Origin of the sequence: Rhizobium sp. Root1204, from assembly GCF_001424965.1 — a bacterium.
Taxonomy (GTDB): Bacteria; Pseudomonadota; Alphaproteobacteria; order Rhizobiales; family Rhizobiaceae; genus Pararhizobium.
In genome coordinates, this window is the sequence record NZ_LMCZ01000010.1 from 1 (window position 1) to 56355 (window position 56355).

Consider the following 56355-nt stretch of genomic DNA (forward strand, 5'->3'; position numbering starts at 1 on the left):
CGCGCAACCAGCTCTGGAAGCACAACGCTCGTTATGCAAGCACAACGCTCGTTATGCAGCGTCAGCCATAACAGCGCCAAAACGGCATCGTCGATCTTGTCCTCATCGATCTCCATCAACCGACGTTACCACGCGCGGCGCCCAAAATCCTGCGGCCCTGCTCGGATGGATACGTCCAGCAAACCTCCAGTATCGTAGCAACGTGAGCCGCCGCAGCGGGAGGGCGGCGCGAATGTTTAGTTCCGTTCGCCACCTCTTTTGTCCATTGAAAGGAACCGCAGGAAACTTGATAAGGCGGGGCGTGATCTTTGCTCAACATCCTACCGTTATGATATCTTCTCCTCTATCTCCATTGCAGCGACTGTGCTGGGGCAGCGCCGCGGTCGCCCACACTTCCCAGGACTGTGGACAAATCTCGCCCACACTTCTCAGGACTGTGGACAAATCAATGTTCATTTCCTTCAGGGTCGCGACAGTAAGTAGTGTTAAAATCCTCCCCGCACTGGGCCGTCAGACCGGGTGCCCTATCATCAAGTGCGCCCTGCCGGGTCGCTGTTGCCCAAGTAAGATCGACGAACTCTCCCGATGGTGCTGGAAATTTGCACGCCGTTGTCATATCTGGCTGAGAAAATCCTCCGTTGAGGCGATTTCCAATTGCGCCGAGAACCGATCTCCCAAAAGCTCGAGTGAAGCGTCATGGGTTTCGTCGGCACCACTACAGACGGCGTCCTTGAGTAGGAAAACTCTATAGCCAAGGTCGATTGCTCCGAGAGCTGCAGCCAAGACACACACGTCGGTCTCCCCGCCGGAGATCGCCAGTATTTCAACACCCTCCCCCGCCAGGACGCGGTGAAGCTCGCCTGTGATCCACGGCGAGTACGTCATCTTGTCGAAGATCCGGGCGGGCGGAACCAAGGCCTTCAATGACGGGACGAGATCGACCTTGTCCGGTCCCAGTCGATCCAGGGTCATGTTGTCCCATTTCTGGTAGTAGCTGCGCCACATGCCTGGCATATCATCTGCTCGCTTGGGCGGCACGAAACGCGTGAACACCGTGCGCTGCGGATAACGCTGCGCGACTTCCTGTACCTGAGGCGAGACGTCCCTCATCCATGGGACATGCCAGGGCGTCTCCTCTGCAAACATTCGCTGCATGTCAATGCACAAGTGAATCCAGTGACTGTCTTTCATCATCTCCTCCGTCCGACGAGAACCATCATCACAGACGGGTGGTTCCCCATGACGGGCAAAGCTTCACTCCGCCGGTTCGCCGATCGGCGCCATGGGCAGGGCGCGTTTGTGCCCGCTCGCCCGATACGCCCCGAGAATACGCTGCCGTGCGGGTTCAGTGACCGCCTTCCCTTCCAGGAAATCATCGATCTCGTCGTAGGTGACGCCGTAGACCTCTTCATCGGGACGAAGCGGCGCGTCAGACTCGAGATCAGCAGTCGGCACCTTGAATATCAGTTCCCGAGGAGCACCCATGTGGTCAGCTAAGGCTCTCACCCGTCGTTTGGTAAGGCCGGCAAGTGGCAAAACGTCAGCGGCCCCATCGCCGAACTTTGTGAAGAACCCCATGAGAGCTTCGGCCGCCTGATCAGTCCCGATCACCAATCCTCTGGTTGACCCAGCCAGCGCGTACTGCGCGATCATTCGCTGGCGTGCTTTGATGTTGCCCAGATGAAAGTGTTTGCGATCCGGCTCAACCAGATCCTCTCCCTCAGCAACCACCGCGTCCAGCATGGCGTCCGCTGCTGGCTTGATATCAATTGTGACGATACGGTCCGGGCCGATGACTCCGAGAGATTTCTGCGCGTCTGTCTCGTCGGCCTGAACACCATACGGCAGTCGAACTGCAATGAACCCGGCATCGTAACCATCGGCTCGAAGTTCCGAAACCGCGGTTTGCGCCAGGAGGCCGGCAGCAAGAGAGTCGACGCCGCCACTTATCCCGAGAACGAAGCTTCGGCATGACGCCTGCCGCAAATAGCGGCTTAGGAAATCGATGCGACGCCGAACCTCAAGCGCCGCATCGAAATCGGCAGTGACCCCAAGGGTTCGTGATATTGAGTGTTGCTCGTTGTCCATTTCCGATCCGTAGGCAGTTCGTTTATCGTTGTCTGCACGAGGGGATTACGACATTAAAGGCTGCTGTTTTTTCCAGTCGCGGTAGGGCGTCAACATCTGCCCGGGGAAGCGCCGTTCAATTTCTTCTTCCACGAGCGTAATTCGTGAAAAGGTATCGTCCCGATCACTGGCGTCGTCTTCGCTATGGCCTTCCAGCGCGCTCATCGCGGCAAAGACCTCATCACTCGTCATCGCCTCAAGCCGGGTCGCGAAATCCGAAACATCTTCATTCAAAATGTCATTGGCTACCATCACACCTCTCCTGCACGCCCTGAAAACCATAGGAACTTGAAATTGTTCCACCTGTCGGAACGCGATGGCATTGCGTTGGTTTAGGGGCGATCAACAACAGGAGTATCCGATCTGGCAACGGTCGGATCCGCAGCCTTGGCTCAGTCCACCACCGAAATGACCGGCGTCAACTCTGTCATGAGCGTCGCGCGGAAGACCGAGGACTTCGTGCTGGAAGCTGCCAGCAGCGACATGTTCGAGATTGAATCCAGCAAGCTCGCCCTGGAACGGTCGGGGTAGAAGACGAAGGCATTTGCACAACGGATGCTGGCCGACCGCAAAAGACATCTGACGAGTTGAAGGCCATGGCGAGGGCAAGGCCAAGGCCACCATCCCGACCGCCATGTCATCCGCCCACCGCGGCATGTTGGACGATCTAAAGAAGCTTGAGACCGGCTCATACGAACGGGCGAGCTACGCGATCCAGGATACACCGGATGTGGTGCAGCAGCACTACGGCCGATTCCTGCCACAGGACAAGGCGGCCTTGGCTGCCAAGATATTGAACCAGGTCTGGGAAGCGGCGTAGCGATCAGAATAACTTGGAATGGAGCGGTCCGCCGCTCCATTCCTTTGGCCTTCTCCACCTCCGTCGAGGCTTGTGCCTGCCACGATCCATGCTACATGTAGGTACATACCTACATCGGAGTGTTTCGACATGTCCATCCTTACAAGCCGTGAACTCAATCATGATGTCAGCAGCGCCAAGAAAGCGGCGCAAAATGGACCTGTGATCATCACCGACCGGGGCAAGCCGTCGCACGTGCTGATGACGTATGACGACTTCAATCGTCTGTCCGGCAAGCGCCGAAGCCTGGTTGAGGCGCTGTATATGCCTGGGCTTTCCGAGATCGATTTCTCGCCCGAGCGCGTTGAGATCGTTTCGCGCCCGGTGGATCTGTCTTGACCTATCTGCTTGATACCAATGTTGTCTCGGAACTTCGAAAAATCGGTGACGGCAAGGCCGACGCCAATGTCGTCGCCTGGGTCGGTCGGGAAGATGCGGCCTCCTTCTTCCTATCGGCAATCACCATCCTGGAGCTTGAGCGCGGTATTCTTGGCGTACAGCGTCGCGACGCGCGGCAAGGCGCCCGGTTACGCACCTGGCTCGACAACCATTTACGGCCTGAATTTGCCGGCCGGATCATTGCCATCGACGATGCCGTCGCGACACGTTGCGCCCATCTGCACATTCCCGATCAGCGCAATGAAGTTGATACTTTGATTGCGGCGACGGCCCTTGTCCATGGGCTCACATTGTCACCCGCAATGTCAAGGATTTCGCGGGAACCAGCGTGATCATCGTCGATCCGTGGCTGGGCTAATTTTTGCATGGTGCGGTTTAAACCGCCCGTGCTCACCAAATAATGTCAGATAATTTTGCATTATCAATTGGTTGAAAGCAGATGTTGGATGGCATCCGTTTCTAGCGTGCGTGCCGGGCAAGCGACCGTGCAATATCGACAATGTCGTTGCGTGACGTGGTCGAATCCTCAGATTTCCGCGCAATCCCGAGCCTAATTTGAAGTCAACGCCCCGCACTTTCCGCAACGCCCCATTACGGTTCGGGAGATCACCTGTCCATTTCGGGGCAAACCCGATGCCGAGGCCGGCGGAAACCAACGATACCAGCGAAAATGTGTCGTCGCAGGTATAAGCGATATTCCGGTTCTGATCCTGGTGACTGTTTTACCGCGACCGACCTGGTTATCTCCGTGCTTAGATCGATGTCGCTTGATATCCGCATACATCGCTCCCAAGCGTGGAGGCATGCTTCGAGTGTTAGCGTCATCAGGGATATCAATGGCTTATCGATTAATTGGTTCGTCGTCGCCAATTGGCGGGAATATGGGGCGGCTGCTCGGAATCACCAAACGATCCTGGGACGAAGAGACGGACGAGGACCTTCAACTCATCTTCGCCCCGGCTCTTCCCTCGGCGGCGCGCGGCCGAAAGCGTCGGTCATCGATCAACATGGACATCTCTCGATCGCCAAATTTCCTAAGGAGACCGACGAGTACAACATAGAGACCTGGGAAGAGATCGCGCTGCGGCTAGCCGAGAAGGCCGGCATCGGCCGTTTTCGGGATTGATTTTATCACTGCATTCGTGACGATGGGCGTTGATTTTTCCGCCAGTCCTTCGTCAGGAAACCCGAATGAAACTCCAGTTGATCCGCAATGCCACGTTAAAGCTCGACTATGCCGGACGCACCGTTCTGGTTGATCCCTACCTGGCGCCGAAACACAGTCTTCCATCGTTTACCGGCCGGTCGCCCAATCCGATGGTGGAGCTTCCGGCCGGGATCGAGGATATTCTGGATGGCGTCGAGCTGGTGATTGTATCGCATCTGCATGACGACCATTTCGATAGCGTTGCCATGCAGCGCGTGCCGAAACATTTGCCGCTTTTCTGTCAGCCAGGCGATGAGGCAACGATTCGCGAGGCCGGGTTTACCAACGTGACGCCCTTGACCGGCAGTGCAACGTGGGAGGGCCTGACGCTGACGCGCCGCGACGGCAGCCACGGCCTTGGGCCGGTGGTCGAACTGATGGGCTCGGTCATGGGGTTCAGCCTCGAGGCGGCGGGCGAGCCTTCGATCTACTGGGCTGGCGATACGGTGCTTTACCCGCCGGTGGCGGCTGTGATCGGCGACACCAAGCCCGATATCATCATTACCCACTCCTGCGGCGCGCGCTGGGATGGCGACCTCATTGTCATGGACGCCTTGGAGACGGTCGCGGTGTGCGAGGCAGCGCCGGACGCAATCGTCATCGCCACCCATATGGAAGCACTCGATCACGCCACGATCACCCGCCAGGATCTGCGCCACGCCGCAATGGATCAGGGTATCGCGCCCTCGCGGCTTGTGATCCCCGCGGATGGCGAGACGGTGATACTCGGCAGTCCTTGATCGGCCCGCCTCTCTATCCTTGCGGCGCATAGTGTAGCCGCCATCGCAATAGCGGCTACACTGCTAATTGCACCTTACAGCGGCGTAACGTCGAACCCGAACCATTTTTCCGACAGCGTCTTGATCGTGCCGTCGGCCTTGGCGGCTTCGATCGCGGCATTGAACATCGCCTTCAGTTCCGGGTCGGTCTTTCGCAGGCCGACCGAGCTGCCACGTCCGAGGAACCCGCCCTGGAAGCGCGGGCCGGCCGTCGTCATGTCTTCGTTGCCGGGCTTTTCCGATGCCGTCGTCAGGTACGCCATCGACGCCATGACAAGATCGACGCGGCCGGCGGCCAGATCGAGATCGTGCTCCTCGGTCGTCTTGTATTCGCGAACCTCAACCACGCCCTTCAGATATTTGTCGACGAAAGAGGCGCCGGTCGACGCAATCTGCACGCCGATGATCTTGCCCTGAAGCTCAGGCTTGATCGTCTCAAGGATTTTCAGGGCGCCAGCTTCGTTGGAGGCCAGCGAGAAAACCTCTCCCTTCGATGGCATGGTGGCCAGCGGGCTTAATTTCAGCGTTGCAAATGCTTGGCCGGTTGAGCCGTAGGAATTGCTGAAGTCGATGACTTTCTCGCGCTTTTCGGTCGCCGACATGCCGGAAATGATCGCATCGAATTTTCCTGCATTCAGCGCCGGGATCATGCCGTCGAAATTCTGGACGACAACTTCACACTCCACCTTCATATGGGCGCAGAGATATTTCGTCAGCTCGATCTCATAACCGTCGAGCGTGCCGTCTGGCTTGGTGAAGTTGTAGGGTTTGAAGGCGCCTTCGGTCGCAATCGTCACATGCGTCCATTTCTTTTCTTCCGCATGCGCACTGGTCGATGCCAGCATCAGCGCCGAAAAGCAGGCCGCCTTGAAGATTGATCTGATGGTTCTCATTGTTGCATTCCCCTTTTTTGATCGGATGTTGGAAGTGTCGCAGCATTCATCCCTTGATGAATCGCCGGAAACGGTCGGATCTGGAGTTTTCGAAGACGTCCTTCGGGCTGCCGTCTTCCTCGACCAGCCCCTTGTGCAGGAAGATCACCCGGCTGGAGACGTCGCGGGCGAAACCCATCTCGTGGGTGACGATCAGCATGGTGCGCCCCTCTTCGGCGAGTGACCGCATGACCCGCAGCACCTCGCCGACAAGTTCGGGATCGAGCGCCGATGTCGGCTCGTCGAAAAGCATGACGTCCGGCCGCATGGCCAGCGCACGGGCAATCGCCGCCCGCTGCTGCTGGCCGCCGGAGAGATGAGACGGATACTGATTGCGCTTGTCGGCAATGCCAACCTTGGCAAGCAGCGCTTCGGCTTCCTCGATGCACTCCTTGCGCGGCCTTTTCTGCACGTGCACCGGCGCCTCGATGACGTTTTCGAGAATGGTCTTGTGGGTCCACAGATTGAAGCTCTGGAACACCATGCCGAGCCTCGAGCGGACACGGTCCACCTGGGCGATATCGGCCGGTTTGCTCTTACCATGGCGGGCGGGCACCATTTTGATGGTTTCGCCGCCCACCGTCACGGTGCCGGAATCCGGTGTTTCCAGCATGTTGATGCAGCGCAGGAAGGTCGATTTTCCAGAGCCGGACGAACCGAGGATCGACACGACCTCGCCTTCCCTCGCGTCGAGCGAAATCCCCTTGAGGACCTCGATCGGCCCAAAACTCTTGTGCAGATCCTTGACGCTCAGCGCCGGTGCTTCCACCGCAGACAAGGGAAGGTTCATCGCGCATCTCCTGCAATAGCCATTTGGGCGGCGTTTTCCGGTTGCCGCAAATGCGGGCTGAGCTTGAATTCGACCAACTGGACCAGGCGCGTCAGAAGGAAATTGATCGCCAGGTAGATGAAGCCCGCCACGACGAACACTTCGATGGCGCGGTAGGTCTCGGAGATGATCCGGGCAGCAACCCCGGTGACTTCCATGATGGTGATGATGGAAGCGAGCGACGTCGCCTTGATCATCGAGATCATCTCGTTGCCGTAACCCGGCAACGCCTGGCGGATCGCCAGAGGCAGGACGATACGGCGGAAGACCATCAATCGCGGCATGCCGCAGGCACGCGCCGCCTCGACCTGTCCATGCGGAACCGACAGCAGCCCACCGCGGATGATTTCGCTGGCATAGGCGGCGGTGTTGAGGCTGAGCGCCATCACCGCGCACCAGTAGGCGTCGCGCAGGACCGGCCAGAAGATGCTGTGGCGAACGGCGGGAAACTGGCTGAGGCCATAATAGATCAGGAAGATCTGGACGAGCAGCGGTGTACCGCGAAAGACGAAGACATAGGCGCGCGCAAACCAGTCGAGAACCAGAATGCCCGAGGTGCGCGCAAGCGCCAGAGCCAGCGCCAATATGGCGCCAAGGGCGATTGCGGTGGCAGCAAGCGACAGGGTCAGCGGCAGGGCCGAAACGAGGCTGACAAACGTTTCCTGTGTAAATTCCCAATCCATCAGCCTCTCCTCACACCGCGGCTGAAATGACGCTCTGCCTGCCGCATGGCGATGCTGGAGACGGTCGAGATGGCGAGATAGATCAGGCCGGCGATCAGGTAGAAATCGAAGGGTAGACCGGTTGAGCCGGCACCGATCTGCGACTGGCGCAGAAGTTCGACCACGCCGGTGATGGAGACCAGAGCCGATTCCTTCAACACGACCTGCCAGACATTGCCGAGACCCGGCAGCGCATGGCGCAAGGTGAGCGGTGCAATGATGCGCTGGAAGCGCAGCGAACGCGACATGCCGCAGGCAATTGCCGCCTCGATCTCGCCGCGATGAACCGCCTTGAAGGCACCACGAAACACTTCCGTGTGCTGCGCGCCGGACGTGATGCCAACCGCAAGCGCGCCTGCGAGAAAACCGGGGAAGCTGATGAACCCGTCAGCGCCAAAGAGCCTGCCGATTGAGGTGATCGCGGCGCTTCCGCCGAAATAGAGCAGATAGATGACGAGAAGGTCCGGTATGCCGCGCAAGACGGTCGTATAGGCATCGGCGGCAACACGCAGTGTCTTGCCGCCGGAAATCTTCGCCCAGGCGCCGAATGTGCCGATGATGGCACCGATCGTATAGCCGGACAGCGCGATCAGGATCGTCATCCAGGCGCCAGCCATCAGCGCCTTTGCCCAGCCATCCGGGCCAAAACTCAGCAGATCAAAAAATCCCGGCTGGGTCATGGCGCCCCCCTTGCGGAAAACTGGCAGACGGCGCTGCCTTTAAGGGACGGCTTAGCGGCCATTGGGGCTCTCCGGCAGTGGCGGTGAAACGCCGTCGGGAATAGGATTGACGAACGGATTGCCGTCGAGGCGCTCCCGATGATCCGCCTTGGCAGCCTCGATCAGCGCCGGATTGGCGATCAGGTCAAGTGCTGTGCTCGCCATCACCTTGGCCGCGTATTCCATGCCCTTGTGTGCGGCCGGCAGCTTGCCTTGCGCCACCAGTTGCCAGGAATGGCCGGGTGTGCCGATGGCATAGGTTGCGCCGCGCATCTGCACCGTCGGCACGACCCAGCTGACGGTACCGACATCGGTCGAGCCGACGATCGAGCCGTCGCCGCTGCCGAGCGGATAGACCAGATCGCAAAGCGCCTGCCCCTTCTTCGGCTTGATGCCGAAGCGAGCATAGGATGCCGCAATGTCTTCCGGCGAGAATGTCCGCTGGAATTTCAATGCAGTATCGTTGTCTGTTGCATCAAAATCAGGTGGGCCGAGACGCTGGAGATTGGCATACATGCATTCCTCCAGCGGCGTATTGCCAACGAGATTGGCGTCGCCGCTGACGACTTCGCTGCGTACCGTCGTTTCGGTCATCAAGGCGGCGCCATCGGCGATTTTCTTGACGCGCTCGACAAGGCCAAGCAACTCGCCCAGCGTCCGAGCCCGGATCAGGTAGCGTACCGTCGCGCGGGCCTGGACCACATTCGGCGCGGCTCCGCCCGCATCGGTGACGGCGTAATGAACCCGCGCCGACGAGGGCATATGCTCGCGCATGTAGTTGACGCCGACATTCATGAGTTCGACCGCGTCAAGGGCGCTGCGGCCAAGATGCGGCGTCGCAGAGGCATGCGATGCGCGGCCGCTGAAATGGAAATTCAGCTCGTTGCAGGCGAGCGATATCGGGTTGTTGACACCGGAAAATGCCGCCGGATGCCAGGAGATGGCAATATCGACGTCATCGAAAACCCCGGCCCGGACCATGAAACCCTTGGACGAGCCGCCCTCTTCGGCGGGGCAGCCATAATAGCGCACCCGGCCCTTCAGGCCGTTGGCTGCCAGAAAATCCTTGACCGCGGCGGCCGCCATCATCGAACCGGAACCCAGAAGGTTGTGACCGCAGCCATGGCCGTTGCCGCCGGAGATGAGCGGCCGCTCCTCCGCGATCCCGGCTTCCTGGCTCAGGCCCGGCAAGGCATCGAACTCGCCAAGAATGGCAATCACCGGGCCGCCTTCGCCGGCTTCGCCCATGACGGCCGTGGGGAGACCCGCCACATTGCGTTCGACGCGGAAACCCTCCTGCGTCAGCAATCGCGCATGCTCCTCGCAGGCGGAAAATTCCTCGTAGTTCGTTTCCGGCACATCCCAGACACGGTCGCTGAGCGTGAAGAAAGCCTCACGTTTCGCTTCTACGAAGCCCCAGACGGAATCGGAGTTTTTCATGGCGTTGGGGACTCGCTTGTCTTATAGTTACCAATATTGGCGCCAATTTATGATACAAAAATAAATTGCGCAACTGCCGCCAATGAATAATTTTAATCCGAGCCATCTGCGTGGCATTTGCCGAGACTCGGTTACAAAGAAAACCACGGATCGGGCATACGGCGCCGATCCAGGACAACAGGAAGAATTCATGAGCGAAGTTCAAAGTGAAACGGCTGTCGGCCCCGAAGAGCGGGACGTGACCGAACTTGTGCTTCAAGACATCCTGACGGGCATGCTGCCTGCCGGCACCTGGCTGAAGCAGATCGACCTGGAGCGGCGATATGACTGCACAAGGCCGGAAGTCCGCCGCGCGCTCGATCGCCTGTCGCAGAAGCGGCTGGTCGCGCACGTGCCCAATCGCGGCTACCACGTCTATCAACCGGACGACCGCAATGCGAGGGAAGTCGGTGATATCCGCGTCATACTCGAGACGGCCGTTGCTGACATGATGGTCGCCAACGCAACCTCCGACAGCATCGCCACTTTGCGCGGGCTTGCGAGATACTTTGACGAAATGACGCTGACGGGAACAATTCTGGAGCATTACGAGGCCAACCTGGCCTTTCATCGCGAATTGCTGCTGCTGGGCGGCAATCAGGCCCTGGTCGACTTGGTCTCGGAAATTCGCCAGCGCACGTCGTCAGCTCCCGTTTCGCAATGGCGGACGCGTGCACGGATCGAGAAATCCGGCCGCGAGCATCACATGATGATCGATGCACTGGAAGCACGGAATGCGGAAGAGCTGAAACGGCTTATCGCCCTGCATATCCGCCAACCGGCCGACACACCGAAATAAGCGGTTGTGAGCGCACGCCTGAGGCGGTTGGGTTGATCAGCGCTGGTTCGTTGTAGATAATCGGCACGAATTTCGGGAAATATAACGGGGGCGCATTTTGGAAACGGGTCATGACACGAGCCAACTCGAGATGGTCGTCCTGATGACGCCCGACATGGCCAATTTCAGCGGCAAGGTTCATGGTGGTGCGCTGCTCAACCTTCTCGACCGTGTCGCCTTTTCCTGCGCATCCCGTTTCTCGCAGGAATATGCCGTGACGCTGTCGGTCGATCAGGTTGTCTTCCGTCAGCCGATCCATGTCGGCGAACTGGTGACGTTTCGCGCTTCGATCAACTATGCCGGCCGCACATCGATGGAGGTCGGCATCCGGGTCGAGGCGGAAACCATCCGCACCGGTGAGCGACGGCATACCAACTCCTGCTATTTCACGATGGTTGCCGTCGATGCCGAGGGGCGCCCGACCAATGTGCCCGCCTATAGCCCAAAAACCGGCGTCGCCAAACGCCGTGAACGTGCTGCACAAGTAAGGCGCAGCCTCCGGCGCGAGTTCGAGGAGCGTTTCAAGGCAGCTGGCACCGAGTCAGAAGAATGATGCCAACTGCGTCGAAACGTCATCAGGGCTGAGGTCAGGCCAGATCGTCCAGCGTATAGGCACGGATATAGTCGATCTTCATCTCCGAACCGTCGGGCAATCCGTTCGCAGGCGCGCCAGCCATGCCGCCGACCGCAAGATTGACCAGCATATACATCGGCTTGTGCATATCGGATGGCGTATCGGCGCGTGCAACGGCAACATCATCGATGTACCAGACAATTTCCTCCTTCTGCCACAGGACGCCATAGGTGTGAAACCCTTGCGTATCGGAGACGCTGACGGCGGTGGCAACAGACGTTTTCTTCCCGGTTTCGTTCGAATGAACCGTCACATGCACGGTATTGGGATCCTGGCCACGCATTTCGACGACATCCAGTTCCGGCGGCCAGGAGCCGTCTTCCGGAAGCAGCCAGAAAGCCGGCCATACGCCTTTATCCTCCGGCATGTCGGCGCGGATTTCGAAATAACCATAGGTCTGCGAGAAGGAGGCGTGCGTCGTCAGCATGCCGGATGTGTAGTCGTACCCGCTGACCTCGGCGCTGATCGCGTCAGGCGTTTTCTCCGCCGTGATCGTCAGCACGCCGTCGCTGACGGAAAACGGATTGCTGTCGGATGTCGGCGCATAACGGGGATTGACGTACCATTGAAGTTCGCCATTGCCCGTTAATGTGGCGCCCTTCTCCGGCGCCCACCAGTATTTTGCCTCCCAGACACCCTGCGTCCCATTCATCAGCCGGAGCGTATCGAAATTGTCGCCGAATGTCTGCGTCAGGGCGGAACGGTCAAGGCTCAGTTCGAACCGGTTCGCACTCAGATCGGCCTTGGCCGTATCGGCAAACACCAGGTTCTCACCATCGCCGAGATCAAGCCTGAGATGCGCGCCGTCCTGCGTTGCATGCGCGAGAACCTGATCAAAGGATGTCAGCGAATAGTCATTCAGCCGAACAATATCAGCGGCTTCGAAGTCCGTGATCAGGTCGCTGCCATTCCCCTTGGTGAAAATGAAGGTATCCGCGCCTGAACCGCCGGTAAGCACATCATTGCCGCCTCGGCCGTCCAGGGTCTGACGGCCGGACGCACCCTTGATGATGTTGTCGCCGGCGTTTCCGAAGGCATAGCGTAGATCGCCGGTGACGATCAGGTTCTCGAAATTCTCCGGCAGGGTGAAGCTCATCCAGGTGCTGATCGTGTCGATCCCCTCACCTGCCGCCTCATGGGCGCGGTTGATCGCCGAATAGAGATAATAGATGTCGTCGCCCGTGCCGCCCGCCATCGTGACGTTGACGGCGCTGTCACCCCACATGGAATCATTGCCCGCCGTTCCCTTCAGCACCGGGCCAGCGCCGGTTGCGGAGAAAAATCCGGTCGAACTGTCACTGTAGAACAGAGTTTGCCCAACGGCATTCAAAACGGTTTTTCGCATGATCATCTCCTGTCTGGCATGCTGGCAATTGCCTGCGGCAACAGAAAAAGAAAGCGATGCCGCAGTGCACCCAAGCTACAGCAGGCCGCTGGATCCCCCCATCCTCGATTGGGCAGAAGCGCACGAAACCATCAAGCGACGTTGATAGACAGGCAAACAATCCCGATCTGGATCAAGTGTGGTCGATTTCGGAACAGCTGCGCGGTTCAGGCTTTTCCCTTGTCTGGAATGCGCGAGAAGGCAGCAAGGACGGTGCGTTCCGATTGCAAAAGATAGGCCTCCAGCGCCGCGGCGGCTTCCTGCATCTCGCCGGCATCGAGCTTTTCGACGATGGCGGCGTTCAGCTCGATATAAGGTGCATGCAGAAGTTCTGGACTATCAAGAAGCCCGAAACTCAGGCGCAGCTCCGCAGCGATCTGGAGATAGAACACGTTGAGGCGCTCGCTGTCGGCGAGATCGACGATCGCCGCATGGAAGACCATGTTGGCGCTGCCGACCGTGCCCCAATCGCTCTTGATGCTGGCTGCACGCGCCTCTTCGACTGCAGCGCGCATGCGGCCGACTGCGGGATGCTTTGGGTAGGCCTGGGCCACCGCACGGCACTCGATAACGCGGCGCACCCGGTAGATATCGATGATCGAGGCCATGCTGGGAATGGCAACGAAGACGCCACGGTTCGGCTCATGCCGCAAAAGACCTTCCTTGGTCAAAAGCCGGAATGCCTCGCGTAGCGAATTGCGGGAAACCTGCAGATCTGCGCTCAACTTCACTTCCGACAGGCGATGGCCGGGCTTGAGTTCGCCAGCGATCAACTTGTTACGGATCGCTTCCGCCAGGCGGGGCGCGAGTGCGGATGTCATGTCCTGGTCAGTCATACATGTCTTTCATTCGAAGCAGTGAGCATCTCATGGTTGACCGATATCGTGGTTTTCTTCCCTTGGAAATGGGGTCTGGGGCGAACACATGGATAGGAGTATGCTTTGCGGCTCTCACGGTGCGTTTCCGTCATCCGGCTCTGTCCTCATCAACACCAAAACGGCGCCGCCCCACGTCGAAAACGAACCCAAACAGCACGTCAGAGAAGCATATTTGCTCCCCCTTCAAATATGAAAGGCTCAACATTTCAACAATATGATAGAACGATGAAATAATAGTCGTTGAACAATATTGACAGAATTGTGAAATGCGGCAAGGTTGCGACTGTCAATAAAATTGATATGGGCCAACCCCGGTGAGTTTGCGGGCGCCTTAAATAACAGAGAGGGTTCATGGAACAGTCAGCTATCTCACCCAACAAAGCGGCAACGCCCGGCATGTCGGCCAAGTCGCGCCGCGCCGCACTCGTCGCAGCAATCTTTCTGATGGCGACATCCGCCATCGGCCCGGGTTTCATCACCCAGACAGCCACGTTCACAAGCAAGCTTGGCGCCGCTTTCGCTTTCGCGATCCTCGCGTCAATTCTCATCGATTTCATTGTGCAGCTGAATATCTGGCGGATCGTGACGCTCACCAAGATGCGCGCATCCGACATTGCCAATGCTGCCATCCCCGGCACCGGTTACCTGCTGGCCGTTCTCGTCATCGTCGGCGGCCTGTTCTTCAACATCGGCAATATCGGTGGCTCGGGCCTCGGCCTCAACGCCATGATCGGCCTTGATCCAAAATGGGGCGGCGCCATCAGCGCACTGATCGCCATCGGCATCTTCAGCTCGAAGCGCGCAGGCGTTGCCATCGACCGGCTGATCGTTGTTGCCGGCGTCCTGATGATCCTGCTGACGCTCTATGTCGCGATCGTCTCGGCCCCACCGGTCGGCGATGCGCTGTTCCAGACGTTCCTGCCCTCCACCATCGATTTCGCCACGATCACCACCATCGTCGGCGGCACGGTCGGCGGCTACATCACCTATTCCGGCGCTCATCGCCTGCTCGATAAGGGCACGGTCGGCATCGAGAACCTCGGCGCCGTCAATCAGGCAGCCTTGACCGGCATCGCCGTCACCGGCCTGATGCGCTACGTGCTGTTCCTCGCCATTCTCGGCGTGGTCGCCAGCGGTGTCGTCATCGACGTATCCGGCAAGGGCGCCAACCCGGCCGCGCAGGCCTTCCAGGCGGCCGCAGGCGAAACCGGATACCGCATCTTCGGTGCCGTTCTGTGGTTTGCCGCCATCACCTCGGTGATCGGCGCAGCCTATACCTCGGTATCGTTCATCACCGTCTTCAAGAAGGACATCAGCGAACGCGCCCGCAACATCGCGACCGTGATCTTCATCGCCGTCTCGCTGTTCTTCTACGTGATCATCACCACGCCTCCGGCGCAGATGCTGGTCTTCGTTGGCGGCCTCAACGGCCTGATCCTGCCCATCGGCCTGTCGATCTTCATCTACGCCGCCTGGGCACGGTCGGACCTCATGGCCGGCTACCGTTATCCGCGCTGGCTGCTGGTGCTCGGTGTCCTGGCTTGCGCGCTCACCTGGTACATGGGCTACAAGTCGATCGGCCCGATCTTCGCCCTGTTGTCGCCAGCCGTCTGAGGAGGATAAACATGACTGCCATCGACCTGAACAGCGATCTCGGTGAAAGCTATGGCGCATGGCGCATGGGCGACGACGAAACGATGCTCGCCATCGTTTCCAGCGCCAATGTCGCCTGCGGCTTCCATGCCGGCGACCCCGCCGGTATCTGGAAGACCGTCAAGGCCGCAGCTGAAAAGGGTGTTTCGATCGGTGCGCATGTCTCCTATCCCGATCGCGTCGGCTTCGGCCGGCGCGACATGGATGTGACCAGCGGCGAACTGATCGCCGACGTCATCTACCAGATCGGCGCCCTGAAGGGCATGGCCGCAGCCGCCGGCGTGACCGTCGGCTATGTCAAGCCGCATGGCGCCCTCTACAACCGTATCGCCCATGACCCGAAGCAGGGGCAGGCCGTGATCGATGCCATCAAGGCCATCGATCCCACACTCGTCTTGATGGGCCTCGCCAATGCCCCGATCCTAGCGCTGGCTCAAGAATCCGGCCTGAAGACCGTCGCCGAAGCCTTTGCCGATCGCGCCTATACGCCGGACGGACAGCTCGTTTCGCGTCGTGAACAAGGTTCCGTGCTGCACGATACGCAACTGATCGCCCGCCGCATGCTGCAGCTTGCCCATGAGGGCACGCTGGAAGCAATCGACGGTTCGACCATCAAGATCGACGCGCAGTCGATCTGCGTCCATGGCGACAGCCCAGGCGCCGTTGCCATTGCGCAGGAAATCCGCCGTGCCTTCGAGGCAGGCGGCATCACCGTCCAGTCATTTCTGCCGGCCTGATCGACATTTTGGGAGGAACACAATGATCGCGATAGACCATCTTCGCCACGTGAATGCCGAACAGGCGCGCATCGCCCGCGAGCGTTATCGCGCAGGCGCAGTCGAACCGACATCCGGCATCGCGCCCGGTTTCACTCAAGCCAACATGATCGTCCTGCCACGGGACTGGGCCTTCGATTTCCTACTGTATGCGCAGCGCAATCCGAAGGCGTGCCCGGTTCTCGATGTCTCCGATCCCGGCTCGCATGCCACCCTGCTGGCCCCCGGCGCCGACCTGCGCACCGACATTCCGCTCTACCGCATTTGGCGCAATGGCAAGCTGGCCGAAGAAACCCCCGATGCGCGCGCAGCCTGGGCCGAATATCCCGATCTCGTCAGCTTTCTGATCGGCTGCAGCTTCACTTTCGAGACACCAATGGCGGAAGCCGGTATCGAGATCCGCCACATCACCGACAAGTCCAATGTGCCGATGTATCTGACCAATACGCCTTGCCGTCCGGCCGGACGCCTACATGGCAACATGGTCGTGTCGATGCGACCGATCCCCGCTTCGCGCGTTGCCGATGCGGCGACGATTTCCGGCCGCTTCCCCTCGGTGCATGGCGCGCCCGTGCATATAGGCGCCCCGGAAGAGATCGGCATCCGGGATCTCGCTCAGCCAGAATTCGGTGATCCGGTGCGTATCGAGCCCGGTGAAATCCCCGTCTTCTGGGCTTGCGGCGTCACCCCGCAGGCAGCCGTCATGGCGTCCGGTGTCCCGTTTGCCATCACCCATGCACCGGGTCATATGTTCATCACCGATATTCCTGATTCCGCTTATCACGCCTGAGGTTCCGATGCGTTTTCTGCCCGTCAGCCTGACAGTCCTGCTTGTCGAACTCGCCGATCTCGACGAGACGCTGGCGCTATTTGCCTCGCTTGAAGCCGATCCGGTTGACGGCATCGAAGACATGGTGCCAGCTGCCCGCACCCTGATGATCCGTTTCCGTCCGGAACGGCAGACGGCTGAAAGTCTTGCCGGCGCAATCGCCACCCGCGACCTCTCCGCCCGCATTGCGCCATCCGACAAATGCGTCGAAATCCCCGTCAACTATAATGGCGAAGATCTGGCGGATGTGGCTGGGCTGACCGGCCTCTCGGTAGAGGAGGTCATTCGCCGCCACACCGAAAGCGAATTCACTGTCGCTTTCTGCGGTTTTGCGCCTGGCTTTGGCTATCTCGTCGGCGGCGATCCAGCCCTGCAGGTGCCGCGCCGCCAGAGCCCGCGTACGAAAATACCGGCAGGCTCCGTTGCTCTGGCTGGCGCCTTCTCCGGCGTCTACCCGCAGGCGAGCCCCGGCGGCTGGCAGATCATCGGCACGACGCCGGAAAAGATGTGGGACTTGTCGCGTGATCCGCCGGCGCTGTTTCAGCCGGGTTACCGGGTGCGTTTCACCGATCTCTCGAAGGCCAAGGCGACGACCTCCACAACGGCCGCCAAACCGTCTGCAGAGCCAGTGGCGCCCCAGGCAGCCGACGCGTTGACGCTGAAGGTGCTGGCTGCACCCATGCCGGCGCTGTTTCAGGATCTCGGCCGGTTCGGCCAGACCGGCCAGGGCGTCTCGGCCTCCGGCGCGCTCGACCTTGGCGCTCTCAAGGCCGCCAATCGCGTCGTCGGAAACCCAACAGATTTCGCCTGTCTCGAGATCACGCTCGGCGGTTTCTCGTTCGAGGTCACCGGCCGCGCGGTGCTGGGTCTCACCGGCGCCCCCTGCCCTATCCGCATTCGCGACGTTTCCGGCCGCGTGCAGGAGGCTGAGACCTATCAGCCGATCCCACTGGAGTCCGGCGACGTCGTGACGCTCGGCCAGGCACCGAAGGGCATGCGCAGCTATCTCGCAATCCGTGGCGGCTTTGCCGTCCAGCCGGTGCTTGGCAGTGCGTCGACCGATACGCTCGCCATCGTCGGGCCGGACCAAGTGACCTCGGGCGCCGTGCTGGCTATCGAGACCGGAACGAAGGGCTTGGCGCCTGTCTCGCTCACCGAAGCGCCGGCCTTCGAGCATCCGGCCTCGGGTGAGACCGTGACGCTCGACGTGGTGATGGGGCCGCGCAGCGACTGGTTCACCGAAGCCGGGATCGCCACACTTTGCGGACAGCTCTGGACGATGACGCCACAGTCCAACCGCGTCGGTATCCGCCTGTCTGGCGACATGCCGCTCGAGCGCAAGGACAAGGACGAGCTGCCGAGCGAAGGCACGGCCACCGGCGCCATCCAGGTGCCGCATAGTGGCCAGCCGGTGCTGTTCCTCGCCGACCATCCGCTGACGGGTGGCTATCCGGTCATCGGTACCGTCGCCGAATACCATCTCGATCTCGCCGGACAGATTCCGGTCAATGCAAAGATTCGTTTCCGGCCCGTGACGGCCTTCGCCGATATCAAACCTGCCAAAGCCTGATATCGCCACGCCCGGCCGGACAAAGACAATGAGGATAGAACCCATGAAAAAAGTGCTGATTGCCAACCGTGGCGAAATCGCCGTCCGCATCATCCGCGCCTGCCGCGATCATGGCATTGGCTCGGTTGCTGTGTATGCCGATCCGGACATGGACGCGCTGTTCGTGCAACTGGCCGACGAAGCCTATGGGCTTTCCGGCAGCCGGCCGGCGGAAACCTATCTCGATATCGAAAAACTGATCGGCATTGCCAAGCGCTCCGGAGCCGACGCCGTTCATCCCGGTTATGGCTTTCTCTCCGAACGCGCCGAATTTGCCCGCGCCGTGATCGATGCCGGCCTGATCTGGATCGGCCCCGATCCGCATGTCATCGAAGCGCTCGGCGACAAGGTGGAAGCACGGCGGATCGCCAAGAGCGTCGGTGCGCCCTTGGTGGCCGGCAGCGACGGCCCTGTCGAAACGGCAGCGGAGGTCATTGCCTTTGCCGAAAAATTCGGCCTTCCGGTCGCGATCAAGGCCGCCCACGGCGGTGGTGGGCGAGGGATCAAGGTCGCCTGGAAAATGGAAGACATTGCCGAATTCTACGAGTCGGCCGTGCGTGAAGCCAAGGCCGCCTTTGGCCGCGGCGAATGTTTCCTCGAACGTTTCCTCGACCGTCCGCGCCATATCGAGGCACAGGTGATCGCCGACAAACACGGTAACGTCCTGGTGCTTGGCACCCGCGATTGTTCGCTGCAACGGCGCAACCAGAAGCTCATCGAAGAGGCCCCTGCCCCCTTCCTCAGCGACGCACAGCGCCAGTCGATCCACGATGCCGCAAAAAAGATTTGCGCCGCCGCCGGCTATTCCGGCGCCGGTACGGTCGAATTTCTGCTCGGCGTCGATGGCACGATCTCCTTCCTCGAGGTCAATACCCGCCTGCAGGTCGAACATCCCGTCACCGAAGAAACCACCGGCATCGATCTGGTCATCGAACAGTTCCGCATCGCCGACGGCCTGCCGCTGCTGGTCACCGAGACGCCTGCCCCGCGCGGCCATTCGATCGAGTTCCGCATCAATGCCGAAGATCCCGGCCGCGGCTTCCTGCCGACGCCCGGCACCATTACGACATTCGACGCTCCATCCGGCCCCGGCGTGCGGCTCGACAGTGGCGTCGTTTCCGGCTCGACCATTCCCGGCACATTCGATTCGCTGATGGCCAAGCTGATCGTCACCGGCGCCACCCGCGAGCAGGCGATGACGCGCGCCCGCCGCGCGCTCAAGGAGTTCAAGATCGAAGGCATCGCGACGGTCCTGCCGTTCCACCGCGCCGCGATGGAGGCCCCTGACTTCATCGGCGAAGATGGTTTCAAGGTTCATACGCGCTGGATCGAGACCGATTTCGCAGACACCCTGGCAGCCGAAACCCGGCCCGCTCCGGGTGCCGACACATCGCTGATCCGCACTCATGTCGAGATCGACGGCAAACGCCATGCGCTCGGCATTCCCGCCGCGCTGCTCGCCGGTCTCGGCGGCTTGAAAGGACAGGAGTCCGGTCCGGCAGCAACGACGAATGTCGAGGACGCCTGCACTGTCGCAGCTCCCATTTCGGGCACGTTGCAGGCCTGGAAATGTAACGACGGCGACACTGTGAAAGAGGGCGACCTGGTTGCCGTGATGGAAGCGATGAAGATGGAAACGCAGATCCTCTCGGCGCGCTCCGGCGTGCTGCGCATCAAGGCTGCAGAAGGCGCCTACGTGAATGCCGGATCGGCACTCGCCCGGGTCGAGTAAGGTTTTTCCAGTCAGGTCCTTTCGTCGCGTCTGACATGTGACAAAACCGGTCCATCACCACGTTGCCCTTACAAGGGCGGCGTGGTTCTCTGCCTGCATTGTCGGCTTCGGCGATATGCCCTTATCCAAAAACGGCACGGAGGGCAGGTGGATGCAGGGTTCGCTGTGGAAGCCGAAGCCCAACCTGCATAGGCGCCGCCATCTAGCGCCAAGATCGCGTCTACCCTGGCGAGGTAGACCGCCGCCTCACCCAGACGCCGTTGCCCCTCCTGCTCTCTCCTTTACCGCAATCCTGACTGCTTTTTTATGCCAAATGGCTCTGTTTTAACTCGCCATTTACCATGATGAGTGTCACTGGTGGAACAGCAGTTTCCGTGCCGCACAATAGCCTGATCCCGGCTTTCAAAGCGTTGCAGTTGCTCGCGAAGGGATCAGGATATGAACACGGACAAAGGAATTACGCTCGCTGTCATCGCATTTACGGTCGTTGCGATGTTCACGCTGAATTTCGCGATGGCCCATTATGGCACGCCAGCCGCACATGACGGCGTGTCGGGCGAAATCACCTCTTCGATACCAAAATAATTCACTGGGTAATGTCCCCGACTGTCATCGGCGTTCGCAACGTCGAACAGCAGGGAACTTTTAACGGTCCATCGTGTTCTCGCGATAGAGGAGATTTGCGATGGACGACAATCGTTTTGCGCTTGGCCTTACAAGCCTGAATCGCGGCACTTGGGCGCCGCTTATCTGCGATCAAGATAACTTGGGATGGGACGATCCTTTGGTCCTGGTACCGTTTGCCATCGGCAAAGAGGGTGAACGGCGATGACGGCCCGTGACGTCTTGCTCTTGATGGTCACCGCGTTCTTTTTGACGGCCCTCCTGCTTATACACAACGCGTTTTACCGCCCCGTTTCAACCAGTGCTGTCGAGCCGCCCACGAAGGTCCATAGCGAAATGCTGCCCTATGGTTGACTGGTATTCCGGTTTTTTGGAACTTTGAGCACACTTGCCGCGTTTTGCCATCCGGAGGAGACGGAAAATGGCAAGCGTAACGTGGATCATAGCACTGATGGCAGCGCTCGCAGTCTGTGGCATCGCCATCGCTTACGGTATTCTCAGCCAACGGCGGTTCAATGCGAAAATGAACCCCACGCGCCAGGACCGGATCGATGAAATGTCCTGGCGGGAAAACCTGCTCGACCAGTGAATTGCAGTGTGTAAGACCTGTGGTCAAGCAGGTTGCAATGTACCGTGTTTTACATTGCCGGGAGTGATCGTCTTGCGAGCAGACTGCTCGACCGACCAGCCGGGTCATTTGCTTGAAGGTGTCTAACCGCGAAATCCTGTGCTTCCTGCAGTTCTGCCACCGCGCCATCATAATCGAGATGAAGTGCCTTGCCCGCTTCGACCACTGCCCGGCCATCCACATAAACAGCCTCAATCGCCCGTTCTGCAGCACAGTGCAAAAGGTTGCGCAAGGGATCGTAAACGGGCTGCATGGCCGAATGCTTCAGGTCGACCAACAGGAAATCGGCCTTGGCCCCCAGTGCTATCCGGCCGATATCGCGTCGGCCGAGCGCACGTGCTCCGGAAAGCGTGGCGGCCTCGAACACATCCGCTGTGCCGACGTCGAAGACCGAACGGCCGGCAATGCGCGAGCAGATCATTGCCTGGCGCATTTCCTCCAGCATGTTGAATGGATAGCTGTCGGTTCCAAGCCCCACATTGACGCCGCGGCGGCGGTAGCGGCCGAGCGATTGCAGCACCATGCCGCTGCGCGAAAAGGTCACCGGGCAATGCGCGACCGTGGCACCCCGTTGAGCGAGTAGGTTAAGATCGGTATCGGTCCGCTGCCGCGTCCAGGAATGGCCGTCGACAAAGATGCAGTGTCCGATGATGAGGTCCTCGCCAAGCACGCCCAACTCGTCAAGGTACTGGACCGCGGTCAGGCCTGTGCGGCGCATTAGTTCTTCATGCTCGGCCATCGTCTGGGCCGCGTGCACAGTAATGGGCACATTGCGCGTTCTGGCTGCCTCTGCCGCTGCCTGCAACAGTTCGGCGGAGCATGTCTCGACCTGCGAGGGCGAGACGATACCGCCCAGCCTGCCGGACGGATGCGCGCGGGCCGTATCGACAACCTCCAGCGCCCGGGCAAACGCCTCGCGGCCCCTGCCCTTGTCCCACGTGAGATCAAGGCGGCGGCTGTCTTCGACGTGCCATGCGGCTTCGCGGAAGCCAGGTGCCACATAGGCGCGGGCGCCGCTCTTTGCCAAGGTCGGCAGCCAGCTGTCATGCGGGCCGGCAATATCGACAAGGGTCGTAACGCCGCTGCGCATCAGATCCCCCAGCATCAGTGTCAACGAGGCCTCGACCGCACTGTCGCTGATCTCGATCAGGTTGGAATATTCATAAAGAGCGTTGCCCCAGAGAGCAGCCGTGCCCTCATCTTCAAACAGGCCTTTGGAGATCGGTTCCTCACCGGAATGGCAGTGCACGTTGACGAACCCGGGCAGCACCATTTTGTCCTTGCCGGACATTTCGTGCGTGAACGCACCCTCATACCGGCCGCCGACATGGATGAACCCACCGGTATCGAAGGCTATGTCGCCATCAGCGATATAGGCATGTCCTTTCCGGTTTTCGTCATAACCGACGATCGTGCTTGCGTTGCGGATGACATGAATATCGTTAGCCATGGGTGACCCTGAAATGCTGTTCGAGGAAGCGGCTGTACAGGCCCATCAGGGCGCTGAAGGTGAAATAGACTGCGGCGGCGAAGACATAACCTTCGAGAACGGCAATGCCTTGCCATTCGGGATCCCGTAGCGCCGAGCGTACGGTGTCGAGAAAATCGAGCAGGCCGACGATGGTGACAAGCGTCGTATCCTGGAAAAAGCCGATGAACAGCCCGACCATCGGCGGTATGACTTCCTTCAAGGCCTGCGGCAGGACGATTTTTCGCATCACCTGCCAGTAGGACAGGCCAAGCGATGATCCCGCTTCGAACTGGCCTTCTGGAACATCCTGCAGGCCGCCGCGAACGATTTCGGCGATATAGGCGGCGGCAAAGATGATGATGGCGACCTGCGCGCGCAGAAGCTTGTCGATGGTCACACCCTCCGGCATGAACAAGGGCAGCATTACCGTTGCCATGAACAGGATGCTGATCAAGGGAACGCCGCGGACGATCTCGATGAAGCCGACCGCAAGAACGCGGATCGCCGGCAGGCTTGAGGCGCGCGCAAGTGCAAGCCCGATGCCGAGCGGCAGGGCGCAGACCAGCCCGATGAAAGAGAGCATGAACGACAGCGGCAAGCCACCCCAGCTCGACGTCGGTACCGGCGACAGGCCAAAGACCCCACCCGCCATCAGGACATAGAGCATCGGCAGAACCACAAGCAGCCACGCATACAGCAGCGCCCGGCTCCAGAAGCGGGGTATCATCGAGATCAGGCAGCTCGTCAGAAACAGCATCAGTGCCAAAAGCGGCCGCCATTGCTCTTCGAACGGATAGAAGCCGAAGATCATGTAGCGGAGTTTTTCGGCAAGAAATGGCCAGCACGCACCGCTGCTGGCCTTGCAGGCTGCGCCATCGCCGGAAAAGACGGCATTGACCACCAGCCAGCCAAACGCCAGCTTGCCCAGGAAAAAGATCGTAGCCATCGAGACAAGGCTGATCATGGAATTCAGCGGCGTGCCGAAATAGGCCTTGGCCCATCCAGAACGCCGCGCGGGCGGCTTGGCAGCGCCGACCGGCAACGGAAGAGCTTGAGTTTCGGCCATCAGCGCACCTTCAGCGCAACACGCGCATTGTACCAGTTCATCGCCAGCGAAATGGTGATCGACAGGCCGAGATAGACACCCATGAAGATGGCGATGGTCTCGATCGCCTGCCCCGTCTGATTCATGACGGTGTTGGACACCATCACCAGATCCGGATAGCCGATGGCAATCGCCAGCGAGCTGTTCTTGAAGACGGTCAGGTAGGTGTTGGTCAGAGGCGGAATGATCAGGCGCAGGGCCTGCGGCAACACGACCAGACGCATCACCCGTGAACGATGAAGTCCAAGTGCTGCGGCAGCCTCCCACTGTCCCGGCCCGATGGCCTGGATGCCGGCCCGCACGATTTCGGCAACGCTGGCGGACACACTCAGAAGAAGCCCGAACAGCAAGGCAACGAATTCCGGCCGTACATGCAGGCCACCGGTCAGCCGGAACCTGCCGGCCTGCGGAATATCCCAACCGAAGGAAACAAGGCCCAGTGCCCAGAGAATGAGGGGCGGCAATACCAGTGCGAGGCAGGCAAAGGCCATGCCGTGGTTGGACTTTCCGGTCGCGACCCGCCGTTGCTGGCTTATGCGCCGGATCAGGATCGCCGCTGCGATACCGGCACAGATGAACAATGCGAAGATCGCAGCGCCGCTTTCCAGGAACACCGCGGGAAGAACCAGCCCGCTGTTGGATAGGTAGACACCAGGCAGGATGTTGAGCGCCTGCTTGACTGGCGGAAACACCATGATGATCAGCGAATACCAGAGGAAGAGATAGAGCAGCAGCGGGACGTTTCGCAGCACCTCGACATAGGCAAGTGCCAAACGCGCCAAAAGCGGATTGCGCGACATGCGGGCCACGCCGACGAAGAGCCCCAGGATGGTGCCGAGGATCGCGGCAAGCAGCGAGACCTTGACCGTGTTGACGATGCCGACCAGGATTGCCCGGCCGATGCTGTCGGTCGGCTGGTAGGCAATCGCCGTTTCGCTGATGACGAAACCGGCCTGCCGCGCCAGGAAGCCGAAACCGGTGGCAATGTTCTGCTTTGCAAGATTGTCGCTCGCTGTCGCAAACATGGTCCATGCCGCCGCAACAACCAGACCGATCGCGCCGATCTGATAGCAGAAAGCGCGGAAACGCATATCATTCAGGAAGCTCATGAAAACTCGCCGCTATTTTGCCGAACGGGAGAAAGCTCGCGCGCTTCATGCGCGCGAGCGATGCACTCAACGGAATGGCGGTGCGTAGACCAGACCACCAGCGTTCCACTGCGCGTTCGGCCCACGTGTCAGCCCAAGCCGCGTTTTCTCACCCAGGCTGCGCTCGAAGATTTCGCCGTAATTGCCGACGGCCTTGATGACGTTGTAGCCCCATTTGTTGTCGAGGCCGAGCATGGCGCCGAGTTCATCAGTGACGCCGAGCATGCGCTGGATGTCCGGATCCTGGCTTTTCAACATCTCATCGACATTGGCCTGAGTAATGCCTTTTTCTTCCGCTGCCATCAGCAGCCAGACCGACCAGGACATGATATCGCGCCAGTTGGAATCGTTCTGACGGACGGCGGGCGCAAGCGGCTCCTTCGAGATGGTTTCCGGCAGCACGAGATAGTCGTCGGGATTATTGGCTACCGCACGGATCGATGCGAGGTCAGAGCGATCTGACGAGATCGCTTCGCAACGTCCGGCGAAGAAAGCTGCCCGGTTTTCATCGGGGCTTTCGAACACCACCAGCTCGAACTTGCCGCCGATCGTGCGGAAGAAATCGCTGAGATTCTGCGCGGTTGTCGTGCCGGGAAGCGTGCAGATGGCAGCGTCCGTCAGCTCCTTGGCGCTGGAAACGCCGAGTGACTTGGCAACCATCAGGCCCTGGCCGTCGTAAAACACCGTCGGGCCGAAATCGAGCCCGAGTGAGGCTTCGCGAGAAAAGGTCTGCGTGGTCTGGCGCGACAGCATGTCGATCTCGCCGGATTGCAGCGCCTGGAATCGGGTGTTGATATTCGTCGGTACGAACTCGATCTTGTCGCCATCACCAAAGACGGCGGCGGCAACCGAGCGGCAGATGTCGGCATCGAAGCCCTGCATCCGGCCCTTGTCGTCCGGCGCAGCAAACCCTGGCGTGGCGAGCGACACGCCGCAGACCAGCTTGCCGCGGGCCTTTACGGTATCGAGCGTTCCCGCCTGCGCGACGCTGGCTGCCAGAAGTGCTGTGGCGGCGGCGCAGATCGCCAGAAATCCTTGTTTCATAGTCCCCTCCCTCGTGGTTTCTTCGCTGTTACGATCGAAGGATGCTTCCGCCCTCCAGCAGAAACCCCACAATCGGCGATCCTCCCGATCGCAGAAATTGTGTACAATGTTAAAATTGATTTGGCAACAAAATCGAATCCAAGAAATGATGCCGTTGCGGCATGCCGGCTACCGGTGGCCTCGCGACCTAAAATGAATTCTTCCCGCTCAAAAGGTTGAAAAGGCCGTTTAACCCAGCATTACCTAACATTTTGGCGGCGAAGGTATCGTTGCGCCAAGCGGAAAGTTGACAATTCAGCATAAAATCCAATAGTGGATAAAATAGTATACAATTAGGCATGGAACGAACCGTGCATTCAGCGAGGACGTCATGAGGATCAAGCTCATCAATCCGAATACAACGTCGTCGATGACGGACCTGATCGGCGCTGCTGCCCGTGCGGTAGCAGCGGAGCGCACCGAAATCATAGCAACGACCTCCAAGTCGGGCGCAGCCTCGATCGAGGGCCATTTCGATGAGGCAATGAGCATTGTCGGGCTGATCGACGAAATCCTTGAAGGGCCGCCGGCAGATGCCTATGTGATTGCCTGTTTCGGTGATCCGGGCTTGCTTGCAGCACGCGAGATCACCAATGCGCCCGTCTTTGGCATTGCCGAAGCGGCCATGCACGCCGCCACATTCGTCTCCACCGGGTTCTCCGTCGTGACGACGCTTGAGCGTACCCGCATCATCACCGAACACCTCGTGCGCACATACGGGATGGAGCATCATTGCCGCCGGGTGCGGGCAACGGATGTGCCGGTTCTCGAACTTGAAAACCCGGACTCGAACGCCCGGGCGACGATCCTTGCCGAATGCGAACGGGCTCTGCGGGAGGACCAGTCGTCGGCAATCGTGCTTGGCTGTGCGGGAATGGCCGATCTGGCGAGCTATCTCGAAGAACGGCTGCAGGTGCCGGTTATCGATGGTGTCGCGGCAGCTGTAAAATTCGCTGAAGCAATCGTCGGCATGGGCCTGAAGACCTCGAAACGCGGTGATCTCGCCCCGCCGCTGCCGAAGATCTATCGTGGAAAACTCTCCGGCTATGGCGCTGCGACCGGAATGGCTCAGCGCGGCGACGTCCTCCGGGCCAGCTGAACCGCCAAGCGCCGCCCGTTTCAGGTGACCGGCTTGAAAAGCGTAGAGAAATCCACGCGCAAGGGCTGATCGGCCAACTCGATCTGCGCTTCGATATGGCGCAAATGGTGTTCCATAACCCGCGCCGCGGCCGCTCCATCCCTGCGCTTCAATGCGTCAATGATATCGCTATGTTCGCTTTGGGAACACGGCACGGCGCCGGGTGATTCATAGAGTGCGATGATCAGCGACGTGCGCGATACCAGTTCCTGCACGAACCCGCGCATCACGGCGTTGCCGGCAAGGGTCGCCAGTTCCAGGTGGAAATCCCCGGACAGTTGAAGCCGGCGTTTCCGGTCGTTGCGGGCAAGGGCGTCGGCTTCCTCCGCCAAGAGGCTGGCCAACCTGCCAATCTCGTCATCGGTGACAGTTGCCGCGAGCTTGGCCACAAGAATGCATTCGACGCCGCGCCGCGCCTCAAAGACCTGCCGGGCCTCCTCTATCGAGGGCTTTGCGACAAAGGCGCCCTTGTTGGGGATGAGATCGACGAGCTTTTCGTGCGCGAGGCGCTGAAGCACCTTGCGGATGATCGTGCGGCTGACGCCGAAAGCTGTCGCCAACGCGTCTTCCTGCAACGGCATTGCCGGCCGGATCTGATGATTGATAATGGCGGCGTAAATCTCGCCGTGAATGCGTTCGTCGGTCTGGCCAGAGCGCTTGCGCGCGGCTGTCGGACGGCTTGGATTGTCGGCACTCTGAGCCGTTTTCGGCACGCTTGGCATGATGATGTCCCACACACGATCCCTCGCCCAGCCTTGGTACGAATGACCACCGCCGATCTGTTTGATGGCTTGGCGATCGCCGGCGCGGCGGAAGGTATAATCGTGATGGCGCAAACTGAAAACGAATACAAGCCTTGTACCGCACTCAACCCCACCGAATGTATACAGAAGGGGTCGAACGCGAAAATCGGCATCGGCAGGGACGCCGGCGTTAACTGCCAGAGGCTGGATCGATCCTGCGGTAACTCGACGAAAAGATTTCCGCGACCGGCGGGTGGTTGAACGTGCGCAGCGGATATTTGGCAACGACGTCTTCGAATTGCTCCTGCGCGCGCTTGCGGTAGGCGCGATCATCGACGCCGGGGATGACGCCGTTCTCCATGACGAAGCGGCCGCCGATCATCACCGTCTGTACGGACTGCGCCGAAGCATTCAGCATCAAGGTCTGGATCGGATCGATGGTCTGCCCCATGAATGGATCATCGAAATCGACGACGATCAGGTCGGCGGCGGATCCAGCCTGCAACCGGCCGAGATCAGGACGGTTGAGCGCATCGGCGCCGCCAAGGGTCGCGGCGTCATAAAAATCCTCGGAACGGCAACCTTCCGTTCCACCTTCCTCGATGCGGCAGAGCATCATGCCGACCTGCATGTTGAGGAATATATCCGGCGGATAGGTGTCGGTGCCGAGACCAATGCGAATGCCCATGTCGCGGTACTTGCGGAACGACTGCAGCGCATTGCCGTGTCGTGCCGAGACCAGCGGGCAATGGACGATCGTGCCGCCGCCGTCGCGCAGGATTTCGAGATCCCTGCCCGGCCGGTCGATGCCGTTGCGGCCGCTGACATGGGTACCATGCGGCAGGATAGCGCGCGACGACAGGAAACCGAGGCTCTCGAGCCATTCGGCCGGGCTCATGCCGCGCAGCTTCAATACACTCTGGTATTCGAACGGAGACTGGCAGCAGTGCAGCCGGATCGGCACATCGAGTTCTTCCGCAAAGGCGGCCGATCGCTTGAGCAGGTCTGGAGTACAGGTCTCGATGCGATCCGGCGCCAGCATGGTCCGGACCAGGCCGTTCGCTTGCCCCTCGAATGTCCGGCAAAACGCTGCGGCATCGGCGAGACCCTTGAAGCCACGATCCTCGTCGAAATGAAAGTCGATGGAACCGTCGCGGCGCACCAGCGAATTGCCGGAACGATAGGCCGGCCCAAGATAGACACGCAGACCGAGATCGCGAGCGGCCTGTGCCGCTGCGGTAAACTCACCAATCGTCTCGCCCCATTGGCGGTAGAACAAGGAGGCGATGGGCAGTGCCGTGGTGATGCCTGAGCGGATCAGGCGCGAGAAGGCATAGCGCTTCTGGAATGCCAGCTGCTCTTCGGAATACATCTCGAAGGGGCCGCTTTCCATGTAAGTTTCCGGCCAGATGCGGCCCTTCTTCACCGCCGGCTGATTATCGAAGCCGAGTACCGTCGTATCGAGGTCCGAGAGGGCATCGAGATCAACGAAGCCTGGGCCGATCAGCGCATTGCCATAATCGATGCGGCGGGCAACCGGACCTTCATAGCCATGGCCGACGAACGCTACGCGGTCGCCGGAAACAACAACCTCGCCATTTGGGTAAAGGCAGTGACGGCCATCGGCGTGGCCAACGACCCAGCGGGCGGTGAGAAGCAGCGTTTCGGTCATTCAAATTCTCATTCGACAGAAAAAAGGGCCTGGCCATCACGGGCGATCGGCTTGCCGCGCTTGAGCACAAGTTTGCGTTTCGGACGGGCGGCGACCGCCTCGGCCACGGTTTCGGCATCGATCAGGACGATGTCGGCAAAGGCACCTTCGTGCAGGCCGTAGCTTTCAAGCTCCATCACATCGGCGCCGCCCTGAGTGCAGATTTGAAGCGCATATTCGACGTCGGCATCGTGGCGGAAATTGTTGCGCAGGCCGATGAACAGCGCACGCTCCAGCATGTCGAGATTGCCGTAAGGACCCCAGGTATCCCGGATGCCGTCTGAGCCGGCGCAGAGACGGACACCGGCGGCGCGCATTTCGGCGGCCGCGGGCACGGCGCGTGACGCTGGGGCTGTGGTGGCAATGGCAATGTCTTGACGCGCCAACTGTTCGGTAAGGGAGGCTGCCCGAGCCCGGTCTGCCATGCCGAGGCAGAACGCATGGCTGATCGTGACCTTGCCGCGCATGCCGAGCGCGCGGGTCCGTTCAATGATCATCTCCATCGAAAAAGCACCGAGATCGTCCGCTTCATGCAGATGGATGTCGATCGGTTTGCCATGCTTCTGGGCAAGGCCGAAGATCGCATCGAGCTGGCCTTTCGGATCGCGGTCAATGCCGCATGGATCAAGGCCTCCAACGACGTCCGCGCCATTGGCAAGCGCCTCGTCCATCAGCTCCAGCGTGCCGGGCCGGATCATCAGGCCCGATTGCGGGAAGGCAACGATCTCGATGTCCATCACATCACGGAAACGCTGTCGCGTTGCCGAAACACCTTCGAAGCACCAGAGCTTCTGGTCGGTATCGATATCGACATGGCTGCGGATGGCTGTCGTGCCGTGGGAGGCAGCGAGCGCCACCTGCCGCGCCGACTGGCGGGCTGGGTCGATGTTCCATTCGCGGCGCAGGCGGCGCTCGGTGGAAATCTTGTCTTCCAGCGTAGGCCCGGCCTGGTGCACTTGCCAACCCATGCCCCACAACGACTTGTCGAGATGCGCGTGTGCCTCGATCAGGCCGGGAATGGCGATCGCTCCGCCGCCATCCTCGATTGCGACCGTACCAGCGTCGCCAAGGCCGATCCGGGCAATGCGGCCATCCCGGATGAGGATGTCGGTCACGCCGCCGCCGAAGGGCCTGACGTTCTTGAGAAGAAGTTCTGTCATGTCTGCACCGCTCGTCTGTTTTACTTACGTCATGCCGGAGCCGGGCGTCCGGCGCGATTTTTCAGGCGTTTGCCTTTTCCGGCTTTGGCTCGCCGTAACCGGCAGCTTCTTCGTGATGTAAGAGCTCGGCCGGGCGCTTGAGCACGAACTGATTGTCGGCAACGATATAGTTGTCGGCATGCAGACGGGCGATCGGCTGATAGACCTCCGGGCGGACATAGTGGCCGCGTTCATCGAGGCATTCGTCGCGCACATACATCTGCACGACTTCGCCGATGACGATGGTTCGGCGTCCATAATCGAGGATTTGCGACACCCGGCACTCCATCGCGCAAGGGGCTTCCTCGATACGGGGGGCCGCCAGTTTGACAGACGGCACGCTGGTCAGTCCGGCAAACTCGATCTCATCGACGTCGCTCGGAAAATTGATTCCGGTGACGATCATTTCCTCGGCAATCGACATATCGACCATGTGGACGACGAACTCGCCCGAGCGCCGGATGTTGGCGACCGTATCCTTGGCCGTTCCATCGGGGCGGGTCTGCATACCGAGGATCAGCAAGGGCGGTTCGTGCGAGAAGACGTTGAAGAAGCTCATCGGCGCGGCATTGTTGCACCCATGTTCATCGATAGTGGTCACCAGCGCGATGGGACGCGGGCCGACAAAGCTGCATAGCAGCCGGTATCGATCCTTCTCAGGCAATTCGGTAAAATCGAAATCCATTATACCCTCTCAAGGTGCTGTCTGCATGGAGTGTTCCATGCCTGCCGGAACGACGGCAGGTCCGCGTCCCTCTTCGGCCGCATGACAGGAGACACGCCCACCGTTTGCATAGGCCCGAAGCACCGGAGCTTCGCTGCGGCAACGGTCGTTGGCAAGCGCGCAGCGCGGGTTGAAATGGCAACCCGGCGGCGGACTGATCGGATTGGGCACCTCGCCGGCAGCCGGGGTCCGGTCACGTTTCGACATGCCAAGATCAGGGATCGTGTCGAGCAGCAGCCGCGTATACGGATGCTGCGGATTATTGAAGAGTTCCGCTGCGGGTGCAACCTCGACGAGACGGCCAAGATACATGACGCCGATCCAGTCCGACATGAAGTTAACGACAGCCAGATCGTGACTGATGAACAGATAGGTGAGCCCCAGTTCGCGCTGCATCTCGCGCATCAGATTGAGGATCTGCGCCTGGACCGAAACGTCGAGCGCTGATGTCGGCTCGTCGCAGACTAGGAACTCCGGCTTGGTCGAGATGGCGCGGGCGATTGAAATACGCTGGCGCTGGCCGCCGGAGAATTCGTGCGGGAACTTGTCGCCATCCTTGGCATTCAGGCCGACGAATTCAAGCAGGCGATCAACTTCGCGGCGCTCCTCCTCGCGCGAGCCGCTCAGGCCATAGGTACGCAGCGGCTCGGCAATGATGTCGCGAACCCGCCAGCGCGGGTTGAGGCTGGCATAGGGATCCTGAAAGATCATCTGCATGCGCTGGCGAACGGCAGCAGGGCTTCCGGCAGGCGCGCGGGAAATATCGACGCCATCGAACGTGATGTTGCCGCCAGAGGGCGTGGAGAGCCCCATGATCAACCGCGCCACCGTCGACTTACCGCAGCCGGATTCGCCGACAAGGCTTAGCGTCTGGCCGCGGGGAATGTCGAGATCAAGGCCGTCCACGGCTTTTACCGACTGTGGCTCCTCCTTCTCGATGAGCCGGTTGAGAAAAGGCTTTGTCATCGCGAAATGCTTCTTTAGCCCCTTCACGGACAAAAGAGTGCGATTGTCTGCGGTTTTCAAACTTGTCGGCATGGCGTTCATTGCGTCACCCCTTCGTAGAGCAGACAGGCGGCCGCACCATCGGCGATCTGCCGCAGTTCGGGCCGGATATGATGACAATTGGCGAAAACCTTCGGACAGCGCGGATTGAAGGCGCAGCCTTTCGGAATATCGGTCAGGCGCGGCATCGACCCTTCGATCTGGATCAGCCGGTCCGGCCGTGGCCCGATACGCGGGATCGAGCCCATCAAACCCGCTGTATACGGATGGCTCGGCTTTTGCAGCACCTGCGCAACCGGCCCTATTTCGGCCAGGCGCCCGGCATACATCACGGCAACGCGATCTGCCGTTTCGGCAATCACGCCCATGTCATGGGTCACCAGGATCACTGCCGCATTGCGCTCGCGGCAGACGCGCTTCAACAGCGCAATGATCTGCGCCTGAACCGAAACGTCAAGCGCGGTCGTCGGCTCATCGGCGATGATCAGGCGCGGCTCGGCACAAAGCGCAAGCGCAATGACAACCCTCTGGCGCATGCCGCCGGAGAACTGATGCGGATATTGGTCGAAGCGCTTGTCGGGGGCTGGGATCCCGACTTCCTCCAACCACTCGATGGCACGTTTGCGCGCATCAGCCGCAGACATCGGCAGGTGCGTCCGGATGGTTTCGACCAACTGCTCGCCAACAGTAAACAGCGGGTTGAGGCTGGTCAGCGGATCCTGAAAGATCGCACCGATATGGCGCCCGCGAACCTTGCGCATCTCGCTTGGCGGCAGATTGTCGATGCGTTTGCCGTCGAGGCGGATCTGGCCGCCGCCGATCCGGCCGGGTGGCTCGAGCAGGCCGATGACAGCAGCGCCGGTCATCGACTTTCCAGCACCCGACTCGCCGACCACACCGAGGATTTCTCCCTGTTCGACAGAGAAGGAGACGCTGTCGACGGCGGTCAGGACACCCTTGCGCGTGGGGAATTCGACCTTGAGATTTTCGACTTCAAGCAGAGCCATGGGATCACCTCAGTTTCGGATTGAGCGCATCGCGCAGCCAGTCACCGATCAGGTTGACGGCAAGCACGAGTACGGCGAGCGTCGCCGACGGAAAGATCACCACCCACCAGATGCCGGAGAACAGATATTCGTTGCCGACGCGGATCAGGGTGCCGAGTGACGGTTGGGTCGCTGGCATGCCGACGCCGAGGAACGACAGCGTCGCCTCCGTGAGCACCGCCATGCCGAGGTTGATGGTGGCCAGTACCAGAACCGGGCCAAGCACATTGGGCATGATATGGGTGAGCATGATCCGCAGCGGGCCGACACCAATGGTACGAGCCGCCTGAACATATTCCCGCTGGCGCTCGACGAGTGTCGAACCGCGCACCGTGCGCGCGTACTGCACCCAGTTCGTCAATCCGATCGACAGAACGAGAACGACAATTGCCGCGCTATCCTGCTGGTTGGCCGGGAGGATGCCACGCATGACACCGTTGATGAGGAGAGCGACGAGGATCGCCGGGAAGCTCAACAGCACATCGGCGATGCGCATGATGATCGCATCGGCAATGCCGCCGACGAAACCGCCGACAAGGCCGAGGAACACGCCGAGGACGGCCGCCAGGATCACGCTGGCGAAACCGACCAGCAGTGAGATACGCAAGCCGTAAAGCAGAGAAGACAAGACATCGCGTGCCTGCGTATCCGTCCCAAGCAGGTAGGCGGGATTGCCGCCTTCCTGCCAGGATGGTGGCAGTTCGCTGTCGAGCAGATTCAATCCGGCGATATCGAAGGGATTATGGGGCGAAATCACAGGCGCAAAGACGGCCAAGAAAACCAGCAATGCCAGCGCGATCGAGGCGATTACCGTCGTCTTGGAGCGGCGGAAACTATAGAACAGGTCGCTGTCGGCAAAGCTGCGCAGCCGCCCGGTGAAGGATGTGTCACTCATGGCCATGTCTCCTTCAGGCGCCACGTCCGCTCGCCCTCGTCGGGTCGGCGCGGAGGCGTGGGTCAATGACGTTGTAGAGAAGATCGACGCTGGTATTGATGATGACGAAGATCAGCGAGACCATGACGAGATAGGCTGCCATCACCGGCACGTCGGTAAAGTTGACTGCCTGGATGAACAGCGCGCCCATGCCCGGCCACTGGAAGACCGTTTCGGTGATGATAGCAAAGGCAATGAGGCCGCCGAGCTGGAGCCCGAAGATGGTGACTACCGGGATGAGCGTATTCTTCAGCGCATGGCGGAAATGGATCGTCTTGTTGCGCAGCCCCCGCGCCTTGGCAAACTTGATATAGTCGGCGCGCAGCACTTCCATCATCTCGGCCCGCACCAGCCGCATGATCAGCGTCAGCTGAAACAGACAGAGCATAAAGGACGGCAGGATCAGCGCCTTGATACCGCTGAGTGTCAGGAAACCGGTCGACCACCAGCCGATGTCGATGACCTCGCCGCGGCCGAACGATGGCAGCCAGCCGAGCCAAACGGAAAAGATCAGGATCAACAGAATACCGGTGACGAATGTCGGTAGCGAGATCCCGATCAGGGACAGGATCTGCAGCCCTTGACTGAGGATCCCGCGCGGCTTCAGCGCGGTGTAGATACCAAGCGGAATACCAAGAACCAAGGACAGGAGCGCTGCCACCAGCACCAGTTCGGCCGTTGCCGGCAGGCGTTCGGCAAGCAAGGCGCTCACGGGACGGCTGTTGCGGTAGGACATGCCGAAGTCGCCCTGGGCTGCATTGGCGACGAACCGTCCGTACTGCATGATCATCGGATCATCCAGATGCAGCCGCTGGCGCACTTCTTCGCGCTGTTCCTGGGTGGCATCCTGCGACACGATATTGTTGACGGGATCGCCCAGGTAGCGAAACATCAGGAAGGCAATGAACGCCACGGCGAGCATGACCATCACGGCCTGAAAAAGACGGCGAACGAGGAATACAAACATCGACCCAACTCCCTTGGGATCACTCGGCGCCGCATCTGCGCGGCCCGGCCAGTCGTGGACGGGTCCCCGCCTGAGTTACAAGCGGAGACCCGTTCGACTACTTGATACGGGCGTACCAGAGGCGCAGCAGATCGTCGGGGGTCTGAACCACCTCGACATTGTCACGCACGGCCCAGGACAGCGGCTGCTGGTGCAATGGCAGCCACGCCACTTCCTCTTCGGAGATAGCGAAGGCTTCCGCCATCATCTGGCGGCGCTTGGCCTCGTCGAGTTCAACATCGATCTTCTTCGTGAGTTCATCGACCTTGGCATTCTTGTAGCCGCCCGGGTTCCAGGTGCCGAGCTTGCCTTCAGGCGAATGCAACATGGCGGAAAGCACGCTGAAGCCGTCGAGCATCGGCAACGTCGCCCAGCCGAGCATGAACATGTCGGCCTGACCTTCCTGCGCCTTCTTGAAGTGCAGCGTGCGGCCTTCCGTCACCAGCTTGGCATTAAGGCCGACCTGGGCGAGCATCGCCGTCATTGCCTGGCAGACTTCCTCGTCGTTGACGTAGGCATCGTTGGGGCAGTTCATGTTGAATTGGAAGCCATCTGGATAACCTGCCTCTGCCAGCAACGCCTTGGCGGCAGCCGTGTCATAGGGGAAACGCTGGTTGAGCTTCTCGTCAAAGCCCGGCACTTCCGGAGCAATCAGCATGCCGGCGTTGCGGGATTTGCCGCGCATGATCTTGTCGCGCACCAGATCCATGTTGATAGCCAGATAGACGGCCTTGCGAACACGGGCATCCTTGAACGGATTGCCCTCGACATTGCCGTCAGCCAGCTTGTCGCGCATGTTGAAATTCATCATGATCGTCCGCAGGCCGGGCGATTCCAGCACCTTGGTGCCCGGCGAACCGGCAATACGCTTGGCATCCTGCAGTGGCGACGGGGTGATGACGTCGACCTCACCGGAGAGGAGTGCTGCAACACGGGTTGCATCCGAACTGATCGGCGTATGGACGATCTTCGTCAGATTGTGTTCCGGCTTGTCCCACCAGCCTTCATTGGCAGTCAGCACGGTTTGCGCATCCGGGCGGCGGCTCTCGAGCTTGAAGGGACCAGTGCCGTTGGCATGGGTGGTCGTATAGCCTTCCTCACCGACTTCGGCATTGACCGGCTTGACGCCGTTGTTCTTCTCCAGCCACTGCGCATCAAAGATCGCGATGTTGGTCAGGTAGTTGTTAAGCAGTGGCGTCGGGCCGCTGAGATGCAACTCGACAGTGTAATCATCGATCTTTTCGACGGACTTGAGTGCCGGCAGGTTGCCCTTGATCGGCGACTTGTCGTCGGTGGCTCGCATCAGCGACATGACGACATCGTCAGCCGTGAAATCCGAGCCGTCGTGGAATTTGACACCCTGGCGAAGCTTGTAGCGGATCACGTCCGGCTTGACGATTTCCCAGGATGTAGCCAGAGCCGGCTCGATCTTCAGTTCCTTGTTGTAGCGCACCAGCGGTTCGTAGATGTGCATCAGGAAATTGATCGAAAAGCTGTCCGTGGTGGATTGCGGATCAAGCCCGTAGATGTCGCCAGCCGAGGCATAGCGGAGCGTATGCTCGGCAGCAAACGCCGGGGCGCTGAACTGAACTAGGAACGCCGTGGATGCGGCGAGCAGCAACTTCCTCATGTAAATTCCTCCCAATGTCGGAGCGTGGTCATCTCGTCACGCCTGTTCCTCCGGCGGTGGATATCGCTCCTGTCTTTATTGCTGACATTCGATAAGAAAATTGTCAACAATGTTTGTTGACAAAAATGTTGACACGGTTCGTGTTTCAGTCGATGACTTGCAGACACAATTTTCAGTAGCAGCTTGGGAGGGATGCTGGATGGATATGGAAGCCGGGAAACGGCCCGCGACGGATCAGGAGATTTACCAGAGGCTGTGGAACGCCATAGCCGAGCGGCAGATCAGCCCCGGTACGCGGCTGAAAGAGGAGCAGCTTTCGGAAATCTTCTCCGCAAGCCGGGCGCGCATTCGCCAGGTGCTGCAGAACCTTGCCCGCGACGGACTGATTACGCTCGTTCCCAACCGGGGAGCCTTTGTGTCCAAGCCTTCCATCGAAGAGGCGCGCGACGTCTTCTTCGCCCGCCGCACCATCGAGGAACGGCTGGTCGAAAGACTATGCGTCACCATCGACGCTGCCGGGATCAACAAGCTTCGCGATCATGTCGAGGAAGAACGCAAGGCGCATGCGAATGCCGATGTTGCCTCTGCGATCCGCCTCTCCGGGGCGTTTCACCTGATGATTGCGGAACTCGCCCAGTCACAAATCCTGACAGACCTTTTGCGCGACCTCATCTCCCGGACGTCGCTGATCATGGCGATGTACCAGCAGAAAGACGTCCACAATTGCGGCCCCGACGAGCACAATGCGATCGTTGATTGCATCGTCGCCCGCGACGCCAGGCAGGCGCTTGCCGTCATGCATCACCATCTCGCTCATATCGAAAACCAGCTCGATCTGGAAACCGACCGCGTCGTCACCCGGGATCTGGAAGACATTCTCGGTTTTTGATCCGCGCCCGTACCCTCATCTGAAAGGCAAGACCATGGAACAGCCGGACATCCTGCTGCGAAACGTAACCGCCGTGACTGTCGATGAGGATCGACGCGTCATCGACCGCGCCTGGATCGCAGTCAAAGGCGATCGTATTTCCGGATTGGGAAGCGAGGCCGGCGGAGCGCCACCGGAAGGCGCAGGACAGGTGATCGATGGCTCGGGCATGATCGCCATGCCCGGCCTGATCGACAGTCACTCCCACGCCGGGCACGGCCTGGTCCGGTCAGCGGGTTCGGGTGATGTCGACCGATGGTTCGAGGTCTGCGAGGAAATTTATGCACGCGGCTCGACTACCGCGTTCTGGCGCGCCGAAGCTCGCCTGACGTTACTGGAGCGGCTGCAGGGCGGCGTCACCACGGCGATGACCCTGCTGGGCGGCGGCGCCGACATCATGCGCACCGACGACCCTGCCTTCGGCGATGCCCATTGCAACGCAACGGTCGAGTCCGGCCTGCGCACGATCCTCGCAGTCGGCCCCGGCCGTCCTCCCTATCCGCGCACATACCGTCGTTTTGGTGACGATGGCCAAAGCCATGACGCGCCGGTTTCCTTCGAACGTCAGCTGGAGGTTTGCGAGACCCTTATCGATCGCTGGGACGATGTACTCGAACGGCGGACCGGTGTGTCGCTGACAATGCCGGTCTATTACGCCAAGGATGTTAGCGACGTAGAAAGCCTACGTCACGTCCGGGAGATGGGCGACGCTGTCATGGCCTTGCGGCAGCGCAAGAACGTCCTCTTCACCCAGGACGGACATCGTGACGGTTCGATCGCACTTGCACGCGACCTTGGCGTGCTCAACCGGTTCGCGCTTTTGGGCCACAGTGTCGATCTGACGCCCGAAGATTTCGAGGCACTGAAAGAAACGGGCGCATCGATCATCCATAACCCCAGCGCCATCATGTCCATCTATGGCCGCTGCCCCGTTCCCGAATTGATCGACGCCGGCATTACGGTCTGCCTCGGCTCGGACGCCGCCGCGCCGGATCGGGGCTACGACATGTTCCGCCACATGGCGCAATGCATGCACTATCATCGCCGTCACTTCCGCGATCCTGACTACATGCCGCCCGGCAAGACCCTCGAGATGGCGACGATCGATGCAGCGCGCGCGCTCGGCCTAGATAAGGATCTCGGTTCGCTTGAGACAGGCAAGAAGGCAGATATCGTGTTGGTGGATGCTCGAAAGGCGCACATGTATCCGCCTGGAATGCCGGTTACCCGGCTCGCCCATTTCGCCAATGCTGCCGATGTCGACACCGTCATCGTCAACGGTAAGGTACTGATGCGCGGCCGCCAGATTCCGCATCTCGACATCACGCAGATCCTCGATGAGGCCGCGCACGAGCAGGCATTGGCTTTCGAGCGCGTGGGCATGACGCAACTCTGGTCGGAGCCGGCATCCTACTGGCGCACAAGCCGGCGGATAGTCGATACACCTTGAGGAGCCATACGAAAGCAGACCAGAATGACGAACCCGCTTGACAAGACCGCGCGGCAAAATTTGCGGTAGCGTGCCGCTTTACCCGTGCCGGAGCTTTACCCCCTGCGCTTCGGGATGATGAGCGGCGTTTTTGCGACCGGATCGGCGATGATCATGCACGGGAGGCCGAAGACGTCCTCGACCAGTTGTTCAGTCATGATGGCTGCTGGCGGACCGTGTGCAGCGATAGCGCCGCCCTTCATGGCGATGATGTTGGTGGCATAGCGGCACGCATGGTTGAGATCGTGCAACACGGCGACGATGGTGCGACCCTCAGCATTCAGGTCCTGGCAGAGATCGAGCAGCTCGATCTGATGGGCGATATCGAGGAATGTGGTGGGCTCATCGAGGAGAAGCAGCGGCGTCTGCTGGGCGAGGACCATCGCCACCCAGACCCTTTGACGCTGGCCACCGGAAAGTTCGTCAACGAGACGGCCGGAAAGCTCCGTCGTCTGTGTCGCCGCCATTGCCGCGGCGACGGCCGCCTCGTCTTCGTGTGACCATTGCCGGAAGAAGGATTGATGCGGATAGCGGCCGCGGGCGAGGAGATCGGCGACGCGGATGCCCTGAGGGGCGGCCGAGGTCTGCGGCAACAGGCCGACCGTGCGCGCAACCTGCTTGGCGGGGTAGCCGGCAATGGTCTTGCCATCCAGAATAACCGTGCCGGCCGAGGGGATTAGCAACCGTGAGAGGGCGCGCAGCAAGGTGGATTTGCCGCAGGCATTGGGGCCGACGATGACGGTGAAGGAGCCGTTGGGAATGGCTACAGACAAGTCTTGGGCGATGATGCGTTGATCATATCGCAGCGTAACGTTTTGAGCCTGAAGCCTTGTGCTTCTGCTGTTGGAACCGTCGGTCATTGCCTTGCCTCACGCAGCAGCAACCATAAAAAATAGAGCCCGCCGATACTGACCGTCATGACGCCGACGGGCAATTGAACGCCGAACCCATGCTGGGCACCCCAGTCGGCGGCGGTGAGCAGCAGCCCACCGGTCAGCGCTGCCGGGACCAATGCGACGCCGGCTGCACGGACAAGACGCCTGGCGATCTGCGGGGCAGCCAGGGAGACGAATGCGATCGGGCCAGCCGCCGCAGTAACGATCGCTGTCAGCGCGACGCCGCCGATCATCAGCATCAAGCGCAGACGGTTTGCATTGAGGCCGGACGCCATGGCCGCATCGTCGCCAAGTTCCAGCTGCCGCATCGGCCGCGCCAGCACCAGAACAAAAGGGACGATCAGTATGAGCATCAGCAAAACCGGCCAGAATTGCTCAAAGCCCAAACCATTGAGGGAGCCTGCTCCCCAGATGGCCGCTGACATCGCAATCTGAAGGTCGGCCTGGCGGATCATCCAGGCGTTCAGCGCGCCAAGCACCGCCGAAATACCGATGCCGACGACGATCAGCCGGAAGCCTTGCGCACCATTGCGATAGGCAAGCAGATAGACGGCGGCGGCCGTGACGATACCGCCGGCCAAGGCCCCCGCGGCTGTCGCGTAGTAACCGCCGGAAAACAGCAGGATGACGACAAGCGCGCCGGTATAGGAGCCCGTGGAAAACCCGATAATGTCCGGCGATCCCAGCGGATTGCGGGTCAGCGACTGGAAGATCGCACCGCTCAGGCCAAGAGCAGTCCCCAGCAGAAAGGCAAGCAACAGCCGCGGCAGCCGCCATTCCACCACGACCATGCGGATATCGTCGTCAGAGTTGCCCAGCAAAGCGCCGAGCACATCAGCAAGCGGGATCGGGAACTTTCCGCTCGCAAGCGACACAGTGCCAATCACCCCCGCAAGCAGCAGCAGGATGAAACCGGCACCAAGGCTGAGCAAGTCAACCCGCATCGACAGCCGCCAGCCAAACAGCCGGATCACGGCAGCCCTGCGGCCGAAATCGATTGGGCCGGAATAGGCTACCGGCACAATGACACGATTGCGAAGAACTGGGGATGGATTGTGGTTGGGTTCGGTCATAGGCCGCCGGCCCGCGTGCGCCGGGCAAGCGCGATCAATACCGGCGCGCCGATCAAGGCGGTGACGATACCGGCTTCCAGCTCGCCCGGAAACTGCACCAGCCGGCCGGCGATATCGGCCGCCAGCAGCAGAATAGGCGAGCACAGGATGGTGAAGAGGATGATCCAGCGCTGGTCAGGCCCGGTGAACCATCGAACCACATGCGGCACCATCAGCCCGACAAAGCCGATAGGACCTGCCGCCGCGGTTGCCCCACCGGCAAGCAAGGTGACGGCGATGACCACGAGGATGCGGATTTGTACGAGATTGACCCCGAGCGCACGCGAAGGGTCGTCACCCAGCGCGATGGCGTTGAGCGAAGGCGTGACACAGAGCGAGAGGACCAGCCCGCAGACGATGAACGGTGCCACGGTGGCCGCCACCTCCATATTACGCCCGGCAAGCGAACCGACCGCCCAGACCCGCAGACTGTCAAAGGCCAGCGGATCAAGCAGCGTGATCGACGAACCGATGCCGCCAAGCACGGCGGAAAGCGCCACGCCGGACTGAACCAGCCGCACCGGCGTCGCCCCGTCGCGACCGCGCGATCCAACCGCATAGACCAGAAGCGTCACCACTATAGCGCCGAGAAATGCGAACCAGAGATAGCTGGAGATCGCGTGGAGGCCGAGCAAGCCGACGGCCAGTGTCACGAAGAAGGCAGCGCCCGCATTGACGCCGAGGATGCCGGGATCGGCGAGCGGATTGCGGGTGATCGCCTGAATCAGCGCGCCGGAGACGCCGAAGGCTGCGCCACACAAGAGTCCGAGCAATGTCCGCGGCAGACGGTAATCGCGGATGATAATGTGTTCGGCAGATGCCGGGTCATAGGCCAATAGTGCATCCAAGGCGGTCGAGAGCCCAACGGCGCGCGCGCCAGTCAGCAGGCTGACAATGCACAGGACGATCAGAACTGCGGCGCACAGAATAAGCAGTGCCAGCGGCCGGAACCGAAATCCTGAAGACCTGCCGCCACCAGTCGGCTTGGCCACCGGCAAGGTGGAGGCCGGGCTGCCCGCCGAATCGGCTGGTATCTGGCCAAGGGTGCCAGCGCTCATACGCGCGCCTGCCCCTCGATCCAGTAACCAATCGCATCGATCCTTGTTTTGTCGAAGCCGAGGCGATCGCGAAAATGCTTGCGGCATGCCGAGGCAGCACGCGCCTCGCCGGCAATGTAGATATAGCCCGGTCCTTCCGGCAGCGTCTCGATGCTCCTGGCGATCTGCGGCAACTGGGTATAGCCATCGCGGCCCTCGCATCGGCCGTGGGTCTCATACCAGGTGATCGACATGTCGCCGGCGCTGTCGATCTGCTGACGGTCGGTCACGGACGGTATCTCGACATGCACGATGGCGCGCTGACCCTGCCCTAGTTCTTCCAGAACCCGGCCGACGGCCGGAAGCCCGGTGATGTCGGTGACGAGCAGCATCCAGGCCGCATCCTGCGGCGGCTCGAAACGGCCTTCCGGATTGCAGATGCCGACGACATCGCCCACCTTCGCGTCCATCGCCCAACTGGCAGCAACGCCGCCCTCGTGAGCGACAAGATCGATCAGCATCTCGCAGCGATCCGCATCCCAGCGGCGCACCGTATAGGGCCGGTTCGGGCAATGCTGCGACCCATCCGGCCGTCCCCATTCGCCGTTCTCCATCAGCACCGGCAGCGTCACCGGCGTGTCCGCATCCGGCCGGAAGGCAAGCCGCACCCATTCGTCGGGATGACCGGTCGCAATCAAGCGATCGCCGCCCTCGACCTGCAGGGTGACCCGGATCATCGACGGCGTCAGACGTGTGACTGCAGTCACCTCGCAAAAGAAATAATCTTCCACATAGGGTTCGTGATCATGATCGTGAGACATCAGTGCTCCTTGCCCGCCCGCTCTGCCGCTTCGGCAAGGCGGGGCAAAAACCTCGGGAAACCATAGGGAATGGACAACACGCTCAAGGCTGATGTCGACCACACGGAAACAGGATCTTCCAAGGCCACGTAGCTACCGCGCATAACAGCAGGAAGCCGCATGAACAGCGGCTGCGTCTCTGCCGCCGTGCGAGCGCCCTCGCCGTACCACATGATCAGGATATCGGCGTCCAGACTGTTTACCTGTTCCATGCCGACCGTGACGGAGCCTTGGCCGGGGTTGCCTGCTGCAAGCGCCGCAATGCCGGCAGATGGTTTGAGCCCCAGCTCCAGTAGGGCGGCCACGCGCGGGTCATCCGGCAGATAGACGACGATGCCGGACCCTCCGGCGAAATAGGTTCCAAAAGTGAATGTCTTGCCACGCAGAGCCTGCCAGCTGTCGCCTATCGCTTTGAGAGAGTATGCTGTCTTCTCGATGAGCGCCTTGGCCTCTTCGCTTCTGCCTAAAGCCTGTCCGGCCAGTTCCATATGTTCCTTCCAGCCGGCCGACCAGGGGGCGGAACGATAGGTGACTGTCGGAGCAATCGCAGAAAGCCGCTTGTAGGCGAGATCATCGATACCCGAATAGATGCCGAGGATCAGGTCTGGCCGCAGCGCCGCTATCGCCTCGTAATCGATGCCGCCTTCAAAGAGGTACGGCCAGGTAGTACCCAACCGTTCCTCGTTCCAAGGGAAAATGCCGCTCTCGAAAAAGCGATAACGCGGCATTCCGACCGGTACCTTGCCGAGCGCCAGCACGGCATCCTCACTGCTCCAGCCCAGCGTGACGATCCGCTCCGGTGCGGCCGGAATGGTCGTTGTCCCCAGGGCATGCTGAACGGCCCGTGGAAACCCATCCTCGGATCGGGCAGGCCCGCCGACGGACAACAGCAGTGCCAGCAGCAGGAACGTCGTTTTATGAAGCGAGAACAAGGGCAACAGCAGGCTCACTTACCACTGGAAACTCAGATTGGCGTAAACCGACCTCGGTTTTCCATAGAAGCAGGAATTGATGTTGCTGCACCCGTTCACATAGGTTTTGTCGAACAGGTTTTGTGCCGTCACGTTCAGCTCCAGGCCTTCCAGATTGGGGTTGCGCTTTCCAAAATCATAGGAAACCGCTGCATCCACGACGGTGTAGGCAGGATACTTGAAGGAATTGGCGTCATTGCCATACCCGCTGCTGGAATGACGCACACCGGCGCCAAACCCGAGGCCGTCAAGCGGGCCATCCTCCAGCCGGTATTTTGCCCAGAGCGATACGTTGACCGGTGGCATGAAGCGCACCTTGTTTCCCTGTGTGCCGTCATCCGCTTTGGAATAGACCGAATCGGTATAGGAGGCCGCCGCGATCAGATCGAGGCTATCGAATACAGTCGCCTTGCCCTCGACCTCGACACCCTGGACGTGAATTTCACCCCTTTGCGACGGCACGAAGGTAAGGCTGTCATAGGTCGGGACGTTCTGCTGTTTCAGATCGAAGGCGGAAACCGTGATCAGCGCATCGTAGCCGACCGGCTCATACTTGACGCCGACTTCCCACTGCTCGCCAGTCGTCGGCTTGAACGGATTGTTCTGCCCATCAAAGCCGGAATATGGCATGAAGGAGGTAGAATAGCTGGCGTAGGGCGCAAAGCCATTATCGAAGAGATAAATGAGCCCGGCGCGGCCGGTAAATGCGGTGTCGGTTTTCCTGCCCACAGTCGATGTGAGCATATCGTTGTCGGTTTGCCATGCCCAGTCATAACGTCCGCCGAGCGTCAGGATCCAGTTGTCCCATTTGATCTGGTCCTGAGCGTAGAAGCCCAGCTGGCTGATCTTGTTGTCCCAACGCGCGCCGACCGTCGGTTCCTTGTACGATCCGTAGTCGGGATTGAAGACGTCCAACGGCGTGTTGCCGAAGCCATAACGGCCGGTATAGTCGTTGCGGAACCACTTGTAATCGGTTCCGACGATGGCGGTGTGTGCAATTTCGCCGGTCGAGAACTCGGCCTGCAGATTGGTATCGGTGGCAAAGACCTGATTGTCCGACGAATAGTCGATCGCGTTTCGTCTCATCTTCGTGTAGTCGACCACGCCGCCTGTCTCGACATAACCGCCGCTGAAAAATGTCCGGTAAGAATCGTCGACGGAGATGTATTTCGCATTGTGACGGATCGACCAGACATCGTTGAACTGGTGCTTGAACTCGTAGCCAAGAATCGCCTGTTCCCTGTCATAGCTATTATAGGCCGGCTCGCCGGTGAAAAGATCCCGATCGATCCTCCCATAAGGTCCGGCCTCAACCGTTCCGATATAAGGAAGCGGCTGGTAGTCCGGGACGCCATTGTCCTTCTGGTAGTGGGACAGGAACGTGAATGTCGTGTCCTCATCCGGCTTCAAGGTAAAGGATGGCGCGATCATGAATCGCTCGTCCTTGGTATAGTCGATATTCGTTTCCGTGCGTGTCGCCACCCCCGTCAAGCGATAGAGAAAGGCATCATTATTGGCCACCGGTCCGGAAAAATCGTAGGCGCCATAGGCGCGGCCGTCCGTGCCGGTTCCCACGACCACCTCGTTGAATGGCTTGTCCGTCGGCCGCTTGCTGACCATGTTGATCATGCCGCCCGGATAATTCTGACCGTAGAGGACAGAGGATGGCCCCTTCAGCACTTCGATCCGCTCGAGCATATAGGGATCGATCTGCGGCGAACCGCCGAGATCGCCGATATAGGGGAGATAAGTGCCGTCGAGATAAAGAGGCGTGGGTGCAAAGCCGCGAATTTCAATGTTGTCAAAGTTACGTGTCGAGGCGCTGCTGCCGCCGACATGCACGCCGGCCGTATAGTTCACCGCTTCCTTGATCGTTTCAGCGCCCCGGGCCTTAACCTCATCGGAGGTGATCACGGAAATCGATTGTGGCACCTCGATCAATGGCGTGTCGGTTTTCGTACCCGTTGCCGATCGGCTGGCAACGATGCCATCGACATGTCCCCAGGCATTTTCGCCGCCCTGCGCCGTGATTGTCTGAAGCGGCGTTGCGCCTTCAACCGTTACCGCCTCCGATGTCTGCGCTGGATTGCTGATCGTCACGCTCTTTGGTCCGGTAAAGCGATAGGTCAATCCGGTATTGGCAAGAAGCCTGTTCAATGCCGCTTCAGGCGAAAGCTGGCCGCTGATGCCCGCAGTGTTCAGCCCGTTTGCGACTGAACTGCTATAGAGAACCTGAATGCCGCTCGCGGCGCCGAAGCGTGTCAGACCACGATCAAGCGAGCCGGCGGGAATAGAATAGCTGACGCTTTCCTGTGCGAAGGCCATCGAGGGGGCAATGACAAGAGCCGCAAATGCGATGGAGGCCGACAGACGTGCAATCCGCCATTTGTATGCCATCTTGCCGTGATGGTCGTGCCTTCCGGCGGTGAACTGCCCCATGCGAATGTCCCCAATGCAATCGTCGCTGCGCCGTCCATTGACGCGGCCTCTATTGGGGAAAACGATCCGGATCCACAAACCCGAAATTTTTTCTCAAGTTTTTTCGCAGAAAAGCGTGTTGGCTATCTGAGCAACACAATGCCGCCGATCAGGCTGACGGGGCGAACCTGTAGTGTCTCCTCCAGATGCGCCAGGATTTCTTCGGGACGATCGAGATGAAACACACCGGACATCCGGCGCAAGCGCAGAGTACTGCTGGCAATCATCACCTTGCCACGGCGGTGGCGGTTGAGGTCCGACACCACGTCGGCCAGCGACCGGTCCTTGAAGATCAACAGTCCTCGCCGCCACGCTGCGGCCGTTTCGGCATCGGTTGCCACTTTCTCGCCAAGCCCGGCCTGCGAATAGCTGATGCCCTCGCCGCCGATGAGATCGCTGTTGGCCAGACATTGCACGTTGATATGTCCCTGAAGACATTCGACCGAAACATCATCCTCGCCATGCTTCACCGAAAAGGACGTACCGGTTGCCGTCGTGTTGCCGTTAGCGGCGGTCACCACAAAGGGCCGGGCGGCGTCGGGAACGACATCGAAGACGGCCGCGCCTGACGTCAGCACAAGGTGCCGAGCCGATGGAGAATAATCGAGGGAAAGGGTCGTGCCACCGTCAAGCGTCGTCATCGAACCATCGGGCAATTCAACCGTCCGCTGCTCCCCTATCCCGGTGGCGTAATCCGCCATCATGGCTTCAACCGGCGGCAGAAATCCGAGTTCCGACAGGACTATACCAGCACCGGCCGCACTGGCCGCAAGGCTTCCGGCCGCGAGAAAAGAGCGTCTCGTCAAGGTTGCCGCAGGTGGCTTCGTGACCTTGGCAAGCGCTGGACCGAGATTCTTCCACAGCCGAGCTGATTGCTGGAAGGCCTGCTCATGCGCGGTGCTGCGGGAGCGCCAGCGCAACAGCGCCTCTGCATCCTCCGTCGTTGCCGTACCGGATGTAAGGCGGACGATCCAGGCTGTCGCTTCGCGCTTGAGAGCTTCGAAATTATCGTCCAACTTCCGCTCCCTTCCCTATGCGCGTTCGTGACAGGATGCGTATACCTGCTTCTAAAACTATCAACGATTGAAAAACGAAAAGCCGAAATGTCAGGCCCGGTTTATTGTTTCAAGCCGTTCGCTGCAATAGTCGACCGCTTTGCGGATTTCCAGTTCGACAGTGCGGACGGACACGCCAAATTCCGCAGCGATATCGGCATGGCGGCGCTGCTCAAGCCGGCATGCTACCAGCATTTTGCGCTGGCGTTCGGGGAGTTCGTCCATGATTTGCATCAGGCAACGGATCTGATCGCGGTCTTCGATCTGCTTCTCCGGTCCCGGCTGTTCGTCGGGAACAGACAGCAGGATATCGATGTCGCCGGAGGTTAGCTTGCGCTTTTGTCCCCGGTCGTGATCGACCGCGAGGGTTCGCGCGATCCGCATCAGGTAGGGGACGGGCGCGGTCAAGGCCGCAGCGCCGTTGCGGGCGAGCTTGATCCAGGCTTCCTGCGCCAAGTCGTCTGCATCGGCGTGCGAGCGGGTTCTGCTGATGAGGTACCGCTTGATCCGGCGTTCATTGCGCGCGAAAGCGGCCACGAGCTCGTCGTCGTAACTTGCCATCCCTTCGCTCCTGCCGTCTGCCGCAATTGTTTTCGACGCAATACCGGTTTGAAGATCGGCTGACAATAGTGGAGTAAAGAAGTCATATTAAAAGATTCGAGGTGGCCGTCCGTGTTCTCTGCGAACGGCCCGCCGCCTCAAGCAAGCCGCCCTCATCCGACCCGATTTACAGCCCGCCGATGAAGGAATTTAGGAATAGACCGGCACCCGTTCCGCAAGAACCCGACGATCATGGCTGACAAGAAGCACTGCGGCACCTCTGCCGGTAACTTTCCCCAGCAGATCGAACGCCTGATATTTTGGAAATGTGCCGGCCAAGCTTGCCGGCTCGTCACATCCCGATGCGAGGATTTGCGTTATTTACTCAGATGAAAAATCGGCCTTGCCGTTGCGAACTTAGGGATGACCGGGTCTGGCCATCGTTCCATGGCCGTATGGCGAACGCCGGCACATCGCGGCCGGCAAAAAATGTCGGGACGCAGGAACGGGGTTCCTGCGTCCTTGAGAGCATCCGGATTGCAACAATCAGATATTGGCAAGCAGGTCGTTGATGCGGCTTTCAGCGCTGCCAAGGGCTTCGTCGATGCTCTTGTCGCCGTTCACAGCTGCACCGACTTCTTCGCCGATGATGTCCTGGATGGCAAACTGGCGCTGGACGGCGCCCGGCAGAGAACGGCCAGTCTCGGCGATCTCCGCAATGTTTTCACGATGCGGCAGTGCCTTGAATTCCGGCATTGCGAAGACGGCCTTGACGGCCGGAAGGTGACCGGTGCGGGCCCACTGGAAGTCGTTTTCGGCGAGGAACTTGAAGAGCTTGCCGATTGCTTCGGTCTGTTCCGGCGTACGGTCCTTGTGCGGCATGACCCAGCTATGGCCGTCGGCATAGGTGCTGTCGCGGCCAGGATAGAGCTGCGGGACCGGGTAAACGGTGTAGCCGCCCGCAAGCGCCGTACCTTCCTTTTCCGACTGGGCAACGAAATCACCGATCAGCCAGGTGCCGTTGACCGCGATGCCGCCGTCGCCATTGGTGAACGAAGTGACGGAGGCCGCATAGTCGAGGCCGGTGGTCGTTAGACCTTCGTCCTTGATCTTTTTCATCAGCTCGACGACGTTCTTGGCTTCCGGCGTGTTCAGCGTGATCTTCGTTGGATCAGCAAAGAAGTCGGCATTCTGCTGTTGCAGCAGCGTATAGAGAACGCGGGCATAGGCTGCCGTTTCATTGGCAAGAATTTGCACGAGGTACGGCTTGCCGGTCTTTTCCTTGAACTGCTTGCCTTGGGCGATCAACTCTTCGGCGGACGTTGGCAGAATTGGCGTTCCATCGGCGTTAACAAGGCCGGCCTGTTTCATCAGGTTAAGGTTGACGTGGAAGAGCATGGTCCAGTTGTCGAACGGCAGGCCGAACAGGTGGCCTTCCTTGGTAACGCCGCCCCGGGCCGCATCGGTGAAGCTATCGGGCGAGATGCCCTGGGCGGATAGGACGTCGTCAATCGGGTCGATCAGGCCGCGCGACTGATAGTCGGAGATCGCCGAATAGTGCATCGACACGACGTCGGGTGCTGCACCCGATGCGAGCTGGGCATTGAGCTGGTCGTAGCCCGGCCACTCAACGGTGGTCACATTGACGTCAATATCCGGATTGTCGGCTTCGAACTTGTTGATCAAGGAAGTGATAATGCCGCATTCGCCGACAGCCTTGGAGACGTCTGTCACCTTGCCGTAGTCCGCATCGCAGGCGCCGAAGAAGCGCTGCAGTTCGATCTTGGTCTGCGCCTGGGCCGACGTGGCGCAGGTCAGCGCAATCAACGCTGCCGTGCTGAGTAGAAAACGTCTCATGGTCTGTCTCTCCCTTTGAAAGGGGCTCCCCGCCCCGTTGAAACCCACTGCGGCCATTCCTCCTGGCCGCAGCAATAGTCATTTCACGGCGCCGCCCGAAACCGCGGTCACGATATGGCGCTGGAAAATCACGTAGACGATCAACACCGGCAGGCTGGCAAAGACCGCCTGGGCACTGAGGAAACCGAGCCCTTCGCTCTGGGCAAAATTGGTCTGCGACGAGGCGATGCCGATGGTGAGCGTAAACATCTCCTTCTTCGTCGCGGAGATCAGCGGCCACCAGTAGTCGTTCCAGGCATGCAGGAAGGTGAAGATGCCGAGGGTCGCCTGGGCTGGCAGCGTCAAAGGCAGCAGCACCTTCCAGAAGATCCGCAGCGGCGAGGCATTGTCGAGAAGGGCTGCCTCGTCGATCTCCTTAGGGATCGCCTTGAAGAACTGGGTCATCAGGAAGACGCCGAAGGCGGACGACATGCCGGGCAGCATCAGCCCGATATAGGAATTGTGCAGGCCGAACCAGTTGAACATCTGGTGGCGAGCAATGATGACCGCCTGTTCCGGCACGGCCAGACCGAACAGCACGATGACGAAGATTGTGCGCCGGAACGGAAACTCGAGGCGGGCGAAGGCATAACCCGCAAGAGACGCGAGGACGAGCACGCCGGCCGTCTGTCCAATCGCCACCACAAGGCTGTTGAAGAACCAGCCAAAGGCCTGCGACGAGTAGATGATGTTGACATAATTGACGAGCGTATAGGGCAGCTCGAAGACGGATTCCGTTCCGAGCATCAGCTCCTTGTTGTCCTTGATCGACAGGCCGACGAGCCAGGCAACCGGCGCCATCATGACGACGGAGAGGATAATGGCTATCACAAGCAGCGTGCGATTGCCGGTCAGCGCTTCGGGACGGTAGGTCGTTTGGTCCGTCATTCGGAAACCTCCGACTTGCGGCTTGAGATGACATACTGCGCCATCGCCGCGACGAGAATGATCAGGAACAGGAACTCGGATGCTGCAGCGGCCTTGCCGACGTCCCAGCGCACGAAGCCAACCTCATAGATGTACATGACGAGCGGACGGGATGTGCCGTTCGGGCCGCCATTGGTCATGATCTGCGCCTGGCCGAACAGTTGGAACTGCATGACGATCTGGATGATCGTCACCAGCATGATGGTGCGGGCGATCGAGGGCAGCGTCACACGTGTCAGCACACGCCAGGGGCTGGCATTGTCGAGCGCTGCCGCCTCATAGAGATCATTCGGAATCTGCTGCAGAGCGGCGAGGAACAGCATCATTGGCAGGCCGAGACACCACCAGACTGTGGCGACGCCAACGGAGAAGAGCGACCAGCCGCTGGTCGACAAGAAATTGACCGGCTGAATGCCGAACTGTTCGGAAATGACGGCCAAGAGCCCGTCGCCAGGGATAAAGACGAAACGCCAGATCAGCGTCACGATTGTGACCGAAAGCACGGAGGACGAGAAGAACAGACCACGTAGGAACGAGGTCGTTCGCGTCGTTTTGTTGAGTGCCAGTGCGAGGAAGAGCCCGAGTATTACAAGCGCCGGAACGCTGACGAGCACGAAGATAATTGAGTTACGCAGCGCCTGCAGGAACACCGGGTCGGCAAGCACCCGGGTATAGTTTCCCAGGCCGACAAAGCGGCCCGGACCGAAAAGATCGACCTTATGCAGACTCAGCCACGCGCCCCAAAAGAGCGGGAAAACGAGCAGCACCGCAAAGACGGACAAATAGGGAAGGATGAAGAGGCCGTTGCTCCATTGGCTGCGGCGATAGCTCTCGGCCATGTCAGTCGCCCTCCGAATGGTGAGCGGTACCGGCGGCGTCGAACAGGTGGATGGCGGTGGTATCAAGCGCAATCTGCAGCGTGTCCCCGCCGCGCGCTTCGCTGCGTCCGTCCGTTTCGGCCGTCAGCTTCGTTCCATCCGCCAGCTGGCCATAGATCAGCGTGCGATCACCAAGCCGCTCGACGACTTCGGCCTTGAGCGCAATGCCCGCCTGTCCGGCTGGCAGAACGGTTATATCCTCGGCCCGGATGCCGAGATTTGCCCCCTCAGGCGAAAAGCTTGCCGGCAGACGAAACGCGGCATGGATCTCACCAAGGCCGCTTGCGCCGATTGTAACGGTGCGACCATTGGCAGCTACGCTTCGGAGCGGCACGAAATTCATGGCCGGGGAGCCGACGAAACCCGCGACGAACCGGCTTGCGGGACGCCGGTAGATTTCCATCGGCGTACCGATCTGCTCGATCTTGCGGTTATGCATGATGACGATGCGGTCGGCGAGCGTCATCGCTTCCACCTGATCATGCGTCACGAAGATCATCGTGCTGCCGAGACGGGCATGCAACTGGGCAAGCTCAAGCCGCGTGCGGCCGCGAAGGGCGGCGTCGAGATTCGACAATGGCTCGTCGAACAGAAAGGCTTTCGGTTCCTTGACGATAGCTCTGCCGATAGCCACGCGCTGGCGCTGCCCACCCGACAACTTCTGCGGTTTACGATCGAGAAGATGGGCGATTTCGAGTGTCGCCGCCGCCTGCTGGACACGGCGCTCGATTTCGTCCTTCGGCAGGCCGATGTTTTCCAGGCCGAAGGACATGTTCTGGGCAACCGTCATATGCGGATAAAGCGCATAGGACTGGAAAACCATGGCGACGCCGCGCTTGCCGGGCGGCAGTGTATCGACACGCTGTTCAGCGACAGAGATCGTACCAGCGGTCACGTCCTCAAGGCCTGCGATCATGCGCAGAAGCGTGGACTTCCCGCAGCCTGAAGGCCCAAGGAAGACGACGAACTCGCCTGCCTTGATGGACAACGAAATGTCGTCCAGCACGGCGAGCGCGCCGTAACGTTTGGTAACGTTGGTAATTTCGATCGATGCCGACATGGTTTCTCCTCCCCGTCGTTGTCTGCCTTACGCCCCGAGCCGGATCATCCGGTAGCTCAGCGGCGCGATGGCGGCGACGAGACGGCCTTGGGTAACCGATGCGCCCGAGCCATCCCGTGGCTCGATCGTCTCGGCTCCTGGACCATTGACGGCGCGGAGGTCGTGGCCTTCCATGACCTTGTCGAGGATCACCTTGCGGCTGCCGAAACCTTCGAGAGAGAGCTCGAGTTCGATCACTTCCGTCTGGTGACGGTTGACGATGAAGAAGGTCAGCGCGCCATCGTCCTCCGTTTCGACGGCGGAAACGTCCAGATAGGCTACGTCCTTGGCGAAATCGGTCGAGTAGCTTGGGCAATCAAGCGACAGGTTCAGCGCCTTGCCGCGGCCGTACTTTGACGCATAGGCATAGGGGAAGAACGTCGTCTGACGCCAGGCAGGGCCGCCCGGAACGGTCATGATCGGAGCAATAACGTTGACGAGCTGCGCCAGGCAGCCGACCTTCACCACATCCGAACGGCGGATGAAGGTGTTGAGAATGCAACCGACCTGCAGCACGTCCTCGAAATTGTAGATGTCTTCCAGCAGCGCCGGTGCATGCGGCCAGCCGTCATTGCCTTCCAGAACCTTCCGGTCGGCTTCGCGGGAGTGGTACCAGACGTTCCACTCGTCGAAGGAGATATAGACATCCTTCTTCGAGCGCTTCTTCGCCTTGGTGTAGGTGATAACGCCGGCAATGGTGGCGATGTAGTCGTCAAGGCGGGCATTCTGGGCCAGATAGTCCGCCGTATTGCCCGCATGATTGTCGAAATACATGTGCAGGCTGATGTAATCGATGGAGTCGTAGGTGTAGTCGAGAACGGTGGCTTCCCAGGCCGGATAGGTCGGCATCTTCGGTGACGAGGAGCCGCAAACCACGAGTTCGATCGACTTGTCGAAGGCGCGCATGGCCTTGGCGGTCTCGAACGCGATGCGGCCATACTCTTCCGCCGTCTTCTGGCCGATCTGCCAGGGACCGTCCATCTCGTTGCCCAGGCACCACATCTTGACGTTCCAGGGCTCTTCGCGGCCGTTCTTGCGGCGAAGGTCCGACCACTGGCTGCCGCCCGGATGATTGACATATTCGAGGAAGGCGCGGGCTGAGTCCAAGCCACGCGAACCGAGATTGACGGCCAGCATCATGTCGGTATTGGCAGCCTCCGCCCAGTCGGCAAATTCGTGGATGCCGACATGATTGCTTTCGGAGCTGTGCCAGGCAAGATCGAGGCGCACGGGGCGCTCTTCGCGTGGGCCGATGCCGTCTTCCCAATCGTAAGCAGAGACAAAGTTGCCGCCGGGATATCGCACGATCGGGACGTTGGCTTCCCGCACGAGGTCAATGACGTCCTGACGCATGCCGTTCTTGTCGGCGGTCGGATGATCCGGCTCGTAGATGCCCGAATAGACGGCCCGGCCGAGATGCTCGACGAAAGAGCCGTAGAGACGTGGATCGATAGTACCGATGACGTAACCGCTGTGTGCGGTGCCGACTGCGCGCATGCTTACCTCCCTGCATATCTGAAAATCAGATATATATCCATTAGTATGATAATTCGCATAGGAAGTTGCGGGCGTCAACCCGCCTTGGAGTGGCAAACATGCAATCAGTGGAAAATCAGGTCTTCAGCCGCAGCACGATATCTTGATCATAATTACCAAAGCCTCGCCCGAAGATATTGATTCCACCCGGATTCTTCGCCGTTTCCGGCACCTCGATCCGAAGCCGGATCGAACGGTGTTCAAGCAGGTCGAGATCGGTGAGAGTCGTATCGGAAATCCTGATCCCGTCGATAAACGTGCCCTCTTCCGTCACGCGGAAATATTTGAGAACGCCATATTGGCTGCCCCGCAGCTTCCACCAGTCGGGCGTGTATTTGCCGCGGCGATCACCGAAGTCACCCGGCGAGGTCCAGGCGCCGATGCCCTTGCCGTTGATGGAGAGCGTGATGTCGGATGGCCAGTTGTCGGAGGTGCCTGGAACCTCGGAAGAGAGCTCCAGCGCAACCTCCAGCTCCTTGACTTCTGCACCCTTGATCCGGGCGTTGTTAGGGAACTGATACTCGACATATCCCATTGTAAACCAAAGCAAACCTGCCTTCATGCGGTCGGGCGTGAGGAAGGTGTCGGGACTGTCGAGATAGCCGATGATGCCGTCGCGGGAACACATGCCGCAGGGGGCCGCAACCTCATAGCCGCTATAGAGGCCGACAGGCATGGCGACCTCGATCACCTCTTGACCGGTCTTGGCCGGACTTGCGAAGGACAGGACGATTTCCTCATGCACGGCATGACAGACTTTCTGGCTGCCCTTGCGCGCCTTGGAGACCTCGGTGCGGATGAGACCCGCCTCCTCCAGCAGATTGAGGTGGGTCGATGTGGTCGATTGAGGCAAATCGAGCGCTTCGGCAATGTCATTGACGTTGAGCGGGCCGCGGACATGCAGCAGTTCCAGCATGGAAAGCCGCGCCGGTGCCGACAGGCATTTCAGCACTTCTTTTCCGTCCTCCGGGCCAATCATCAGAAATCGCGTGCTCATATATCCCTCTCGAATGCAGAATTGATGTGTATCAGAAAAATAGATATGATCAATCCGCGACAACACGCCTCTGCCG

The 56355-nt window shown here is 60.1% G+C and carries 54 protein-coding genes and 3 pseudogenes; 19 read left to right on the forward strand and 38 right to left on the reverse strand.

Annotation, left to right across the window (positions count from 1 at the left end; genetic code table 11):
- Positions 1-612: 612 nt before the first annotated feature.
- The 3 genes from ASC96_RS12365 to ASC96_RS12375 all read right to left on the reverse strand — a co-directional run bounded on the left by ASC96_RS12365 (position 613) and on the right by ASC96_RS12375 (position 2379).
- Positions 613-1191 (reverse strand): cysteine hydrolase, encoded by a 579-nt coding sequence (locus ASC96_RS12365; RefSeq protein ID WP_082512049.1) that lies wholly within the window; start codon positions 1189-1191, stop codon positions 613-615.
- 63 nt (positions 1192-1254) lie between these two features.
- A complete protein-coding gene (gene nadE / locus ASC96_RS12370; protein WP_060503359.1) occupies positions 1255-2088 on the reverse strand; it encodes an ammonia-dependent NAD(+) synthetase in 834 nt (277 codons plus the stop codon).
- A 45-nt stretch (positions 2089-2133) separates the two neighbouring features.
- On the reverse strand, positions 2134-2379 hold the full coding sequence (locus ASC96_RS12375; protein ID WP_060503360.1) for a hypothetical protein: 246 nt from the start codon (positions 2377-2379) through the stop codon (positions 2134-2136).
- Between the two features lie 135 nt (positions 2380-2514).
- Between ASC96_RS12375 and ASC96_RS33775 the strand changes: the two genes are divergently transcribed.
- The 4 genes and pseudogenes from ASC96_RS33775 (at position 2515) to ASC96_RS12390 (ending at position 3743) form a co-directional block, all read left to right on the forward strand.
- Entirely contained in the window at positions 2515-2658 is a 144-nt protein-coding gene (locus tag ASC96_RS33775) for a DUF4142 domain-containing protein (RefSeq protein ID WP_244482009.1), read from the forward strand.
- Positions 2659-2782: 124 nt separating this feature from the next.
- Positions 2783-2947 (forward strand): hypothetical protein, encoded by a 165-nt coding sequence (locus ASC96_RS33515; protein WP_210171864.1) that lies wholly within the window; start codon positions 2783-2785, stop codon positions 2945-2947.
- A gap of 129 nt (positions 2948-3076) precedes the next feature.
- On the forward strand, positions 3077-3325 hold the full coding sequence (locus tag ASC96_RS12385; protein WP_060503362.1) for a type II toxin-antitoxin system Phd/YefM family antitoxin: 249 nt from the start codon (positions 3077-3079) through the stop codon (positions 3323-3325).
- Positions 3322-3743: pseudogene (locus ASC96_RS12390) on the forward strand (type II toxin-antitoxin system VapC family toxin). The gene ASC96_RS12385 and the pseudogene ASC96_RS12390 overlap by 4 nt, the downstream one beginning before the upstream one ends.
- Positions 3744-3844: 101 nt before the next feature.
- Here the strand turns inward: ASC96_RS12390 and ASC96_RS33780 are convergent.
- Positions 3845-4086: pseudogene (locus ASC96_RS33780) on the reverse strand (LysR family transcriptional regulator); the annotation flags it as partial.
- Between the two features lie 180 nt (positions 4087-4266).
- On the opposite strand from ASC96_RS33780, the pseudogene ASC96_RS33785 reads away from it, so the two are divergent.
- Together ASC96_RS33785 and ASC96_RS12400 are read left to right on the forward strand one after the other, a co-directional pair.
- Positions 4267-4487, forward strand: a pseudogene (locus ASC96_RS33785) (type II toxin-antitoxin system HipA family toxin); the annotation flags it as partial.
- A gap of 89 nt (positions 4488-4576) precedes the next feature.
- Positions 4577-5332, forward strand: a complete 756-nt coding sequence (locus tag ASC96_RS12400) for an MBL fold metallo-hydrolase (protein ID WP_060503364.1) — start codon at positions 4577-4579, stop codon at positions 5330-5332.
- A 74-nt stretch (positions 5333-5406) separates the two neighbouring features.
- Here the strand turns inward: ASC96_RS12400 and ASC96_RS12405 are convergent, their stop codons facing one another.
- From ASC96_RS12405 to ASC96_RS12425, 5 genes are read right to left on the reverse strand one after another with little or no spacing between them, the layout of a single operon-like run.
- Complete coding sequence (locus ASC96_RS12405) at positions 5407-6264, reverse strand: transporter substrate-binding domain-containing protein (protein ID WP_060503365.1); 858 nt, start codon at positions 6262-6264, stop codon at positions 5407-5409.
- A gap of 46 nt (positions 6265-6310) precedes the next feature.
- Positions 6311-7093 carry an ATP-binding cassette domain-containing protein gene (locus ASC96_RS12410; protein WP_060503366.1) on the reverse strand — a complete coding sequence of 261 codons (783 nt, stop codon included), beginning with the start codon at positions 7091-7093 and terminating at the stop codon, positions 6311-6313.
- Positions 7090-7815, reverse strand: coding sequence for an ABC transporter permease (locus tag ASC96_RS12415; protein WP_060503367.1), 726 nt, complete (start codon positions 7813-7815; stop codon positions 7090-7092). The genes ASC96_RS12410 and ASC96_RS12415 overlap by 4 nt, the downstream gene beginning before the upstream one ends.
- Complete coding sequence (locus ASC96_RS12420) at positions 7815-8534, reverse strand: ABC transporter permease (RefSeq protein WP_060503368.1); 720 nt, start codon at positions 8532-8534, stop codon at positions 7815-7817. Before ASC96_RS12420 ends, ASC96_RS12415 begins: the two co-directional genes overlap by 1 nt.
- Positions 8535-8585: 51 nt before the next feature.
- Positions 8586-10013 (reverse strand): M20 family metallopeptidase, encoded by a 1428-nt coding sequence (locus ASC96_RS12425; RefSeq protein WP_060503369.1) that lies wholly within the window; start codon positions 10011-10013, stop codon positions 8586-8588.
- A gap of 190 nt (positions 10014-10203) precedes the next feature.
- On the opposite strand from ASC96_RS12425, the gene ASC96_RS12430 reads away from it, so the two are divergent.
- Positions 10204-10851, forward strand: coding sequence for a GntR family transcriptional regulator (locus ASC96_RS12430; RefSeq protein WP_060503370.1), 648 nt, complete (start codon positions 10204-10206; stop codon positions 10849-10851).
- A 130-nt stretch (positions 10852-10981) separates the two neighbouring features.
- Positions 10982-11443 carry an acyl-CoA thioesterase gene (locus ASC96_RS12435; protein ID WP_060503371.1) on the forward strand — a complete coding sequence of 154 codons (462 nt, stop codon included), beginning with the start codon at positions 10982-10984 and terminating at the stop codon, positions 11441-11443.
- 34 nt (positions 11444-11477) lie between these two features.
- On the opposite strand, the gene ASC96_RS12440 is transcribed toward ASC96_RS12435, so the two are convergent.
- Together ASC96_RS12440 and ASC96_RS12445 are read right to left on the reverse strand one after the other, a co-directional pair.
- Positions 11478-12869, reverse strand: coding sequence for a family 16 glycosylhydrolase (locus tag ASC96_RS12440; protein ID WP_060503372.1), 1392 nt, complete (start codon positions 12867-12869; stop codon positions 11478-11480).
- A gap of 206 nt (positions 12870-13075) precedes the next feature.
- Complete coding sequence (locus ASC96_RS12445; protein ID WP_060503373.1) at positions 13076-13744, reverse strand: GntR family transcriptional regulator; 669 nt, start codon at positions 13742-13744, stop codon at positions 13076-13078.
- A 393-nt stretch (positions 13745-14137) separates the two neighbouring features.
- Between ASC96_RS12445 and ASC96_RS12450 the strand changes: the two genes are divergently transcribed.
- The 8 genes from ASC96_RS12450 to ASC96_RS32605 all read left to right on the forward strand — a co-directional run bounded on the left by ASC96_RS12450 (position 14138) and on the right by ASC96_RS32605 (position 21598).
- Entirely contained in the window at positions 14138-15400 is a 1263-nt protein-coding gene (locus ASC96_RS12450; protein WP_060503374.1) for an NRAMP family divalent metal transporter, read from the forward strand.
- A gap of 11 nt (positions 15401-15411) precedes the next feature.
- Positions 15412-16176, forward strand: a complete 765-nt coding sequence (locus ASC96_RS12455; RefSeq protein WP_060503375.1) for a 5-oxoprolinase subunit PxpA — start codon at positions 15412-15414, stop codon at positions 16174-16176.
- A gap of 22 nt (positions 16177-16198) precedes the next feature.
- Positions 16199-17005 (forward strand): putative hydro-lyase, encoded by an 807-nt coding sequence (locus tag ASC96_RS12460; protein WP_060503376.1) that lies wholly within the window; start codon positions 16199-16201, stop codon positions 17003-17005.
- A 7-nt stretch (positions 17006-17012) separates the two neighbouring features.
- Positions 17013-18614, forward strand: a complete 1602-nt coding sequence (locus tag ASC96_RS12465) for a 5-oxoprolinase/urea amidolyase family protein (RefSeq protein WP_060503377.1) — start codon at positions 17013-17015, stop codon at positions 18612-18614.
- Between the two features lie 43 nt (positions 18615-18657).
- A complete protein-coding gene (locus ASC96_RS12470) occupies positions 18658-20385 on the forward strand; it encodes a biotin carboxylase N-terminal domain-containing protein (RefSeq protein WP_060503378.1) in 1728 nt (575 codons plus the stop codon).
- Positions 20386-20823: 438 nt separating this feature from the next.
- Positions 20824-20970, forward strand: a complete 147-nt coding sequence (locus tag ASC96_RS33325) for a hypothetical protein (protein ID WP_164491968.1) — start codon at positions 20824-20826, stop codon at positions 20968-20970.
- 100 nt (positions 20971-21070) lie between these two features.
- A complete protein-coding gene (locus ASC96_RS32600; RefSeq protein ID WP_156397468.1) occupies positions 21071-21217 on the forward strand; it encodes a hypothetical protein in 147 nt (48 codons plus the stop codon).
- A gap of 213 nt (positions 21218-21430) precedes the next feature.
- Positions 21431-21598, forward strand: coding sequence for a hypothetical protein (locus ASC96_RS32605; protein WP_156393880.1), 168 nt, complete (start codon positions 21431-21433; stop codon positions 21596-21598).
- A gap of 49 nt (positions 21599-21647) precedes the next feature.
- Here the strand turns inward: ASC96_RS32605 and ASC96_RS12475 are convergent, their stop codons facing one another.
- From ASC96_RS12475 to ASC96_RS12490, 4 genes are all read right to left on the reverse strand, one after another.
- Positions 21648-23087 carry an amidohydrolase family protein gene (locus ASC96_RS12475; protein WP_060503379.1) on the reverse strand — a complete coding sequence of 480 codons (1440 nt, stop codon included), beginning with the start codon at positions 23085-23087 and terminating at the stop codon, positions 21648-21650.
- The gene (locus tag ASC96_RS12480) at positions 23080-24174 is read right to left on the reverse strand and encodes an amino acid ABC transporter permease (RefSeq protein ID WP_082512050.1); all 1095 of its coding nucleotides are present in this window, start codon (positions 24172-24174) and stop codon (positions 23080-23082) included. The genes ASC96_RS12475 and ASC96_RS12480 overlap by 8 nt, the downstream gene beginning before the upstream one ends.
- On the reverse strand, positions 24174-25322 hold the full coding sequence (locus ASC96_RS12485) for an ABC transporter permease subunit (RefSeq protein WP_060503380.1): 1149 nt from the start codon (positions 25320-25322) through the stop codon (positions 24174-24176). Before ASC96_RS12485 ends, ASC96_RS12480 begins: the two co-directional genes overlap by 1 nt.
- A 66-nt stretch (positions 25323-25388) precedes the next feature.
- Positions 25389-26405, reverse strand: a complete 1017-nt coding sequence (locus ASC96_RS12490; RefSeq protein ID WP_060503381.1) for an amino acid ABC transporter substrate-binding protein — start codon at positions 26403-26405, stop codon at positions 25389-25391.
- A 370-nt stretch (positions 26406-26775) separates the two neighbouring features.
- Between ASC96_RS12490 and ASC96_RS12495 the strand changes: the two genes are divergently transcribed.
- On the forward strand, positions 26776-27543 hold the full coding sequence (locus ASC96_RS12495) for an aspartate/glutamate racemase family protein (protein WP_060503382.1): 768 nt from the start codon (positions 26776-26778) through the stop codon (positions 27541-27543).
- A 20-nt stretch (positions 27544-27563) separates the two neighbouring features.
- Here ASC96_RS12495 and ASC96_RS12500 read toward each other — a convergent pair whose 3' ends face one another.
- From ASC96_RS12500 to ASC96_RS12540, 9 genes are all read right to left on the reverse strand, one after another.
- Positions 27564-28304: a GntR family transcriptional regulator gene (locus ASC96_RS12500; RefSeq protein WP_162246350.1), complete on the reverse strand. Its 741-nt coding sequence runs from the start codon at positions 28302-28304 to the stop codon at positions 27564-27566.
- Between the two features lie 211 nt (positions 28305-28515).
- On the reverse strand, positions 28516-29997 hold the full coding sequence (locus ASC96_RS12505; RefSeq protein ID WP_060503384.1) for an amidohydrolase family protein: 1482 nt from the start codon (positions 29995-29997) through the stop codon (positions 28516-28518).
- Positions 29998-30005: 8 nt separating this feature from the next.
- Positions 30006-31196: an amidohydrolase family protein gene (locus tag ASC96_RS12510; protein ID WP_060503385.1), complete on the reverse strand. Its 1191-nt coding sequence runs from the start codon at positions 31194-31196 to the stop codon at positions 30006-30008.
- A 61-nt stretch (positions 31197-31257) separates the two neighbouring features.
- Entirely contained in the window at positions 31258-31920 is a 663-nt protein-coding gene (locus tag ASC96_RS12515) for a flavin reductase family protein (RefSeq protein WP_060503386.1), read from the reverse strand.
- Between the two features lie 9 nt (positions 31921-31929).
- Complete coding sequence (locus tag ASC96_RS12520; protein ID WP_082512052.1) at positions 31930-32997, reverse strand: oligopeptide/dipeptide ABC transporter ATP-binding protein; 1068 nt, start codon at positions 32995-32997, stop codon at positions 31930-31932.
- Positions 32998-33002: 5 nt separating this feature from the next.
- On the reverse strand, positions 33003-33971 hold the full coding sequence (locus ASC96_RS12525) for an ABC transporter ATP-binding protein (RefSeq protein ID WP_060503388.1): 969 nt from the start codon (positions 33969-33971) through the stop codon (positions 33003-33005).
- 4 nt (positions 33972-33975) lie between these two features.
- A complete protein-coding gene (locus tag ASC96_RS12530) occupies positions 33976-34905 on the reverse strand; it encodes an ABC transporter permease (RefSeq protein ID WP_060503424.1) in 930 nt (309 codons plus the stop codon).
- A gap of 13 nt (positions 34906-34918) precedes the next feature.
- Positions 34919-35911: an ABC transporter permease gene (locus ASC96_RS12535; RefSeq protein WP_060503389.1), complete on the reverse strand. Its 993-nt coding sequence runs from the start codon at positions 35909-35911 to the stop codon at positions 34919-34921.
- A 97-nt stretch (positions 35912-36008) separates the two neighbouring features.
- The gene (locus ASC96_RS12540; protein WP_060503390.1) at positions 36009-37580 is read right to left on the reverse strand and encodes an ABC transporter substrate-binding protein; all 1572 of its coding nucleotides are present in this window, start codon (positions 37578-37580) and stop codon (positions 36009-36011) included.
- A 199-nt stretch (positions 37581-37779) separates the two neighbouring features.
- On the opposite strand from ASC96_RS12540, the gene ASC96_RS12545 reads away from it, so the two are divergent.
- Both ASC96_RS12545 and ASC96_RS12550 read left to right on the forward strand, forming a co-directional pair.
- Positions 37780-38469 carry a GntR family transcriptional regulator gene (locus ASC96_RS12545; protein ID WP_060503391.1) on the forward strand — a complete coding sequence of 230 codons (690 nt, stop codon included), beginning with the start codon at positions 37780-37782 and terminating at the stop codon, positions 38467-38469.
- A 34-nt stretch (positions 38470-38503) separates the two neighbouring features.
- Positions 38504-39958, forward strand: coding sequence for an amidohydrolase family protein (locus ASC96_RS12550; protein ID WP_060503392.1), 1455 nt, complete (start codon positions 38504-38506; stop codon positions 39956-39958).
- Between the two features lie 95 nt (positions 39959-40053).
- On the opposite strand, the gene ASC96_RS12555 is transcribed toward ASC96_RS12550, so the two are convergent.
- From ASC96_RS12555 to ASC96_RS12620, 14 genes are all read right to left on the reverse strand, one after another.
- On the reverse strand, positions 40054-40857 hold the full coding sequence (locus ASC96_RS12555) for an ABC transporter ATP-binding protein (protein WP_060503393.1): 804 nt from the start codon (positions 40855-40857) through the stop codon (positions 40054-40056).
- The gene (locus ASC96_RS12560) at positions 40854-41966 is read right to left on the reverse strand and encodes an iron chelate uptake ABC transporter family permease subunit (protein WP_244482011.1); all 1113 of its coding nucleotides are present in this window, start codon (positions 41964-41966) and stop codon (positions 40854-40856) included. Before ASC96_RS12560 ends, ASC96_RS12555 begins: the two co-directional genes overlap by 4 nt.
- Entirely contained in the window at positions 41963-43063 is a 1101-nt protein-coding gene (locus ASC96_RS12565) for an iron chelate uptake ABC transporter family permease subunit (protein ID WP_060503394.1), read from the reverse strand. The genes ASC96_RS12560 and ASC96_RS12565 overlap by 4 nt, the downstream gene beginning before the upstream one ends.
- Positions 43060-43863, reverse strand: a complete 804-nt coding sequence (locus tag ASC96_RS12570) for a siderophore-interacting protein (protein ID WP_244482013.1) — start codon at positions 43861-43863, stop codon at positions 43060-43062. Before ASC96_RS12570 ends, ASC96_RS12565 begins: the two co-directional genes overlap by 4 nt.
- Entirely contained in the window at positions 43863-44852 is a 990-nt protein-coding gene (locus tag ASC96_RS12575) for an iron-siderophore ABC transporter substrate-binding protein (protein ID WP_244482015.1), read from the reverse strand. The genes ASC96_RS12570 and ASC96_RS12575 overlap by 1 nt, the downstream gene beginning before the upstream one ends.
- Positions 44853-47312: a TonB-dependent siderophore receptor gene (locus ASC96_RS12580; protein ID WP_082512053.1), complete on the reverse strand. Its 2460-nt coding sequence runs from the start codon at positions 47310-47312 to the stop codon at positions 44853-44855.
- Positions 47313-47434: 122 nt separating this feature from the next.
- Positions 47435-48367 carry a FecR family protein gene (locus ASC96_RS12585; RefSeq protein ID WP_060503396.1) on the reverse strand — a complete coding sequence of 311 codons (933 nt, stop codon included), beginning with the start codon at positions 48365-48367 and terminating at the stop codon, positions 47435-47437.
- 90 nt (positions 48368-48457) lie between these two features.
- A complete protein-coding gene (locus ASC96_RS12590) occupies positions 48458-48967 on the reverse strand; it encodes an RNA polymerase sigma factor (protein ID WP_060503397.1) in 510 nt (169 codons plus the stop codon).
- A gap of 525 nt (positions 48968-49492) precedes the next feature.
- A complete protein-coding gene (locus ASC96_RS12595; protein WP_060503398.1) occupies positions 49493-50803 on the reverse strand; it encodes an extracellular solute-binding protein in 1311 nt (436 codons plus the stop codon).
- A 78-nt stretch (positions 50804-50881) separates the two neighbouring features.
- Complete coding sequence (locus tag ASC96_RS12600) at positions 50882-51730, reverse strand: carbohydrate ABC transporter permease (RefSeq protein WP_060503399.1); 849 nt, start codon at positions 51728-51730, stop codon at positions 50882-50884.
- Positions 51727-52608: a sugar ABC transporter permease gene (locus ASC96_RS12605; protein ID WP_060503400.1), complete on the reverse strand. Its 882-nt coding sequence runs from the start codon at positions 52606-52608 to the stop codon at positions 51727-51729. The genes ASC96_RS12600 and ASC96_RS12605 overlap by 4 nt, the downstream gene beginning before the upstream one ends.
- 1 nt (position 52609) lies before the next feature.
- Positions 52610-53707, reverse strand: coding sequence for a sn-glycerol-3-phosphate ABC transporter ATP-binding protein UgpC (ugpC, locus tag ASC96_RS12610; RefSeq protein WP_060503401.1), 1098 nt, complete (start codon positions 53705-53707; stop codon positions 52610-52612).
- 27 nt (positions 53708-53734) lie between these two features.
- A complete protein-coding gene (locus tag ASC96_RS12615; RefSeq protein ID WP_060503402.1) occupies positions 53735-55243 on the reverse strand; it encodes an alpha-N-arabinofuranosidase in 1509 nt (502 codons plus the stop codon).
- A gap of 115 nt (positions 55244-55358) precedes the next feature.
- Positions 55359-56279 (reverse strand): metalloregulator ArsR/SmtB family transcription factor, encoded by a 921-nt coding sequence (locus tag ASC96_RS12620; protein WP_060503403.1) that lies wholly within the window; start codon positions 56277-56279, stop codon positions 55359-55361.
- Positions 56280-56355: the final 76 nt, after the last annotated feature.

Excerpts from the sequence above, each read along its gene's own strand:
- ASC96_RS33325 (WP_164491968.1), top strand. The coding sequence starts at position 20,824 with ATGAACACGGACAAAGGAATTACGCTCGCTGTCATCGCATTTACGGTC.
- ASC96_RS12400 (WP_060503364.1), top strand. The coding sequence starts at position 4,577 with ATGAAACTCCAGTTGATCCGCAATGCCACGTTAAAGCTCGACTATGCC.
- ASC96_RS12410 (WP_060503366.1), bottom strand. The coding sequence starts at position 7,093 with ATGAACCTTCCCTTGTCTGCGGTGGAAGCACCGGCGCTGAGCGTCAAG.
- ASC96_RS12455 (WP_060503375.1), top strand. The coding sequence starts at position 15,412 with ATGACTGCCATCGACCTGAACAGCGATCTCGGTGAAAGCTATGGCGCA.
- ASC96_RS12490 (WP_060503381.1), bottom strand. The coding sequence starts at position 26,405 with ATGAAACAAGGATTTCTGGCGATCTGCGCCGCCGCCACAGCACTTCTG.
- ASC96_RS12470 (WP_060503378.1), top strand. The coding sequence starts at position 18,658 with ATGAAAAAAGTGCTGATTGCCAACCGTGGCGAAATCGCCGTCCGCATC.
- ASC96_RS12420 (WP_060503368.1), bottom strand. The coding sequence starts at position 8,534 with ATGACCCAGCCGGGATTTTTTGATCTGCTGAGTTTTGGCCCGGATGGC.
- ASC96_RS12580 (WP_082512053.1), bottom strand. The coding sequence starts at position 47,312 with ATGGGGCAGTTCACCGCCGGAAGGCACGACCATCACGGCAAGATGGCA.
- ASC96_RS12385 (WP_060503362.1), top strand. The coding sequence starts at position 3,077 with ATGTCCATCCTTACAAGCCGTGAACTCAATCATGATGTCAGCAGCGCC.
- ASC96_RS33515 (WP_210171864.1), top strand. The coding sequence starts at position 2,783 with ATGTTGGACGATCTAAAGAAGCTTGAGACCGGCTCATACGAACGGGCG.
- ASC96_RS12545 (WP_060503391.1), top strand. The coding sequence starts at position 37,780 with ATGGATATGGAAGCCGGGAAACGGCCCGCGACGGATCAGGAGATTTAC.
- ASC96_RS12590 (WP_060503397.1), bottom strand. The coding sequence starts at position 48,967 with ATGGCAAGTTACGACGACGAGCTCGTGGCCGCTTTCGCGCGCAATGAA.
- ASC96_RS12510 (WP_060503385.1), bottom strand. The coding sequence starts at position 31,196 with ATGACAGAACTTCTTCTCAAGAACGTCAGGCCCTTCGGCGGCGGCGTG.
- ASC96_RS12430 (WP_060503370.1), top strand. The coding sequence starts at position 10,204 with ATGAGCGAAGTTCAAAGTGAAACGGCTGTCGGCCCCGAAGAGCGGGAC.
- ASC96_RS12535 (WP_060503389.1), bottom strand. The coding sequence starts at position 35,911 with ATGTTTGTATTCCTCGTTCGCCGTCTTTTTCAGGCCGTGATGGTCATG.
- ASC96_RS12595 (WP_060503398.1), bottom strand. The coding sequence starts at position 50,803 with ATGAGACGTTTTCTACTCAGCACGGCAGCGTTGATTGCGCTGACCTGC.
- ASC96_RS12520 (WP_082512052.1), bottom strand. The coding sequence starts at position 32,997 with ATGCCGACAAGTTTGAAAACCGCAGACAATCGCACTCTTTTGTCCGTG.
- ASC96_RS12435 (WP_060503371.1), top strand. The coding sequence starts at position 10,982 with ATGGTCGTCCTGATGACGCCCGACATGGCCAATTTCAGCGGCAAGGTT.
- ASC96_RS12415 (WP_060503367.1), bottom strand. The coding sequence starts at position 7,815 with ATGGATTGGGAATTTACACAGGAAACGTTTGTCAGCCTCGTTTCGGCC.
- ASC96_RS12605 (WP_060503400.1), bottom strand. The coding sequence starts at position 52,608 with ATGGCCGAGAGCTATCGCCGCAGCCAATGGAGCAACGGCCTCTTCATC.
- ASC96_RS12485 (WP_060503380.1), bottom strand. The coding sequence starts at position 25,322 with ATGAGCTTCCTGAATGATATGCGTTTCCGCGCTTTCTGCTATCAGATC.
- ugpC (WP_060503401.1), bottom strand. The coding sequence starts at position 53,707 with ATGTCGGCATCGATCGAAATTACCAACGTTACCAAACGTTACGGCGCG.
- ASC96_RS12600 (WP_060503399.1), bottom strand. The coding sequence starts at position 51,730 with ATGACGGACCAAACGACCTACCGTCCCGAAGCGCTGACCGGCAATCGC.
- ASC96_RS12480 (WP_082512050.1), bottom strand. The coding sequence starts at position 24,174 with ATGGCCGAAACTCAAGCTCTTCCGTTGCCGGTCGGCGCTGCCAAGCCG.
- ASC96_RS12515 (WP_060503386.1), bottom strand. The coding sequence starts at position 31,920 with ATGGATTTCGATTTTACCGAATTGCCTGAGAAGGATCGATACCGGCTG.
- ASC96_RS12365 (WP_082512049.1), bottom strand. The coding sequence starts at position 1,191 with ATGAAAGACAGTCACTGGATTCACTTGTGCATTGACATGCAGCGAATG.
- ASC96_RS12440 (WP_060503372.1), bottom strand. The coding sequence starts at position 12,869 with ATGCGAAAAACCGTTTTGAATGCCGTTGGGCAAACTCTGTTCTACAGT.
- ASC96_RS12375 (WP_060503360.1), bottom strand. The coding sequence starts at position 2,379 with ATGGTAGCCAATGACATTTTGAATGAAGATGTTTCGGATTTCGCGACC.
- ASC96_RS12615 (WP_060503402.1), bottom strand. The coding sequence starts at position 55,243 with ATGCGCGCAGTCGGCACCGCACACAGCGGTTACGTCATCGGTACTATC.
- ASC96_RS12450 (WP_060503374.1), top strand. The coding sequence starts at position 14,138 with ATGGAACAGTCAGCTATCTCACCCAACAAAGCGGCAACGCCCGGCATG.
- ASC96_RS12540 (WP_060503390.1), bottom strand. The coding sequence starts at position 37,580 with ATGAGGAAGTTGCTGCTCGCCGCATCCACGGCGTTCCTAGTTCAGTTC.
- ASC96_RS12425 (WP_060503369.1), bottom strand. The coding sequence starts at position 10,013 with ATGAAAAACTCCGATTCCGTCTGGGGCTTCGTAGAAGCGAAACGTGAG.
- ASC96_RS12550 (WP_060503392.1), top strand. The coding sequence starts at position 38,504 with ATGGAACAGCCGGACATCCTGCTGCGAAACGTAACCGCCGTGACTGTC.
- ASC96_RS12500 (WP_162246350.1), bottom strand. The coding sequence starts at position 28,304 with ATGCCAAGCGTGCCGAAAACGGCTCAGAGTGCCGACAATCCAAGCCGT.
- nadE (WP_060503359.1), bottom strand. The coding sequence starts at position 2,088 with ATGGACAACGAGCAACACTCAATATCACGAACCCTTGGGGTCACTGCC.
- ASC96_RS12460 (WP_060503376.1), top strand. The coding sequence starts at position 16,199 with ATGATCGCGATAGACCATCTTCGCCACGTGAATGCCGAACAGGCGCGC.
- ASC96_RS32605 (WP_156393880.1), top strand. The coding sequence starts at position 21,431 with ATGGCAAGCGTAACGTGGATCATAGCACTGATGGCAGCGCTCGCAGTC.
- ASC96_RS12620 (WP_060503403.1), bottom strand. The coding sequence starts at position 56,279 with ATGAGCACGCGATTTCTGATGATTGGCCCGGAGGACGGAAAAGAAGTG.
- ASC96_RS12560 (WP_244482011.1), bottom strand. The coding sequence starts at position 41,966 with ATGACCGAACCCAACCACAATCCATCCCCAGTTCTTCGCAATCGTGTC.
- ASC96_RS12405 (WP_060503365.1), bottom strand. The coding sequence starts at position 6,264 with ATGAGAACCATCAGATCAATCTTCAAGGCGGCCTGCTTTTCGGCGCTG.
- ASC96_RS12495 (WP_060503382.1), top strand. The coding sequence starts at position 26,776 with ATGAGGATCAAGCTCATCAATCCGAATACAACGTCGTCGATGACGGAC.
- ASC96_RS12465 (WP_060503377.1), top strand. The coding sequence starts at position 17,013 with ATGCGTTTTCTGCCCGTCAGCCTGACAGTCCTGCTTGTCGAACTCGCC.
- ASC96_RS12505 (WP_060503384.1), bottom strand. The coding sequence starts at position 29,997 with ATGACCGAAACGCTGCTTCTCACCGCCCGCTGGGTCGTTGGCCACGCC.
- ASC96_RS12525 (WP_060503388.1), bottom strand. The coding sequence starts at position 33,971 with ATGGCTCTGCTTGAAGTCGAAAATCTCAAGGTCGAATTCCCCACGCGC.
- ASC96_RS12445 (WP_060503373.1), bottom strand. The coding sequence starts at position 13,744 with ATGACTGACCAGGACATGACATCCGCACTCGCGCCCCGCCTGGCGGAA.
- ASC96_RS32600 (WP_156397468.1), top strand. The coding sequence starts at position 21,071 with ATGGACGACAATCGTTTTGCGCTTGGCCTTACAAGCCTGAATCGCGGC.
- ASC96_RS12565 (WP_060503394.1), bottom strand. The coding sequence starts at position 43,063 with ATGAGCGCTGGCACCCTTGGCCAGATACCAGCCGATTCGGCGGGCAGC.
- ASC96_RS12475 (WP_060503379.1), bottom strand. The coding sequence starts at position 23,087 with ATGGCTAACGATATTCATGTCATCCGCAACGCAAGCACGATCGTCGGT.
- ASC96_RS12570 (WP_244482013.1), bottom strand. The coding sequence starts at position 43,863 with ATGTCTCACGATCATGATCACGAACCCTATGTGGAAGATTATTTCTTT.
- ASC96_RS12530 (WP_060503424.1), bottom strand. The coding sequence starts at position 34,905 with ATGAGTGACACATCCTTCACCGGGCGGCTGCGCAGCTTTGCCGACAGC.
- ASC96_RS12555 (WP_060503393.1), bottom strand. The coding sequence starts at position 40,857 with ATGACCGACGGTTCCAACAGCAGAAGCACAAGGCTTCAGGCTCAAAAC.